The 57,671-nt window shown below is 46.4% G+C and carries 69 protein-coding genes and 2 pseudogenes (2 of these 71 cut by a window edge); 66 read left to right on the plus strand and 5 right to left on the minus strand.

The genetic code is table 11. The annotated features are described in order from the left end of the window. From D5085_10720 to D5085_10850, 27 genes are all read left to right on the plus strand, one after another. On the plus strand, positions 1-187 hold the 3' portion of the coding sequence (locus D5085_10720) for a hypothetical protein (GenBank protein QEP43550.1). The gene continues 338 nt to the left of window position 1, outside the view; the window shows 187 of its 525 coding nt (coding positions 339-525); its start codon lies beyond the left edge, outside the window; its stop codon occupies positions 185-187. A gap of 190 nt (positions 188-377) precedes the next feature. Next, a complete protein-coding gene (locus tag D5085_10725; protein QEP43551.1) occupies positions 378-809 on the plus strand; it encodes a hypothetical protein in 432 nt (143 codons plus the stop codon). Positions 810-993: 184 nt separating this feature from the next. Then, the gene (locus tag D5085_10730) at positions 994-2,091 is read left to right on the plus strand and encodes a hypothetical protein (protein ID QEP43552.1); all 1,098 of its coding nucleotides are present in this window, start codon (positions 994-996) and stop codon (positions 2,089-2,091) included. Between the two features lie 224 nt (positions 2,092-2,315). Beyond that, the gene (gmd, locus tag D5085_10735) at positions 2,316-3,434 is read left to right on the plus strand and encodes a GDP-mannose 4,6-dehydratase (GenBank protein QEP43553.1); all 1,119 of its coding nucleotides are present in this window, start codon (positions 2,316-2,318) and stop codon (positions 3,432-3,434) included. 6 nt (positions 3,435-3,440) lie between these two features. After that, positions 3,441-3,680 carry a DUF1640 domain-containing protein gene (locus D5085_10740; protein QEP43554.1) on the plus strand — a complete coding sequence of 80 codons (240 nt, stop codon included), beginning with the start codon at positions 3,441-3,443 and terminating at the stop codon, positions 3,678-3,680. 5 nt (positions 3,681-3,685) lie between these two features. Further along, a complete protein-coding gene (locus D5085_10745; GenBank protein ID QEP45136.1) occupies positions 3,686-4,636 on the plus strand; it encodes a GDP-L-fucose synthase in 951 nt (316 codons plus the stop codon). A gap of 21 nt (positions 4,637-4,657) precedes the next feature. After that, positions 4,658-4,873, plus strand: a complete 216-nt coding sequence (locus D5085_10750; protein ID QEP43555.1) for a hypothetical protein — start codon at positions 4,658-4,660, stop codon at positions 4,871-4,873. A gap of 100 nt (positions 4,874-4,973) precedes the next feature. After that, a complete protein-coding gene (locus tag D5085_10755; GenBank protein ID QEP43556.1) occupies positions 4,974-6,134 on the plus strand; it encodes a Fic family protein in 1,161 nt (386 codons plus the stop codon). Positions 6,135-6,410: 276 nt separating this feature from the next. Next, complete coding sequence (locus tag D5085_10760) at positions 6,411-6,863, plus strand: hypothetical protein (protein ID QEP43557.1); 453 nt, start codon at positions 6,411-6,413, stop codon at positions 6,861-6,863. A 46-nt stretch (positions 6,864-6,909) separates the two neighbouring features. Further along, positions 6,910-7,215, plus strand: a complete 306-nt coding sequence (locus D5085_10765; GenBank protein QEP43558.1) for a nucleotidyltransferase domain-containing protein — start codon at positions 6,910-6,912, stop codon at positions 7,213-7,215. A gap of 92 nt (positions 7,216-7,307) precedes the next feature. Beyond that, positions 7,308-7,700 carry a hypothetical protein gene (locus tag D5085_10770; protein ID QEP45137.1) on the plus strand — a complete coding sequence of 131 codons (393 nt, stop codon included), beginning with the start codon at positions 7,308-7,310 and terminating at the stop codon, positions 7,698-7,700. A gap of 199 nt (positions 7,701-7,899) precedes the next feature. Further along, positions 7,900-8,148 (plus strand): hypothetical protein, encoded by a 249-nt coding sequence (locus tag D5085_10775; GenBank protein QEP43559.1) that lies wholly within the window; start codon positions 7,900-7,902, stop codon positions 8,146-8,148. Between the two features lie 194 nt (positions 8,149-8,342). Further along, positions 8,343-8,576 (plus strand): type II toxin-antitoxin system HicB family antitoxin, encoded by a 234-nt coding sequence (locus D5085_10780; GenBank protein ID QEP43560.1) that lies wholly within the window; start codon positions 8,343-8,345, stop codon positions 8,574-8,576. Positions 8,577-8,634: 58 nt separating this feature from the next. Then, a complete protein-coding gene (locus tag D5085_10785) occupies positions 8,635-9,486 on the plus strand; it encodes a hypothetical protein (GenBank protein ID QEP43561.1) in 852 nt (283 codons plus the stop codon). 18 nt (positions 9,487-9,504) lie between these two features. Further along, positions 9,505-9,948 (plus strand): hypothetical protein, encoded by a 444-nt coding sequence (locus D5085_10790; GenBank protein QEP43562.1) that lies wholly within the window; start codon positions 9,505-9,507, stop codon positions 9,946-9,948. Further along, positions 9,945-10,994, plus strand: coding sequence for an IS3 family transposase (locus D5085_10795; protein ID QEP43563.1), 1,050 nt, complete (start codon positions 9,945-9,947; stop codon positions 10,992-10,994). Before D5085_10790 ends, D5085_10795 begins: the two co-directional genes overlap by 4 nt. Before the next feature lie 364 nt (positions 10,995-11,358). Beyond that, positions 11,359-11,649 (plus strand): hypothetical protein, encoded by a 291-nt coding sequence (locus D5085_10800; protein ID QEP43564.1) that lies wholly within the window; start codon positions 11,359-11,361, stop codon positions 11,647-11,649. A gap of 573 nt (positions 11,650-12,222) precedes the next feature. Beyond that, a complete protein-coding gene (locus D5085_10805; protein QEP43565.1) occupies positions 12,223-12,474 on the plus strand; it encodes a UPF0175 family protein in 252 nt (83 codons plus the stop codon). Then, entirely contained in the window at positions 12,471-12,962 is a 492-nt protein-coding gene (locus tag D5085_10810; protein QEP43566.1) for a DUF3368 domain-containing protein, read from the plus strand. The genes D5085_10805 and D5085_10810 overlap by 4 nt, the downstream gene beginning before the upstream one ends. Before the next feature lie 168 nt (positions 12,963-13,130). After that, the gene (locus tag D5085_10815) at positions 13,131-14,021 is read left to right on the plus strand and encodes an ATP-binding cassette domain-containing protein (GenBank protein QEP43567.1); all 891 of its coding nucleotides are present in this window, start codon (positions 13,131-13,133) and stop codon (positions 14,019-14,021) included. A 32-nt stretch (positions 14,022-14,053) separates the two neighbouring features. Continuing rightward, the gene (locus D5085_10820) at positions 14,054-14,236 is read left to right on the plus strand and encodes a hypothetical protein (protein QEP43568.1); all 183 of its coding nucleotides are present in this window, start codon (positions 14,054-14,056) and stop codon (positions 14,234-14,236) included. A gap of 119 nt (positions 14,237-14,355) precedes the next feature. Next, the gene (locus tag D5085_10825; GenBank protein QEP43569.1) at positions 14,356-14,907 is read left to right on the plus strand and encodes a hypothetical protein; all 552 of its coding nucleotides are present in this window, start codon (positions 14,356-14,358) and stop codon (positions 14,905-14,907) included. A 502-nt stretch (positions 14,908-15,409) separates the two neighbouring features. Beyond that, positions 15,410-16,384 carry a glycosyltransferase gene (locus D5085_10830; GenBank protein QEP43570.1) on the plus strand — a complete coding sequence of 325 codons (975 nt, stop codon included), beginning with the start codon at positions 15,410-15,412 and terminating at the stop codon, positions 16,382-16,384. Positions 16,385-16,388: 4 nt separating this feature from the next. Next, positions 16,389-17,156, plus strand: a complete 768-nt coding sequence (locus D5085_10835; protein QEP43571.1) for a glycosyltransferase — start codon at positions 16,389-16,391, stop codon at positions 17,154-17,156. 68 nt (positions 17,157-17,224) lie between these two features. After that, entirely contained in the window at positions 17,225-18,343 is a 1,119-nt protein-coding gene (locus D5085_10840; GenBank protein QEP43572.1) for a hypothetical protein, read from the plus strand. A 138-nt stretch (positions 18,344-18,481) separates the two neighbouring features. Next, positions 18,482-18,715, plus strand: a complete 234-nt coding sequence (locus D5085_10845; protein QEP43573.1) for a hypothetical protein — start codon at positions 18,482-18,484, stop codon at positions 18,713-18,715. A 334-nt stretch (positions 18,716-19,049) separates the two neighbouring features. Then, positions 19,050-20,294 carry an IS66 family transposase gene (locus tag D5085_10850; GenBank protein QEP43574.1) on the plus strand — a complete coding sequence of 415 codons (1,245 nt, stop codon included), beginning with the start codon at positions 19,050-19,052 and terminating at the stop codon, positions 20,292-20,294. Positions 20,295-20,601: 307 nt separating this feature from the next. Here the strand turns inward: D5085_10850 and D5085_10855 are convergent, their stop codons facing one another. Then, the gene (locus D5085_10855; protein ID QEP43575.1) at positions 20,602-21,651 is read right to left on the minus strand and encodes an IS3 family transposase; all 1,050 of its coding nucleotides are present in this window, start codon (positions 21,649-21,651) and stop codon (positions 20,602-20,604) included. Further along, complete coding sequence (locus D5085_10860; protein QEP43576.1) at positions 21,648-22,091, minus strand: hypothetical protein; 444 nt, start codon at positions 22,089-22,091, stop codon at positions 21,648-21,650. The genes D5085_10855 and D5085_10860 overlap by 4 nt, the downstream gene beginning before the upstream one ends. On the opposite strand from D5085_10860, the gene D5085_10865 reads away from it, so the two are divergent. The 26 genes and pseudogenes from D5085_10865 to D5085_10990 all read left to right on the plus strand — a co-directional run bounded on the left by D5085_10865 (position 22,086) and on the right by D5085_10990 (position 41,727). After that, positions 22,086-22,565: a hypothetical protein gene (locus tag D5085_10865; GenBank protein ID QEP43577.1), complete on the plus strand. Its 480-nt coding sequence runs from the start codon at positions 22,086-22,088 to the stop codon at positions 22,563-22,565. The genes D5085_10860 and D5085_10865 overlap by 6 nt on opposite strands. A gap of 5 nt (positions 22,566-22,570) precedes the next feature. Then, complete coding sequence (locus D5085_10870) at positions 22,571-24,205, plus strand: IS1634 family transposase (GenBank protein ID QEP43578.1); 1,635 nt, start codon at positions 22,571-22,573, stop codon at positions 24,203-24,205. A 153-nt stretch (positions 24,206-24,358) separates the two neighbouring features. Then, positions 24,359-24,551, plus strand: a pseudogene (locus D5085_10875) (hypothetical protein). Between the two features lie 30 nt (positions 24,552-24,581). Further along, on the plus strand, positions 24,582-24,881 hold the full coding sequence (locus D5085_10880) for a type II toxin-antitoxin system RelE/ParE family toxin (GenBank protein QEP43579.1): 300 nt from the start codon (positions 24,582-24,584) through the stop codon (positions 24,879-24,881). A 4-nt stretch (positions 24,882-24,885) separates the two neighbouring features. Beyond that, on the plus strand, positions 24,886-25,176 hold the full coding sequence (locus D5085_10885; GenBank protein QEP43580.1) for a putative addiction module antidote protein: 291 nt from the start codon (positions 24,886-24,888) through the stop codon (positions 25,174-25,176). Positions 25,177-25,265: 89 nt separating this feature from the next. Next, the gene (locus D5085_10890; protein ID QEP43581.1) at positions 25,266-25,505 is read left to right on the plus strand and encodes a hypothetical protein; all 240 of its coding nucleotides are present in this window, start codon (positions 25,266-25,268) and stop codon (positions 25,503-25,505) included. 272 nt (positions 25,506-25,777) lie between these two features. Next, positions 25,778-26,047: a DUF4160 domain-containing protein gene (locus D5085_10895; GenBank protein ID QEP43582.1), complete on the plus strand. Its 270-nt coding sequence runs from the start codon at positions 25,778-25,780 to the stop codon at positions 26,045-26,047. A gap of 10 nt (positions 26,048-26,057) precedes the next feature. Continuing rightward, complete coding sequence (locus tag D5085_10900; protein ID QEP43583.1) at positions 26,058-26,312, plus strand: DUF2442 domain-containing protein; 255 nt, start codon at positions 26,058-26,060, stop codon at positions 26,310-26,312. A 247-nt stretch (positions 26,313-26,559) separates the two neighbouring features. Then, positions 26,560-26,787 carry a DUF433 domain-containing protein gene (locus tag D5085_10905; protein QEP43584.1) on the plus strand — a complete coding sequence of 76 codons (228 nt, stop codon included), beginning with the start codon at positions 26,560-26,562 and terminating at the stop codon, positions 26,785-26,787. Beyond that, positions 26,784-27,116, plus strand: a complete 333-nt coding sequence (locus D5085_10910; protein QEP43585.1) for a hypothetical protein — start codon at positions 26,784-26,786, stop codon at positions 27,114-27,116. The genes D5085_10905 and D5085_10910 overlap by 4 nt, the downstream gene beginning before the upstream one ends. Positions 27,117-27,437: 321 nt before the next feature. After that, on the plus strand, positions 27,438-28,517 hold the full coding sequence (locus D5085_10915; protein ID QEP43586.1) for a glycosyltransferase family 1 protein: 1,080 nt from the start codon (positions 27,438-27,440) through the stop codon (positions 28,515-28,517). Between the two features lie 4 nt (positions 28,518-28,521). Then, the gene (locus D5085_10920; protein QEP43587.1) at positions 28,522-29,487 is read left to right on the plus strand and encodes an NAD(P)-dependent oxidoreductase; all 966 of its coding nucleotides are present in this window, start codon (positions 28,522-28,524) and stop codon (positions 29,485-29,487) included. Further along, the gene (locus D5085_10925; protein QEP43588.1) at positions 29,480-30,235 is read left to right on the plus strand and encodes a glycosyltransferase; all 756 of its coding nucleotides are present in this window, start codon (positions 29,480-29,482) and stop codon (positions 30,233-30,235) included. The genes D5085_10920 and D5085_10925 overlap by 8 nt, the downstream gene beginning before the upstream one ends. A gap of 4 nt (positions 30,236-30,239) precedes the next feature. Continuing rightward, complete coding sequence (locus D5085_10930) at positions 30,240-31,142, plus strand: glycosyltransferase family 2 protein (protein ID QEP43589.1); 903 nt, start codon at positions 30,240-30,242, stop codon at positions 31,140-31,142. Between the two features lie 23 nt (positions 31,143-31,165). Next, positions 31,166-31,717 (plus strand): Uma2 family endonuclease, encoded by a 552-nt coding sequence (locus D5085_10935; protein ID QEP43590.1) that lies wholly within the window; start codon positions 31,166-31,168, stop codon positions 31,715-31,717. Next, positions 31,717-33,423 carry a type II/IV secretion system protein gene (locus tag D5085_10940; GenBank protein ID QEP43591.1) on the plus strand — a complete coding sequence of 569 codons (1,707 nt, stop codon included), beginning with the start codon at positions 31,717-31,719 and terminating at the stop codon, positions 33,421-33,423. Before D5085_10935 ends, D5085_10940 begins: the two co-directional genes overlap by 1 nt. 1 nt (position 33,424) lies before the next feature. Then, complete coding sequence (locus D5085_10945) at positions 33,425-34,627, plus strand: type II secretion system F family protein (GenBank protein QEP43592.1); 1,203 nt, start codon at positions 33,425-33,427, stop codon at positions 34,625-34,627. 33 nt (positions 34,628-34,660) lie between these two features. After that, positions 34,661-35,110: a type II secretion system protein GspG gene (gspG, locus tag D5085_10950; GenBank protein QEP43593.1), complete on the plus strand. Its 450-nt coding sequence runs from the start codon at positions 34,661-34,663 to the stop codon at positions 35,108-35,110. Positions 35,111-35,128: 18 nt separating this feature from the next. Then, a complete protein-coding gene (locus D5085_10955; protein QEP43594.1) occupies positions 35,129-35,506 on the plus strand; it encodes a prepilin-type N-terminal cleavage/methylation domain-containing protein in 378 nt (125 codons plus the stop codon). Continuing rightward, positions 35,485-35,922 carry a type II secretion system protein gene (locus tag D5085_10960; GenBank protein QEP43595.1) on the plus strand — a complete coding sequence of 146 codons (438 nt, stop codon included), beginning with the start codon at positions 35,485-35,487 and terminating at the stop codon, positions 35,920-35,922. The genes D5085_10955 and D5085_10960 overlap by 22 nt, the downstream gene beginning before the upstream one ends. After that, positions 35,922-36,545, plus strand: a complete 624-nt coding sequence (locus D5085_10965; protein ID QEP43596.1) for a prepilin-type N-terminal cleavage/methylation domain-containing protein — start codon at positions 35,922-35,924, stop codon at positions 36,543-36,545. The genes D5085_10960 and D5085_10965 overlap by 1 nt, the downstream gene beginning before the upstream one ends. A gap of 10 nt (positions 36,546-36,555) precedes the next feature. Then, positions 36,556-37,635, plus strand: a complete 1,080-nt coding sequence (locus tag D5085_10970; protein ID QEP43597.1) for a hypothetical protein — start codon at positions 36,556-36,558, stop codon at positions 37,633-37,635. Next, a complete protein-coding gene (locus D5085_10975) occupies positions 37,583-38,611 on the plus strand; it encodes a hypothetical protein (GenBank protein ID QEP43598.1) in 1,029 nt (342 codons plus the stop codon). The genes D5085_10970 and D5085_10975 overlap by 53 nt, the downstream gene beginning before the upstream one ends. After that, positions 38,608-39,192, plus strand: coding sequence for a hypothetical protein (locus tag D5085_10980; GenBank protein ID QEP43599.1), 585 nt, complete (start codon positions 38,608-38,610; stop codon positions 39,190-39,192). Before D5085_10975 ends, D5085_10980 begins: the two co-directional genes overlap by 4 nt. Further along, entirely contained in the window at positions 39,189-39,647 is a 459-nt protein-coding gene (locus D5085_10985; protein ID QEP43600.1) for a hypothetical protein, read from the plus strand. Before D5085_10980 ends, D5085_10985 begins: the two co-directional genes overlap by 4 nt. Then, on the plus strand, positions 39,577-41,727 hold the full coding sequence (locus D5085_10990; protein QEP43601.1) for a hypothetical protein: 2,151 nt from the start codon (positions 39,577-39,579) through the stop codon (positions 41,725-41,727). Before D5085_10985 ends, D5085_10990 begins: the two co-directional genes overlap by 71 nt. 9 nt (positions 41,728-41,736) lie before the next feature. On the opposite strand, the gene D5085_10995 is transcribed toward D5085_10990, so the two are convergent. Together D5085_10995 and D5085_11000 are read right to left on the minus strand one after the other, a co-directional pair. Then, the gene (locus D5085_10995; protein QEP43602.1) at positions 41,737-42,144 is read right to left on the minus strand and encodes a PIN domain-containing protein; all 408 of its coding nucleotides are present in this window, start codon (positions 42,142-42,144) and stop codon (positions 41,737-41,739) included. Next, a complete protein-coding gene (locus D5085_11000) occupies positions 42,141-42,338 on the minus strand; it encodes a type II toxin-antitoxin system VapB family antitoxin (protein QEP43603.1) in 198 nt (65 codons plus the stop codon). Before D5085_11000 ends, D5085_10995 begins: the two co-directional genes overlap by 4 nt. A gap of 387 nt (positions 42,339-42,725) precedes the next feature. On the opposite strand from D5085_11000, the gene D5085_11005 reads away from it, so the two are divergent. After that, complete coding sequence (locus D5085_11005; protein ID QEP43604.1) at positions 42,726-42,965, plus strand: hypothetical protein; 240 nt, start codon at positions 42,726-42,728, stop codon at positions 42,963-42,965. A 154-nt stretch (positions 42,966-43,119) separates the two neighbouring features. On the opposite strand, the gene D5085_11010 is transcribed toward D5085_11005, so the two are convergent. Then, on the minus strand, positions 43,120-44,364 hold the full coding sequence (locus D5085_11010) for a hypothetical protein (GenBank protein ID QEP43605.1): 1,245 nt from the start codon (positions 44,362-44,364) through the stop codon (positions 43,120-43,122). Between the two features lie 233 nt (positions 44,365-44,597). Between D5085_11010 and D5085_11015 the strand changes: the two genes are divergently transcribed. From D5085_11015 to rfbF, 12 genes and pseudogenes are all read left to right on the plus strand, one after another. Then, complete coding sequence (locus tag D5085_11015) at positions 44,598-46,103, plus strand: hypothetical protein (GenBank protein QEP43606.1); 1,506 nt, start codon at positions 44,598-44,600, stop codon at positions 46,101-46,103. A 449-nt stretch (positions 46,104-46,552) separates the two neighbouring features. Then, entirely contained in the window at positions 46,553-48,202 is a 1,650-nt protein-coding gene (locus D5085_11020) for an IS1634 family transposase (GenBank protein ID QEP43607.1), read from the plus strand. 63 nt (positions 48,203-48,265) lie between these two features. Beyond that, positions 48,266-49,555, plus strand: coding sequence for an MBOAT family protein (locus D5085_11025; GenBank protein ID QEP43608.1), 1,290 nt, complete (start codon positions 48,266-48,268; stop codon positions 49,553-49,555). A 97-nt stretch (positions 49,556-49,652) separates the two neighbouring features. After that, positions 49,653-50,600, plus strand: coding sequence for an SGNH/GDSL hydrolase family protein (locus D5085_11030; protein ID QEP43609.1), 948 nt, complete (start codon positions 49,653-49,655; stop codon positions 50,598-50,600). Continuing rightward, positions 50,590-51,435 carry a hypothetical protein gene (locus tag D5085_11035; GenBank protein ID QEP43610.1) on the plus strand — a complete coding sequence of 282 codons (846 nt, stop codon included), beginning with the start codon at positions 50,590-50,592 and terminating at the stop codon, positions 51,433-51,435. The genes D5085_11030 and D5085_11035 overlap by 11 nt, the downstream gene beginning before the upstream one ends. 18 nt (positions 51,436-51,453) lie before the next feature. Next, complete coding sequence (locus D5085_11040; GenBank protein ID QEP43611.1) at positions 51,454-52,761, plus strand: hypothetical protein; 1,308 nt, start codon at positions 51,454-51,456, stop codon at positions 52,759-52,761. Then, complete coding sequence (locus tag D5085_11045; GenBank protein ID QEP43612.1) at positions 52,761-53,711, plus strand: glycosyltransferase family 2 protein; 951 nt, start codon at positions 52,761-52,763, stop codon at positions 53,709-53,711. Before D5085_11040 ends, D5085_11045 begins: the two co-directional genes overlap by 1 nt. Before the next feature lie 8 nt (positions 53,712-53,719). Continuing rightward, a complete protein-coding gene (locus D5085_11050; protein QEP43613.1) occupies positions 53,720-54,583 on the plus strand; it encodes a sulfotransferase in 864 nt (287 codons plus the stop codon). A gap of 28 nt (positions 54,584-54,611) precedes the next feature. Then, a complete protein-coding gene (locus D5085_11055) occupies positions 54,612-55,961 on the plus strand; it encodes a flippase (protein QEP43614.1) in 1,350 nt (449 codons plus the stop codon). Between the two features lie 262 nt (positions 55,962-56,223). Then, positions 56,224-56,601 carry a MarR family EPS-associated transcriptional regulator gene (locus D5085_11060; protein QEP43615.1) on the plus strand — a complete coding sequence of 126 codons (378 nt, stop codon included), beginning with the start codon at positions 56,224-56,226 and terminating at the stop codon, positions 56,599-56,601. Between the two features lie 176 nt (positions 56,602-56,777). Beyond that, positions 56,778-57,395 (plus strand): NAD-dependent epimerase/dehydratase family protein, encoded by a 618-nt coding sequence (locus D5085_11065; protein QEP43616.1) that lies wholly within the window; start codon positions 56,778-56,780, stop codon positions 57,393-57,395. A gap of 57 nt (positions 57,396-57,452) precedes the next feature. Further along, positions 57,453-57,671: pseudogene (rfbF, locus tag D5085_11070) on the plus strand (glucose-1-phosphate cytidylyltransferase) (it continues 554 nt past the right edge of the window).

A 57,671-nucleotide genomic window follows, 5' to 3' on the forward strand; every position in this document is an offset into this window, starting at 1 on the left:
TTTAGCTAACTGGCAGTTGCATTATCAGAATGCAGCTAGTGTTATTCAACCGCTGATTAAAGCATTCAGGTTTCGACATTGGTTAGCGCATGGTCGTTATTGGCAACCCAAGTTTCAGCACTATGACTTTGATGATGTTTATATCCTTGCAGATGCCGTTTTAACTCAATTTCCGTTAAAAAATTAAGATTAACCTTATGAAAATAATAACTATCTGTAGATCTAATCAATGATTACTCGGTTAACCCTAAAACAGTTCAAGATTCATAAAGAGAGTGTCATAAAATTTAGCCCACTCTCCATTCATTCTCGATCCCAGTACTGGGGCTAGTGAGGGGAGTTGATCAAACGATGAGCGAGGCTTAGGTTTTTAAAAAATGCCAAAGCGCCACAGTGCCAACCCAACTAGACGATTGATCGCCCAACAAGATATTAGCAAAGAAATGATTGAAGTCATCTTCAATCATGCCAAATATATTAGCAGTGGGCATCACAAACGCTATCCGGCGAACTATGGCTTCAAGGTCACAAACCCAAGACTGCTTTGTGATATAGACCGAGTGATTAAACTCGAAGAAGCGGAGGTTTTATCAAAAAACGGCATAAAACATGGCATGTTTAGCACACCATTATTAAATGGTATGCCAAAATATATCTGGAGTGTATCGGATAACAGTGAGGTTTATGAATCAAAAACAGATCCAAATACGCCTTGGTTATATCATGGTTATCCGCTTACAGAAGAAGACAGTATGTGTCTTTACATATTCGAAAACTGGAGAATACGAAGTGCAAGCATGGAAAATTGATGCCGAGTGGGAAATGCTTGATAAGGGTACTGCTCAAGAAATCGCCTGCTACGCTAAATTGGGTATTTATGCAAATAATCTATGCCTTACCCAAGGATACGATGCGCTTCAACAAACCCTAAGAGAACAACCTTATCTTTCAGCCTATCATTTAGCAGAATGGCTTGCATGGAATTGGTGGCGTTTGTGTTGGGAGCCAAAAGCCGATAAAGCGGATAAGTTGGGCTGGGCAATGTCACATAAAATTACCAATATTGGTAACGGCTATATCTGGCCAAATCTGACTATGTTCTCAGATGGTTATCGCACAGCACTAATTAGCAAACCGAGTTCTTCAACAACACAAACCGCGTTTCGCTATCTAACCGATAGCAGTCAAATCATTACCTCCCGGGCATGGGAAAATGGAGTAGATGATTTTATTGACAAGGTAATTCAGCGTCTTCATGTAAATGGTGACTATCAATCTAACCTAGAAAGCATTTGGCTAGGCGTGTGTGAAGAAAGAAACGACCCCAAACAAACATCATACCGCAAGTTCGAAGCGCTGTTAGGTTATGACCCTGATGAAGCCCCGGAATTAGAGATTCAAAAACTAATAGAAGGGCAGACTACATTAGGTCAAAATGCGACAGAAGAGCTTGCCGTAAACTATCAAAACCGAGCATTACCTAGTGTCACCGAATTGCAAGCAATACTGCAAAAAAATGGCACAGAAATAAAAATTACCGATCAAGTTCGAGTTGAAATAAAAGACTTAAATCGAACGGAAATGGCTGCATGGGAAATTGGCGTCAATATGGCCAAACAGGTAAGATATCAACTTGATAAAAATGAACCGCTCATAACAAATCAAGTTTTAACAGAGCTGGCAGGTGTCAAGTCAGATACATTAAATAGTGAATGCCATAATCCACTAGATTTACCCTATAAACTTACGCTAGAAAATCAAAAAAGTTATGTGTTACTGCGCGCCAAAAGAGACACTGCAAAACGATTTGAACTTTCAAGATTATTGGCCGATTCACTCTTTTGCCAGCAAGATAATTTGGCGTTAGCTACGAGAACCTATACCTACCGCCAGAAACTTCAGCGAGCGTTTGCCGCTGAATTATTGTGTCCAGCAGAACAATTAGTAAATGAAATGAGAAATGACTACTCGGATGAAAACCAAACGAGTGTTGCGGATACCTTTGGTGTTTCCCCGCTTACGGTAAAAACGATTCTGACGAACCATGGCTATATCGAGCGCGACTTTGACTCCATACTGAGCGTTGCATGAAAAAACCTACAATGTTCCAATTTGCGTGTTGGGATACCAACAATGGTCACCGTCTTCACAAATGACCTCCCACTGATCACCTCGGGAAGTTATATGGTAAAGTGCGCCGTCAGATTGGATTTTGACTGGTCTAGTCATAAAGTTTTTGTAACCAATATGATACTTTATTTTTAGACTTAACCCCGTTATCTCTACTCAATTTTATAGTAAGGGAATATACAATTATGACCAAAAAAGCATTAATCACCGGCATCACCGGTCAAGACGGCTCCTATCTCGCCGAATTTCTACTCGAAAAAGGCTACGAAGTCCACGGCATCAAGCGCCGCGCTTCCAGCTTTAATACCCAACGGGTCGATCACATCTACCAAGACCCGCACGAACCGAATCCGAAGCTGAAACTGCACTACGGCGACCTCTCCGATACCTCTAATCTCACCCGCATCCTTAGCGAAGTGCAACCGGACGAAGTCTATAATCTTGCGGCGCAGTCGCATGTAGCGGTATCGTTCGAATCACCGGAATACACCGCTGATGTCACTGGATTAGGCACGCTGCGCCTGCTGGAGTCGATTCGCTTTTTAGGGTTAGAGCAGAAGACCCGTTTTTATCAAGCAAGCACTTCAGAGCTGTTTGGTTTAGTACAAGAGGTACCCCAGCGCGAGACCACGCCATTCTATCCGCGTAGTCCTTATGCCGTAGCAAAGCTCTATAGCTACTGGATAACGGTTAACTATCGCGAAGCCTACGGCATGTACGCCTGCAACGGTATTCTGTTTAACCACGAATCGCCACGCAGGGGTGAGACCTTTGTTACCCGTAAAATTACCCGCAGCCTCGCCAATATTGCCCAAGGGTTAGAGAAGAAGCTCTATCTGGGCAATATGAATGCCCTGCGCGACTGGGGACATGCGAAAGATTATGTGCGCATGCAGTGGATGATGTTACAGCAGGATCAGCCGCAAGATTTTGTGATTGCCACCGGAGTGCAGTACTCAGTACGCCAATTTGTCGAAATGAGTGCGCAACAGCTGGGGATTACCTTGGCGTTTACGGGTGAAGGTGTGAACGAAATCGCGACCGTCACTGCGATTGCGGGAGATAATGCCCCGGCATTAAAAGTGGGCGATACCATTGTTGCGGTCGATCCGCGCTACTTCCGTCCGACTGAAGTCGAGACCCTGCTCGGCGATCCGGCTAAGGCTAACTCGGAACTCGGTTGGGTGCCGGAAATTACGCTACAGCAGATGGTGGAGGAGATGGTGGCGTATGATTTGGATCAGGCCAAACGTCATGCGCTATTAAAGCATCATGGTTATGAAGTGGCGGTAACTAAGGAGTGATAACCCATGAGTACACTAACTTTTGATACGCATCAGTTTGTAAAAAAGTTACAGGCGGTTGGCTTTTCAGAAGAACAGGCTGAGCTCTTTGCATCAGAACAGAAAAGACTTATTGAAGAGCAGTTAGTTAGTAAAGAACACTTTGATATGAAACTCAAAGAGTTGGAGTATTCGTTAACGATTAAGTTAGGATTAATGTTGGCTGCCTCAATGGCACTTATTGTGGGTATTCTGAAAATAGCATGATACAATTGAGTGACAGAGTTTATATTGCGGGCCATCGTGGCTTAGTCGGTTCGGCAATCGTCCGTCAGTTACAACAGCGCGGTTTCACCAATCTGGTTACCCGAAGCCATAACGAACTCGACCTTACCAATCAACAGGCGGTAAACGACTTTTTTGCGACGGAACGACCCGATTATGTCATATTAGCAGCCGCTAAGGTGGGTGGGATTCATGCGAATAACACCTATCCGGCGGAGTTTATCTATCAAAATTTGATGATAGAGGCTAATGTGATTCATGCGGCCTATACCCATCAGGTTAAACGGCTACTCTTTTTAGGTAGTACTTGTATCTATCCGCGAGCGGTGCAGCAGCCGATGCAGGAGCAGGCGCTGTTAACTGATACGCTAGAGCCGACTAATGAGCCCTATGCGATAGCAAAAATTGCCGGAATTAAGCTGTGTGAAAGTTATAACCGGCAGTATGGTACCGATTACCGCTCGGTGATGCCGACCAATCTTTATGGCATAAATGATAATTTTCATCCCGAAAATTCGCATGTCATTCCGGCTCTAATGCGCCGTTTTCATGAGGCGAAGCTGCAAAATCAGCCGGAGGTGGTGGTGTGGGGTAGTGGCAAACCGATGCGGGAGTTTCTCTGTGTCGATGATATGGCGGCGGCGTCACTGTTTGTGCTGGAGCTAGATGAGGCAACTTATCAGGCGAATACCGAGCCGATGTTATCGCATATTAATGTCGGGACGGGTAAGGATATTACCATTCGGGAGTTAGCCGAGACGATGGCCGAGGTTGTGGGATATAAGGGGCAGGTTGTATTTGATAGCTCTAAGCCTGATGGACCACCGCGAAAACTGATTGATGTGAGTCGATTAACGGCGATGGGGTGGCGGTATCAGATAGAGTTGAAGCAGGGATTAGCCCAGACCTATGCTTGGTATCTACAAAGTGTAGATTAAGTTCTGACTAAGGGCTATCCGATGAACAAAACCAAAGTTGATGATATGTTAATTGAGATGATCTCGCCGCAGATTAAGGAGATTGAAGAGCGCTTTAGTCGCGGTGAGGGGGTAAATCGGGATGATATTAACACGCTGCTGTTAAAATCGCACACCGAATCTATGTTGATGGAATATGGCGGTAATGCGGCCATTTTGATAGACATGAACGATTGCTTGCGTGCCGTTTGCTATTGATATAGTTATATTATTTGCATAAAACTTAGCGGACAAAGAAGCGGACATGAACAGTGATGCCGGTAATATGCCTCTGGATCGAGGAGAGTCGGTTTCGTTAATGGAGCCGATGAGGTTATCAGCTACTTCACGCTATAGAACCGATCTGATCGATCTGGCTATGGAGTTGGCAGCACAAGCATCTGGTTTACGCCGTAGCTTGGCCGATAGCACGCTAGCCGCTCTGGCTGACCTACTGCGATCAATGAACTGCTACTACAGCAATCTCATTGAAGGACACGACACCCATCCGATTGATATTGATCGTGCGCTAAAAAACGACTACAGCACTAATCCGGAAAAGCGTAATCTGCAAATCGAAGCGCTAGCGCATATCGCAGTGCAACAGTGGATTGATAATGGGGGGGTTAATGGACGGGCTTTAACCGTGTCAGGTTTAAGCGAAATACATCAACGCTTTTGTGAGCGCCTGCCTGAGCCACTATTGTGGATCGAAAATAGCGATAACAACGAACGGTTACCGGTTATTCCGGGTGCGCTGCGCCAAAAAGATGTTCGGGTTGGTCAACATATTGCGATTAGCCCCGGAGCTATTCCGCGGTTTTTGCAGCAGTTTGAGCGAACTTACCATGCTCTTGGTAAAGCCGAGACGATTATCGCCGCAGCGGCCGCACACCATCGCCTGCTGTGGATACATCCGTTTCTTGATGGTAATGGTCGTGTTGCACGCTTAATGTCTCATGCTGTATTGCAGGAGAGTTTGGAATCAGGGGGGATATGGTCGATTGCGCGTGGGTTGGCGCGCAAGGTAGAGAGTTATAAATACCATTTAGCTCAGTGTGATAATCGCCGCCGCAATGATCTTGATGGTCGTGGTCATTTGAGTGAAGAGAGCCTTGCTGCGTTTAGTCGTTTTTTTCTTGAGACTGCGCTGGATCAGATTAAATTTATGGAGCAGTTACTACAGCCTGAGCAGATGCGCGAACGAATTTTACGCTGGGCAGAAGAGTCAACTCGTGCGGGGCAGCTTCCTCAACATAGTAGGCGGGTTATTGAGGCACTGCTATATCGGGGATCGTTACCTCGTGGTGAAGTTGCCGGCTTGATGGGAAGCAGTGATCGCCATGCGCGTCGCATGGTTGCTAGTTTGATTAAAGCGGGTATTATGGTTAGCGAGACACCAAGAAAACCGTTACAGTTTGCCTTTCCTGCTCAGCTAGCTCCCTATTGGTTGCCTGGGTTGTTTCCTGAGCATCATTAAGAGTTTTGATCGGCCTTGTTCATCGTTTCGTCATCTGGCGATTGGGCAAAGCATAGCGTGCCCAACCCCTAACGGACTGATGAAAGCATTGAAAGCATGAACAGGGCCAAAATGCGTTTAAATTAAAACCAGCGTCAAACGATCAAACAAGCCGCAATTGAGTGTTTTAATGAGCGAGCTGTTGTGCGTCTGTTTGGGTCAAAGCTGAATGACGGTAAGCGGATCTATGCGTGGTATCTACAAAATGTAGATTAAGTTCTGACTAAAGGCTATACGATGAACAAAACTAAAGTGGATGATATGTTAATTGAGATGATCTCGCCGCAGATTAAGGAGATTGAAGAGCGCTTTAGTCGCGGTGAGGGGTTAAATCGGGATGATATTAACACACTGCTGTTAAAATCGCAGTACAACCATATTAATCATTTGGATGAAAAATTAGATGAGGTCGCGGCTGACATTGCTAGCCTTAAAGACGAGTTTAATGATTTAAAAGGTGAGTTTGGTGATTTGAAAAGTGATTTCAATAGTTTACGGGGAGAGTTTAAGCTTCTCGAAGCAAATGTGAATAATCGCTTGGATCTGTTTGAAAAAAATATGGATGTGTTTGAAAAAAACATCGAGCTCAAAATCAGCCAAGCCATCAACACCAATATGCGCTGGTCGATTGGGATTATTGCCTTAATTGTCACCGTGCTGAAATTGGCAGATATGTTTATAGCGAAGTAGGGGGTTGTTATCAGTTGATAGCAGTTGTGAGCGGGGTTGCTATAAAATGCGTTTAAGTCAAAAACAACGGGCAGTTATCAAACAGGCGGCAATAGATTGTTTTAGTCAGCGGGCTGTTGTGCGTCTGTTTGGATCGAGGCTGGATGACAGTAAGCGCGGCGGCGATATCGATCTGCTTATTGAGACAGATATAAGTCAGCCGGATGAGTTGGTTAAAGCTAAAAATCGGTTTTTGGCTCAACTCTATCGTGAGCTAGGGGAGCAGAAAATCGACATTTTAGTCGATTATCCTAATCGGGAAAATCGACCGGCAATCTATTCGGTTGCGTACGAAAAAGGGGTTGCATTGTAGTGAACGAGCGCGAGAGCAAACTGGTTACAAGTTGGCAGCAGTGTCAGCGGCACTTGCACTATGTAAATTATGCATTAACCGAGCTAAAGCTAATGTTGCCTCTCCAAGCAGATCAGTTAGATACGATGGATGATGATGCAATACAGGCGTGGGATCAGTTTATTTTACGCTTTACTAAATTACAGGATAGTATAGGAGGAACGCTGTTTAATGCACTCTTACGCTATCTGCAAGAACCCTATGAACATCGACCGATGATCGATAAATTGAACCGTTTGGAACAGTTAGGATTTGTCGATAATGTAACTCGGTGGCAAGAAGTTCGTGCCTTACGAAATCAGTTTTCACATGACTATCCTGAAGATAATTATATTAAAGCGAGTTATCTTAATGAAGCCGTTGCCACAATAGCCTATCTGGCCGGCATACTGGATAACATTGCATCAATTATTGAATCGATAGAACAACAGGGTAAGAGTGTATGACCGAGGATTATAAAGTATTTACTCTGGATGCTGATTACAGCACCACCCGCTTGGTCACCTAAACTCGCTATTTATTGATTATTTCAGCATTACATAATCCAGACTACTTTTCTAAAGTGACACTGTTTTTCTCTGGAGTCGGTTGGCCTGACGGTCAAGATTTGGGATCAGACACTATTGCAGCGCATTTGCAATAATTGTGAATGATGCGCCTGTTGGTCGTCAGCGGGCTGTTGTGCGTCTGTTTGGCTCGCGGCTGGATGACAGTAAGCGCGGCGGCGATATCGATCTGCTTATTGAGACAGATATAAGTCAACCTGATGAGTTGGTTAAAGCCAAAAATCGGTTTTTGGCTCAACTCTATCGTGAGCTAGGGGAGCAGAAAATCGACCGGCAATCTATTCGATTGCGTACGAAAAAGGGGTTACATTGTAGTGAACGAGCGTGAGAGCAAACTTCTTACAAGTTGGCAGCAGTGTCAGCGGCACTTGCACTATGTAAATTACGCATTAACTTAATTGAAACTAATGTTATTTCTGCATGCAGATCAGCTTGATACGATGGATGATGATGCAATACAGGCGTGGGATCGGTTTATTTTACGCTTTATTGATTTTGGTGTTAGCCAAAGGAGTTATGTGAGTGGAACATATCGTCAATATTCATATTGAGGCTTTGGATGACGGATTCGGTTATTTAGCTACTTCAGATGAGATACAGGGTTTAGTTGCACAAGGACAAACCGTGGAGGAGACTTTAACTATTGCGCGTGATGTGGTTAAACAGTTATTGCAAGCCCGGACAGAGCGGAATAGTCAGCTACCATTGCAAAAGATAAGCAGTTCTTTTGATTACCCGCTGCTGATTGGTGGATAGAAATTAGGGTGGCTTTCCTCAATACGTTAATGCAAGACCTGACACCGTTTGTAAGTTGATGGCGAATAAATCAGTGATAAAAGGTCACATTCAATCGATCTCAATAGAGGGATTCCGGAGCATTCTTCAGGTTGAGCAACTTCAACTCGGTAATTTGAGTGTGCTGATTGGGGCAAATGGTGCGGGTAAATCCAATTTTATTCGGTTGTTTGAGTTAATCAGTTGGATGTTGAAAGGGAAAAAGTTACAGGAGTTTGTGATTACCCATGGCGGTGGGGATGATCAGTTTTTTATGGGGGCAAGAAAAACTCCCCGTATTCGGATTGAGATATCTATCCAGACAAATAAGGGAGATAATGACTACCGCTTTGCATTAACACATCTGCCTGCTGGTGATAGTGTCTTGCTAACCGAAGAGGCCTATCGTTACTCAGATAGCCAAAAACGGACTACCGCCCGCTGGACAGAACTTGCCAGTGCAAGCAAAGAGGCGCAGCTGCCAGATCAGGTGAACTCAACCGCAAAAATAGTTGTCCATTTGCTACGCAACTGCGCAACCTATCAGTTTCATGATACCTCGGCACAAGCCTCTATACATAAGCGTTGGGATGTGAACGATTTTAGCTGGCTGCGTAGTGATGGCGGTAACCTTGCTGCAGTGCTTCTACACCTGCAAGAGTGTGATCCCATGCGATATCGTCTGATTACCCGTCAGATAGAGCGCGTTCTTCCTACTTTTGATGACTTCGTACTCGTACCCGTTGCTGGTAGAGTCGAGCTGCGTTGGAAAAGTCGCCAAAGTGACAAAACTTTTGGTGCCCACTTAACTTCCGACGGCTCTTTGCGGCTTTTCTGCCTGCTTACGCTGCTTAATCTTCCCACAGATCCCCTGAGTGTCAAGATACCCTGAGACCACCCCTGATGAGAAATGAATGTAGAATCAGGGGGGCAACAGAGGAGATACACGATGCCCAAAGATACTACCGTTTTACCCTCCAACGAGGTTACCGACCCCGATGAAGAGAAGCGCTCCTACCGCAAATTTAGTGAGGAAGAGAAGCTTCGGATCCTAGCAGAAGCAGAGCAGTGCAAGGAGCCGGGTCAGCTAGGCGAGCTGCTGCGCAAAGAGCAGATCTACAGCTCCCATCTGACCAAATGGCGCCGACAACTGCAAGCACAGGGGCAGGCTGGCCTGAAAGGGAAACAGAGTGGTCGCAAACCGAGCCTAGACAAGCGAGATAAGGAGATAGAGCGTTTAAAGAAGGAAATTCAGCGTCTTAGCCAACGGTTACAGCAGACCGAAGGGGTGATTGCGCTCCAAAAAAAAGCCTTCAGCTTATTGGAGCAGATGAACACAGAGATAAGCTTATGAGATTAGTTGAAAAAGAGTGCCCCAGTTCGGTGAGCATAAGAGCCGCTTGCGATAGCCTAGCGCTCTCGCGTGCAGGCTACTACCGCCGACAGGCTCCGGTTGTCTCCCCCCGAGCGAGCCTTCCAAGACCCGTCGCAGCCAATGCGCTGAGTGAGGCAGAGAGGCAAGCCGTTCTGGGGCTTTTGAACAGCGAACGATTCTATGACCAACCTCCGGCAGAGATCTATGCTAGCCTGCTGGATGAAGGGAAATATTACTGTTCAATCAGTACGATGTATCGGATCCTTCGTGCTAATCAACAGACGGGAGAGCGGCGAGCTCAAAAACCGGCCAAATCACACGCTATCCCCCGATTACGGGCGACCCGCCCGAATGAGGTTTGGACATGGGATATCACTAAGCTTCCCACCACAGAGCAGGGTAACTTCTTGAATCTCTATGTGGTGATGGATCTCTACAGCCGTTTTATTGTGGCTTGGATGGTCTCAAGGAAGGAGAATAGTGAGCTCTCCAAGCTGTTAATCAGTGACGCAGCGGCTCGCTATCGGGTCGCGCTCAGTGGCTTAACACTGCATCAGGATAGAGGTGTGCCGATGACCGCCAGAGGCTATCTCGACTTGATGGCCGAACTGGGGATCACCTGCTCCCACAGCCGTCCACGAGTCAGTAACGACAATCCGTTTAGCGAGAGTCAATTTAAAACACTCAAGCAACAACCCGATTATCCTCAACGATTTACAGGAGTTGACCATGCCAGAATATGGTTTAGTGACTATGTTGACTGGTACTGTTTCCACCACCACCATCGAGGGATTGCGTGGTTCACTCCAGAGCAGGTATTTACCGGTCGTTACAAGGAGGTTAGCGAGCAGCGTGAACAGGCGCTGAAGCAGGCCTATCAGCAGCATCCGAAACGCTTTATTCATGGTGAGCCCAAGGTTAAGCAACCCCCTACTGAGGTATGGATTAACCCCGCTCTACCGGAGGAGGGGGTGGGGTCGCTGGAGGTCAACTATCCAACCCTGAATAGAGCGAAGGAGAGATGAGTGACGGTGCCGCTAGTGGGTCTATCGTCGATGGCTTTAGCCGGTTGTGGTGGCTGAATGACAGAGCGTTATCCATAGCCCGCCCCCCGGAGACCCCCTTATTATCGTAGGGGGGCGGGCTGTGGGTAACGCGGTGCAGGAGGGAGGTTCCTAGATTAGGGGTTGCAGTTCGCCTTGCAGCTCCCCCTTGCTGAAGGGCTTGGCTCTTGCGGCAAAGGGCCATGAGGGTCATGTTCGCTCCTTGTTGCGTCATGACTCAACATAGGCGAAATTTGCCGGTGAGGGCAGTGGCAATCACCGGCTAGATTTAGAGCTTTATTTTTTTAACAACTGGTCTCAAATTACTTGACAGCTTCCGGATCAGTTGCCCGATGTGATCTTCATTGACGAACCCGAATTAGGGCTGCATCCATCGGCAATTACCCTGATTGCAGCGATGATTCGTCGACTTGCTGCAAAGCGTCAGCTTTTTATCGCTACCCAGTCGCCGGCGTTGGTGGACTGCTTTGAACTGGAAAATATCATAGTTGCCGACCTTTATGATGGTGCGACTACATTACGCTCTTTAACTAGTGCTGACTATCAACGCTGGCTGGAGCAAGACTATCTCAACTCCGAAATTTGGCTAAAAGAGCCATTAGTTCGCAATCAGTGAAGCGTATTTGTGTTATTTGTGAAGGGATAACTGAAAGTCTGTTTGTGCAAAATGTGCTTTATCACCACCTTTTTGCACAAGGCGTTGTGGTTTATCCTTCCATTTTACAGGCTCGATCAGGTCGCCACCGTGGTGGCAGAGTAACGATGGAACGGTTAGTAACCGCGAATAGTGTCAGGTCTTGCGTTACCACATTATTTTCATTTAGGGTTTATCTCGAATGCGGCCTTTCAACGGTCAGCCGCGCAGTAAAAGAACATGAAGCAAAGTAATTGCAATGCGTTAATGCAAGACCTGACACTGTTTGCTGTATGGATAAAGTATTTGTAACTACACCAGGGGTGAGATAGTAAAAAAATCTAAAAAAGTGCTTGACAGGGTTTTTCTTCAAAAACTACAGCACCACGCGGTTAGTAACATAAACACCACCAGTAGTTGAGAACAAGCTGAAGATAAGTTTGAAACGGTGCATTTTTTAGGAGCAGATGGTGAAATGTGTGTAAATAGGTATTATGTCCCCGTATTTCATCCAGTAATTTCTAATTCTAATGTATGTCGATACAGGAGAGCGCAATGCAAATAGCGATTGAATTACCCAGTGATTTTGTTAATTTCCAAGGCACCAACGAAACCCGACAAGAAATCATAACTTCCTACGCACTTTGGCTTGTTCAGCAGGGCCGAGTGACATTGTCCAGGGCGGCGGAGTTAGCGGGAGTCGATCTTTACGACTTTATGCTTACCTGCAAGCGGAACAAGGTGCCGGTAATCGATATCAGCCGCGACGAGTTAATCGCGGAACTATCGGAGTTCGGCTCAAGGTGATTCTTGTTGCCGACTCATCCGCGCTGGTCGCATTGGCTGCCTGCGACAGCCTTTCGTTGCTGGATGAAATTTTTGGTCAGGTTATCGTGCCAGAGGCGGTTTTTCATGAGGTCGTTCGTGCAGATAAATTCCAATCCAATCGATTGAAGAATTACCTGCATGACAAGATTCGCAAAGTAGAAATGAATCGGTTTGTCTATCTCGATGCCTTCGCAGATGCGGGTGAAACTGAGGCCATGCTGCTCTACAAAGAAGTCGCCGCAGACTACCTGCTCATTGATGACAAACGCGGTCGCAAAATTGCAAGCATCAATCAGATCAGAACCATCGGATCACTCGGCGTGTTGCTGCAAGCCAAGCGAATCGGTCTGGTCACTCATATTGCCCCACTTGTGCAGCAAATTACCGAAAGCCCAATTTTTATCAGTGAGGGTTTGGTAGCAACGGTGCTTGAATTGGCTGGAGAATACAGTAACCGTAATTCCTGAGCATGTTCGGTTTAGGAATAAACAAGTAACGGACAACGAAATTTTTTTGAAACAAGATAATGTGATCACTGTTGAGAATTTTCTAAGGCAAGACCTGACACTGTTTGCCTGTACCCCACAGCAGGATTTTAAAGAGAGCATCCAGATAATTATCACAAACGATAACCGATGATAAAAAGCTGTTCATTCACTAATTTCGCGGCATTGCCAAGCGCTATTTGGCAATTCTCGTCGGGTGTTAATGTCATTGTGGGCGAAAACGGCTTGGGAAAATCTCACCTACTCAAAGCAATCTATGCCCTACTAAAGATCAATGAAGAGACGCAGTTAACTAAGAACACGCTGGAAAAGAGATATGCTGAAAAACTGGTCGCTGTGATGCGTCCAGAGAGCTTGGGGCGCTTGGTTAAACGAAAACAGGGAAGAGGGCGTTGTGAGATTGCGCTAACGATGCATAATAGTCGTGGTAATGTAGCTATCGCATTTGCAAGTAACGCAAAAAGTCAGGTAGATATCGTAACACTGCCATCAGAAGAGTTAGATCATCCTACGGTATTTCTTCCAAAGCGCGAATTGATCACGCTATCTCCCTGGTTTGTGCCGCTATACGATAACTACCATCTCGAATTTGAGGAGACTTGGCGTGATACGGTCTCTCTGTTAGGCAATCCTGCGCTAAAAGGATCCCGTGAAAAAATCGCCGCAGCATTGCTGACACCATTAGAGGAAGCGATGGGCGGAAAAGTGGTGGTTGATCAAGCCAGCGGCCGGTTTTATCTTCATATTACTGGCGAAGGTCGAATGGAGATTGGTTTAGTCGCCGAAGGGTTACGCAAATTGGCGATGCTGGCACGGTTAATCAGTACGGGTACATTGTTAGGGCAAGGGTATCTATTCTGGGATAAGCCAGAGACCAATTTAAATCCGCGACTTATTAAATCGATTGCAGAAGTGATTGTGGCACTTGCCCATAATGGCGTGCAGATATTTATCGCCAGCCACTCGCTATTTTTATTACGCGAGATTGATATGAGTTTTGTGTCTTGCTTGGTGATATGATGATCCTGTATTGATGTTTAAGGAGTCAAGCGATGAGAAAAGATGAATTCGATCTAATGGCTAAAGTCAGCGATGAAATTGTGGCTAAAGCGCGCACAGATAAAGCCTTTGCTAAACAGTTTCTTCGCGAGTTGGGTTTGGTTGATCCAAAGGGGCAGCTTACTAAACCTTATCGAATGATAAGCTATGTTAAAACTGCGCAGATTCAACCTTGAAGTGCATAATTCTCCCCGAATGATTTTCCATAAAAAAGAATCCTTCGCTTAAGCGTGAATTGTGAACTTTATTTACCGCAGCATGGGCTAGCCATAGGTTTTACGCCTGTGATCGTAATATCGCGGAAGAATTGCTTGCTGAAAATCCAACCTTTCATACCAGTGAGAACGCATATGATTGGTTGGGGCATGGCATGTATTTTTGGGAAAATAACCTCACACGAGCTCAGCTTTATGCCCAAAGCTTGGTTAGGCGAAGAAAAATTCAACAGCCTTATGTGATTGGTGCAGTTTTGAAGTTGGGTTATTGCTTTGATCTGATAGATTCATTTTCATTGCAAACACTAAAACACGATTATGAAGCTTTAAAGGTTTTGACGGAGTTATCTGGTGACCCTCTACCTGAAAACAGTCCTGCTTCTTCAACAGACCGAGATAATCTTTACCGTCATTTAGACTGCGCTGTTATTGAGTATATGCACGCAACTAGGGTTAAAGCAGATTTAAGACCTTATGATTCTGTGCGTGGTGCTTTTTGGGAAGGAGGTGAGTTATATCCCACAGCAGGCTTTAAAGAAAAAAACCATATTCAATTGTGCATACGTAACGCTAACTGCATCAAAGGTTATTTTAGGCCGCTTGCCTTGAATGACCGTTTTAACAATGTTTAACTTATGGGATCGACTGGGTACCCAATGCATCTAATTAGAGAAAGACTGGATCTGGTCTCAAATTATTAAATGGAAAACCTTAATCATCACCCCCCGTTCCCTGTGATTTCCTGTACCCTCAATAATATTCAGAAATTCAATGAGTGCGGTCGCCATCATCTTCAAAAATTGCCTTCTGCCGATCGCCACGGGAGGTAATATGGTAAAGTGCCCCTTCAAATTCAATTCGTACGGGTCTGGTCGTGTGGAGTAGTATAGATGACTAATGCTTCGATTCCAGACTTAGCTCTGTTGTCGAAAGTTATCATGAAGTGGCAAGACGAAATGAGATTTATGAGAGATAAGGTTTTTTTAATACTAATGTTTTTATCTATGCGCTAAAAAGCCAAAAAGATAAAAAAAGGTATATAAAATAGAATATTCTCTTGAAATTAAACTCGAAAGAGATTGTTGTTTCAGGGCAAGTTATAAATGAGTTGTATTTTAATTTCTTTTATTATGGATGTTGAATTTTTTAGTGTTTGACTATATGGAATTACCCTTGATATCAGTTATTGTTCCTGTGTATAATGTTGAATCATATTTACCAGCATGTTTAGATAGTATTGTATGCCAGACTTATTTCAATATTGAGGTTTTGCTTATTGATGATGGATCAACAGACAACAGCTCTCTAATCTGTGATGAATATAGTGGTAGGTATTCATTTGTTAGAGCTTTCCATAAAAAAAATGAAGGTGTCTCAATAGCTAGAAATTTTGGGATTGAGCAAGCCAGAGGAGAATATATTGGTTTTGTTGATGGTGACGATTATATTGAGAAAAATATGTATACTTCGTTACTGGAACCCATGAAGAATGATAATGATATTGATGTCTCTGTTTGTGGTTTCTATATAAATAAAGAAAATGGTTGTCGTCAGTTTGATAATGAAATAATAATGGATGCAGAAACTGGGTTAATTGAATTGTTTGAGTTAAATGGGTTTCAAGGATTTGTTTTTAATAAACTTTTTAGGAGTTCTTTGATTAAGGAAAATAATATTTTGTTTTCAGATGATATATATATATGCGAGGATCAGTTGTTTTGTTATAAATATTTCTCTTGTTCGAAGAAGATAATATACCTGAATAGGTTTTATTATAATTATCGATTAAGGCATAATAGCGCATTGTCATCTTTGTTTAATTTAAGGCATATGTCAGTAATACCAGCTTTTAATTATATGCTCCAACATTCTAAATATTCGATTAAAATAAAAAATAAAGCCAGTACACAGTATCTTGTGTTATTGTTACATTTGTTTAGAAAGATTTCCGCATCAAATGGTAATAAATTTTCAAAAGAAAAAGAGTGTGTTTTTAATGAGATAAGAAGTAACTTTGAATGGGGTTTTTTTATTTCGAACACTCCATTTAAGTTTAAAATTGCATTGGTTGTTTTTTTTTTAATTCCTTATTTTTTTCGCTATTTCTGAAAAGATGAAAAATTGTTTTTTTTCTATTGTTACTGTTTGTCTGAACTCTGAGAGGACTATTCGTAATACGGTAAAATCTGTTTTATGCCAAGAGTTTTTTGATTTTGAGTATGTTGTTTTAGATGGTGGATCTAGTGATGCTACCTTGAATATAATATCAAGCTATGAACAAGAATTTAAAGATAAGGGAATCAGGTTTTATTATTGTTCCGGAAAGGATAATGGTGTGTATGATGCCATGAATAAATCATTAGATTATTGTTGTGGTGAATGGCTGCTGTATCTTAACGCCGATGATTCTTTCTATTCATGTGATATCTTGTGTAAAGTGTATGATTATATAAAAAATGATTACCATAATGATGTTGATGTTTATTACGGGGATGTTCTTGCTTTTGATGTTAATAATGTGTCTCAATATCAAAAAGCTAAAAATATTACTAATATACTGAAGTCTATGCCTTTTTGTCATCAGTCAGTATTTGTTAAAACTAAACTGCAGAAGAAATATTTATTTGATTTGGATTTCGCAATTGGAGCCGACTATAATTTTTTTCTAAATTTATATTTGGATGGGGCAAAGTTTAATTATATGCAGTTAGTTATCTCGTGTTTTTCACTAAATGGGTTGTCTATGCAAAGTAAATTTGTTTTGTATGATGAGTTTTTGAGGGTTAAACACAAAAATAATGTTGTGGATCAATACTCGCTACTTGTTAAAATCAAAAGGCGTATTAGGTTTCTTTTGTTTTCCTTAAGCAGTTTGAAATGATTTTTTGCATTTTATGAAATTATGTCATGATTAAAAAACTAGGAGTTTTTTATTTTTTATTTGTGTATATGATATTTTCGTTATCATCTAGTTTTTATCTTTCTGGTGGAGGTATTAATGCTGGTATTTTTCCTCAATTATATTATTTTAAGCATGGGTTAATCGCTATATCAGCGTTTATTGCGCTATTTTTTGTATTTTATTTTTCCAAAATACATTGGAATAAAATATTGCTGATTACAATTCCATTTTCATCGTATATTTTTTTCGATGGGGGAGTGTTTTTTATTCAGTATCTCATTTTTCTATTCTCAATTATTTTTTTTGCAAGTGTTTATTCTGTTGGTTTTTTTTGTTTTCGCAATGCTGTCTATCTTGCGCTAATATTTGTTATAGTACCTGTGGTTGATTATTATTTTAATAATGGTTGGTTTTTGTATAATACTTATTATCTTAGAGAAAGGTTGTTATTAGGGTATTTTCATCCAAAAGAAGCGGGGTATCTTTTTTTGATTATAACTCTTGTTTTCTTGTTGGGTTCAAAAATAAAAGGCATTAGTTATTTTTTGTTTTTAGGCTCGGTTTCTTTTGTTTTTTACCTTATTCAGTCTCGAAATGCTATTTTGTTTCTTGTTAATTTTTTGGCATTTGATTTTGCAATAAAAAAATTCGGTTTTAAAACTACATTTTTAGTTTTCATTTTGTTTTACTTGATTTTTCCTTTTATGTTTGTTTTTGTTTTTTTTGATGAGGTTGATCGTTTATTGAGCTTTAGATTAAGTATTTGGCTAAGTAATTTAGATATATCTTTTTTCGGTGATATAGGTGCGTTGTTTTTTGAAAGTTCTAGCTTGGGTATAGAATCAAAAAGATTTAATATCGATAATTTTTATTTAGAATTTCTTCTTAAAAGTGGTTTAATTTATTTTCTGTTGCTTGTTTTTTTTATTATTTATATTGGTTTTGCTCTGGAAAAGATAAAAATAAACAATTATTATGTCGTTTCGCTATATTTTTCTTTTCTTCTTTATTGTTTTTTTGATGCTGGAATGATGTCGACTGGTAATTTTTTTCATATATTTATGTGGTCGATATTTTATTATTCATTAAGTAAGAGAAAAAGAGATCAAGAAAATGATGAATTATTGGTCTTTTATCGTAAATATCCACTAATATATAAACTTTGAATTTTTGTTTTTGAGTTGTTGGGTATTTTTATCTAATCTAATAAATCCAATACCTTCGCCAAAAAAATGAGGAGGGCGAGGGGCTAAGGTGATAAGCTTAAGTGACGAAACAACAAGCGAACACCGGAGCCCCAGCCCATGCCAGACATTATGCTACTTTTAACCTGTTTAAGCTACGAGTTAGGAAAAACAAATCAGCGTCGTTTAGTTCGAATCGCTGAAGCGATGCTGTCGATGACAGGCCGAGTCACCATGTTGGGACTTTCGCGCTGGAGCGGTCGAGGGGGGAGCTATCGTACACTTCAGCGTTTTTTTCATAGCACGATTAATTGGCCGCAACTGAATTGGTCGCTGTTTCACGTATTACGGTGACAGTTTACTAAATCCGACATTCCGCATACATTTCCAAGATTTGGCAATTTAATAAAATTTTGATTTTAAATAAAGAATAATATTAAGCAAAATTCATGCCTGTATTTGATGTTCTGCATACAAAATTTTCACTTGAGTATTTAGCCAACGCCCAGATTTGGTGAATTTTAATATAGCATCAGGTGTAGAATTGTATGTCAGTCCATGTAGAAACAGGTACCCCATTACATCCCAACCATTACGAAACGTAACCGTTCAGTCCCCCCCCTGTTGCCAAGTCAAATGTAATATGATTGAATAGCACATACGCAACTCACTGACCCACGGACAACGAATGCAACTCACCGATCACGATCTAAAGCAACTCGATAAGGAGAAGCTGGACAGCCTTCCTGAAGAGTCGCTACGCTCGTTATCGGCTAAATTGCTCACTGATCTAAAAGAAGCCAGAGAACAGCTCGGTCAAAATCCACAAAACAGCTCCCGTCCGTCAGGAGCGATGCCTCCATGGTTTAGTAACGACACAGATAAGGATGAAGCCAATGAAGAAGAATCAGATTCATCCGATGCCAACGAGCCAATGCTGAAAGAGAGCGAGTCAGCTCAACATGACAGCGATGATCCTGACCCTAGCAAAGATACACCTTCTGATGCAGAAGACAAAACAACGGAACCCACTGGAAAGGATGAGCCACCCCCAAGAAATCCGGGTCGTCAACCGGGTAGTCAAGGCTATGGCCGTCAACAAGTTTTACCGACTGACAAAATAGAACATCACTTTGTGGACCACTGCCACTGTTGCGGCAAAAAGATGAACGAGACTGAGTTCCAAAGTCAGGCGTATACCGCCTATTATGAAATAGATATTCTGATTCAGACTGATAGCAGAGCAGGATTAACGCTCCAACAAACCAAGCATATGTGCTATGAGAGTCAGTGCAGTTGTGGCCATACCAGTCAATACCGCCCGTTTGTTGAAGAGGCAAATGAAACTTGGCAGGTGGCTATCAAAGAGCGACACCTGGTCGGTCCCACTCTGGCATCGATGATCATTTTTCTGGCGGTTCGGATGCGGTTATCCCGTCGTCGTGTTGTTGAGTTTTTTCAGACATGGTTTGGCCTGAAGCTCTCTGTTGGCCTCATTCAGCAGACGATAACTGAAGGCGCCCGCTGCCTTGAACCGGTCGAGGAAGAGATTATCGAGTCGGTGGTCAAATCAGAACTGCTCCATATTGATGAAACTTCATGGCCTCAGGCAGCTCAGAAGCTCTGGCTATGGGTTGTGGTTGGCATGAGCGCTACATGGTATACCATTGGTACACGCGGACGGTCGGCGATTGAGCGCATTTTGTTCAGCGACCGGTTTGACGGCTGGTTGATGAGTGATGGCTGGCACATCTATCGTGAGTACTATAAGCGACTTCGTTGCTTGGCGCATTTGGAAAGGAAAGCGATAGGATTGGCACAAAGTCTTGATCCGGATGCCGCAAAATTTGGCAAAAAAGCGGTTGAATTTCTGGAGTGGGTCCGGAAGCTGTCAAGTAATTTGAGACCAGTTGTTAAAAAAATAAAGCTCTAAATCTAGCCGGTGATTGCCACTGCCCTCACCGGCAAATTTCGCCTATGTTGAGTCATGACGCAACAAGGAGCGAACATGACCCTCATGGCCCTTTGCCGCAAGAGCCAAGCCCTTCAGCAAGGGGGAGCTGCAAGGCGAACTGCAACCCCTAATCTAGGAACCTCCCTCCTGCACCGCGTTACCCACAGCCCGCCCCCCTACGATAATAAGGGGGTCTCCGGGGGGCGGGCTATGGATAACGCTCTGTCATTCAGCCACCACAACCGGCTAAAGCCATCGACGATAGACCCACTAGCGGCACCGTCACTCATCTCTCCTTCGCTCTATTCAGGGTTGGATAGTTGACCTCCAGCGACCCCACCCCCTCCTCCGGTAGAGCGGGGTTAATCCATACCTCAGTAGGGGGTTGCTTAACCTTGGGCTCACCATGAATAAAGCGTTTCGGATGCTGCTGATAGGCCTGCTTCAGCGCCTGTTCACGCTGCTCGCTAACCTCCTTGTAACGACCGGTAAATACCTGCTCTGGAGTGAACCACGCAATCCCTCGATGGTGGTGGTGGAAACAGTACCAGTCAACATAGTCACTAAACCATATTCTGGCATGGTCAACTCCTGTAAATCGTTGAGGATAATCGGGTTGTTGCTTGAGTGTTTTAAATTGACTCTCGCTAAACGGATTGTCGTTACTGACTCGTGGACGGCTGTGGGAGCAGGTGATCCCCAGTTCGGCCATCAAGTCGAGATAGCCTCTGGCGGTCATCGGCACACCTCTATCCTGATGCAGTGTTAAGCCACTGAGCGCGACCCGATAGCGAGCCGCTGCGTCACTGATTAACAGCTTGGAGAGCTCACTATTCTCCTTCCTTGAGACCATCCAAGCCACAATAAAACGGCTGTAGAGATCCATCACCACATAGAGATTCAAGAAGTTACCCTGCTCTGTGGTGGGAAGCTTAGTGATATCCCATGTCCAAACCTCATTCGGGCGGGTCGCCCGTAATCGGGGGATAGCGTGTGATTTGGCCGGTTTTTGAGCTCGCCGCTCTCCCGTCTGTTGATTAGCACGAAGGATCCGATACATCGTACTGATTGAACAGTAATATTTCCCTTCATCCAGCAGGCTAGCATAGATCTCTGCCGGAGGTTGGTCATAGAATCGTTCGCTGTTCAAAAGCCCCAGAACGGCTTGCCTCTCTGCCTCACTCAGCGCATTGGCTGCGACGGGTCTTGGAAGGCTCGCTCGGGGGGAGACAACCGGAGCCTGTCGGCGGTAGTAGCCTGCACGCGAGAGCGCTAGGCTATCGCAAGCGGCTCTTATGCTCACCGAACTGGGGCACTCTTTTTCAACTAATCTCATAAGCTTATCTCTGTGTTCATCTGCTCCAATAAGCTGAAGGCTTTTTTTTGGAGCGCAATCACCCCTTCGGTCTGCTGTAACCGTTGGCTAAGACGCTGAATTTCCTTCTTTAAACGCTCTATCTCCTTATCTCGCTTGTCTAGGCTCGGTTTGCGACCACTCTGTTTCCCTTTCAGGCCAGCCTGCCCCTGTGCTTGCAGTTGTCGGCGCCATTTGGTCAGATGGGAGCTGTAGATCTGCTCTTTGCGCAGCAGCTCGCCTAGCTGACCCGGCTCCTTGCACTGCTCTGCTTCTGCTAGGATCCGAAGCTTCTCTTCCTCACTAAATTTGCGGTAGGAGCGCTTCTCTTCATCGGGGTCGGTAACCTCGTTGGAGGGTAAAACGGTAGTATCTTTGGGCATCGTGTATCTCCTCTGTTGCCCCCCTGATTCTACATTCATTTCTCATCAGGGGTGGTCTCAGGGTATCTTGACACTCAGGGGGTCTTTGATACCGTCTATTGGGCTCGACAACAAGAGAATATTCCAATAGAAACGCTCTGGTCGCAACATTATCTCAGCCACATCAAACCGTTTGTGCAGCTATGCTTCGACTATTTTGATAGTCCGCATAAGAAAGCACGCGCGTTTGCTCGTGAGTTTAGTTATGACGATGATAGCATTCTAGCCATACTCGATTTTCCTCACCTGCCACTGACGAATAATAGAGCCGAGCAAGCATTGCGGCATTGGGTGATTTTTCGGCGACTCTCTTATGGTACCCGAAACGCACAGGGGTCAAGGACATTATGTTTGTTGGCTAGCGTCGTCGATACCTGTCACCAGCGAAAAGCTGATGCCTGGTCATTTATTGCACAAACGATTGCTTGCCGCAGAAAAGGGGCGGCCGTGCCCTCTCTGCCTGGGGCGGTTTAGTTATCTTGATAACAGGGGGGTATCTGAACGGTTACTACGAAACCAAAACCCTAGACCATTTGGGTCTAGTATCCGCCATGATTGATGAATTAGGGTTGGTTGAGCAAATAGATGCCCTACTACCTAAAGATGAAGAGAAACAAACTATTTCCCACGGACAGGCTGTTAAAGCAATGATTTTGAACGGATTAGGGTTTGCTCATCGCGCACTCTATCTCACGCCTCTTTTTTTTCGGGATAAACCTGTCGATAGATTAATCGGAGAAGGAGTTACTGCTGATCAAATTAATGACGATGCTCTGGGGCGAGCCTTAGACGCTGTATATAACTATGGCATTGACTCACTCTATGGACAATTAGCTGTTAAAAGCGTTCATACACTCGGCTTAACGGGAGGTATCTACCACATGGATAGTAGTAGCTTTCATACTGATGGCAGATATAATAGCGAATGTCCTCCCCAAGAGGGTAGTGATATTATACATGTCACGAAAGGTTATAGTCGCGATCATCGTCCTGATTTAAATCAGGTTGTTTTACAATTAATTTGTGAAAATAAGTCGGGTATTCCGGTGCTCATGCAACCTCTCAGTGGTAACAGTAATGATAAGATTAACTTTAGGGATACAGTGACTAAGCATATAGCCCAATTAAAAAAGGACGTTGGGTTGGAATATTTAGTTGCCGATAGCGCGTTTTATACTCGAGAAACGCTCGAGTTAAGCCAAGATTTATTCTGGATATCTCGCGTTCCGGAGACATTGTCATTAGCTCTTTATTTTATTGAGTCACATGCTCCTTCTTTGATGGTGGATTTTAATCAAATGTCAATGATTGATTTGCCTTGTCAGTACGGAGATATTGATCAACGCTGGTTATTAGTCTATTCTCCTGAGGCGAGACAACGTTCGCTTAAAACTTGCAAAAAGCAGTTTCAGAAAGTAAGCGACAAAGAGATGAGAAATATTAACGCATTATTTCGTCAGGAATTTGCCTGTCAAGCCGATGCTGAGCAGTCCGTTGAAAAACTTCAAAAACAGCTAAAGCTGACGGAACTGACTGATATTGAATATAAAGAAGTCGCTCGTTATAGCAAAAAGGGGCGTCCGGCAAAGAATGCCAAACCTGATAAGATAGTCATTCAAGTTTCCGCTATATTATCATCTGACTCATCTCTATTTCAGAAAAAGATACAACAAAAAAGTTGCTTTATTATTGCCACCAATCAACTTGATTCTAATGAATTGCCGAATTCTAAGCTGTTGAAGATTTATAAAGAAGAGCAAAAAGTAGAGCGTGGATTTCGGTTTCTAAAAGATCCATTATTTATGGCAACAACATTCTTTGTTAAATCTGAGGAAAGACTGATGGCAATCACAATGATTATGACTTTATGTCTTATGATTTATGCCGCTTTGGAGCATCGGATTAGACAAGCTCTTAGCCAATTTGATGAGTTTTTTCCTGACCAAGTCGGTGGGTTGACTAATAAACCGACAGCACGCTGGGTATTTCTCTATTTTAAAGGCATTCATGTTTTAGTCATTCGGAAATGTGAAGAGATGATACTGAACCTAAATGAGCACCAAAAAAAGTTACTGCTTTTGCTTGGAAAACGGTATATTGATGTTTATTCCTGATGTCCAAGTTTATGTGCGGAATGTCGGCTAAATACACTAATAATGCCGTTAAAATTTAGCCGGAGTTACGGCACATATTATTCAACGCGGCAATAACCGCTAGGTTATCTTTGCTTGTTATACCGCAAAAAAATACCATGAGATGAGTCTCTAATGAGCCAGGCAACAGCCTAGGATTATGATAGCCCCTGGAAAGAGGCGCTGGAGTACTATTTTACCGATTTTCTACAACTTCTATTTCCGCAAGTTTATCAACTGATAGACTGGACCAAAGCGCCGGTTTTTTTTGGACAAAGAGCTACAAAAAATTACCGGTACAGCGGTCGATCTTCGACAACTGTCTTGACGAGTGTATCCGAATGAATACAATATAACCATGAATGTATTTGAAAAATCAGATGAGTTCGATGCTTGGTTATCTAAGTTGAAAGATCATGTCGGGAAAGCTCAGATTGCACTGAGACTGGATCGTGCTGCTAAAGGCAATTTTGGCGATTGCGAGCCAGTCGGCGGCGGTGTTTCTGAGATGCGTATTCATTACGGTCCCGGTTATCGTGTGTATTTCACGCGACGCGGCACTGTGTTGTACTTGCTGTTGCTGGGCGGCGATAAATCGACCCAGAAACGCGATATCAAACGCGCTATTTCTATGGCGAACGTACTACCGGAGGATTGACACCATGACCCGATTCACCCCTTTTGATGTTGCAGACTATCTCGATGACGAGGAAACAATTTCTGCCTACTTGACGGCAGCCCTCGCAGACCCCGATCCTGATGCCTTTCTGGTTGCGGTGAAAACCGTTGCGCGGGCGCGCGGAATGTCACAGTTGGCAAGGGATTCCGGCTTAGGGAGAGAGAGTTTGTACAAAGCCTTGTCGCCTGGTGCGAAACCTCGCTATGAGACGGTAATGAAAGTTATCCGTGCATTGGGTGTGAAGCTGCATGCGGATATTGCGCCTGCGCCCTGAATAAATCTCCGAACAATAAAAGGGGTCGCAACCGAATTAAATTTTGTTACAATTTCACCGTCCCCTTGACTCAACGACAGTGAAAGCCCATGCTCGGAAAATCGAAAATCAATTTAGCCGGAGTTGCGGCTCATATTATCCAACTCGGCAATAACCGCCAAAACTACCGCATTCGGGATCGATACGGTAAAGATGTCGTGAGTTTAACGGTACTGAGTGATAGCTCCCCGGCTTTTAAACCGGATCGATTTCAATTCTCATTAGCCGGGTGTGAAATCGACTTCCGCTTTCCGGTGGTTAAACTACTCGATTGGCGCGAGCGGCTGTAATGAGCTGTTAAACAGCGCTAACCCCTTTGCCCTGCTTGTCGCGGCACAGCTTCAGGTCAAACTAATCCCCGATCCGACACAGCGGCTAAATGTGAAAAACCAACTGAATACCGGAGAGATAGTGGCTGGTATGGATTTCTACGCGGAGCAGTGAGAAACTGCCCACTGCCCACTGCCCACTGCCCACTGCCCAGCAGTGCAAACCCAAAATCAGTCAAAGTGATCGGTGCTTATCGCTACGAATTTTATGCAACAACCACTGGAATAGACCCATGCCTACGATTAGTATGTTCTACGGTATCATTATTCGTATGATGTTTATGGATACGCAACAACACAATTTGCCGCATATTCATGTTGAATATCAGGATGATAGTGCAGTCATTGCAATACCCGATGGCGAGCTGATTGAAGGATATCTACCCTCCAAAAAGCTGAAACTGGTTCAGGCGTGGATTACCATTCATGAAGAGGAGTTAATGGCCGATTGGGCTTTGGCGGTTAACGGTGAACCCATCTTTAAAATTGAGCCACTACGCTAGGTATGTCATCATGATTCGGGTGATTTCCGCCACTGCTATAGCTGATTTCAGACTCCATCTCACTTTTAATAATGGTGAGCAACGCGAATTTGATATGCGCCCCTATCTTGACTATCCTGTGTTTGAACCATTGAAAAATCCTGGCTTTTTTGCGTTGGCAAAAGTTGATTACGGCACCGTTACCTGGCCGGGAGAAATCGATATTGCTCCGGAGACGCTATTTTATAAAGGTATTAGCTCGGTTGGTCGTGCATTATTACGGTGACGGTTTACTAAATACACTAATAATGTCGTGGACCTTGTTCATCGTTCCGTCAGGCTTGCGGTTTCTATGATTTCCCCCCTCCAACCTCCCCCAGCTGGGGAGGGTTGGGGGGGAGGCAAAAATGGCGCTAGAGCAGGGAGTAACGGTATTACAGCGGCGTGGCGAGCTTATCGAAACTATTGCTGCTTAGCCGTTATCTCTCTTAAAGCGATTGATAAGTTGTTAGTGACTTTTTTAGGGTTTGGTTATGATAAATTATTCTGGATATATAACAGTAGAATCAGGTAAACGGTCGGGCAAGCCATGTATTCGAGGCTTAAGAATAACAGTAAATGATGTGCTAAACATGCTTGCTGATGGAATGTCTTATGATGAAATTATTGACGATTTTCCACAGCTAACAAAAGAAGATATTCTTGCTTGTTTAGCTTTTTTGGCGGATAGAGAAAACTCACTTGCCAGAATTGTCATATGAAGCTTTTGTTCGATAATAACTTGTCTCCAAAATTACTTAACTATTTAGGTGACATTTTTCCAGACGCTAACCATGTTATGTTTGAAAATCTTGATGATAAGGATGATGAAATGGTGTGGGAATATGCAAAAGCCCATAATTATACCATAGTGAGCAAGGATTCTGACTTTAAGGATATCCGTTTACTGAAAGGGTTTCCTCCTAAAGTAATATGGATAAGAACAGGTAATTGTAAAGTTAAGTCGCTTGAGAAAATTATACGGAATAATTTTATTCTTATTTCTGAGCTGCACAATAATTCGAAAATAGGCATGATCGAGATTGGTTAAAATTTAAAGGGCATCCAGTGCGCCGAGATAAATCGGTGAGAAATTGGCGGTCATGCCGACTGTTGTTGAAAGGCCGTTGCATCTCGATTGCATCCGTTCAACGAAAGCGTCGTCATTGAGGTAAATTTGACTCCCTGTCGGGTTACGCTACGCTAACCCGATGTGACTTTGCCCAACCGCTTTTAACTCTCTTGCCCCGATTCAGGCCCCGACACTGTCGCAGCGCACTTACAATCGTGATAGCAGCGAGCTGTAACCGTTTTCTCCGATCCTCCGATTGGGTCAGTAATATAGTGCGTAACTATTTGTGATATAAAGACATTGAAACTTACCCTCGATTCGACCATCTTCACCCTGCAGCGAGCAGGTGGGATCTCAACCTACTGGTACGAGCTGTTAAAACGGCTGGATAGCGAAACCACGCCCTTTATCCATTTTCAGCAGCCGAACAGTAACATTCTCGCGCCCCTGCTTAACCATGCTATAAGGCACGAGAGATCACTCCTGCCCGGTTTACTACTGCGCTATCTCCCCTTTAAAACAACTTTAACCACGCCGACACTATTCCATAGCAGTTACTATCGCTACAGTCGCCAAAAAGGGGTAGCAAATATTACTACCGTACACGACTTTACCTATGAATATTTTAATCACGGGTTAAAAAAGCAGATCCACTCCTGGCAGAAATCTCAGGCAGTACGCCACTCTGCCGGCGTGATCTGTGTCTCGGAGAATACCCGGCGTGATCTGCTTCAATTCTATCCCGATATTGATCCGAACCGGGTTAGTGTGATTCATAACGGCGTGAGTGAGGAGTTCTATCCCCTACCACCGGAACAGCCACCTTCCGCACAACTCTCAGAACGACCGACTGAACCGTTCCTGCTTTTCGTCGGTGATCGCAGTGGTTACAAAAATTTTCCGGTAGCGCTTGAACTACTGCATCAATTTCGTAACTTATCACTGGTGGTTGTGGGCGGACGGGAGTGGACATTGTCAGAACTACAGGCGATTACTCCACTTCAGGAGCGGGTCGTGCGCTTTAGCGGTTTGGGAATGGCCGATTTAAACTGGCTCTATAACCGGGCTTTTGCACTAATCTACCCCTCACTGTACGAAGGGTTTGGTATCCCCGTGCTGGAAGCGATGCGTGCCGGTTGCCCAGTGGTGGCGTTTAACGGCTCCTCTATTCCCGAAGTGGCAGGAGAGGCCGGATTACTAGTCGATGAGGCAACGGCCGAAGCGTTTAGTGCCAAAATCGTGTTACTGCATCACACTGATACCCGCCGGCAGCAGATTGAGGCTGGTCTACGGCAGGCAGCTAAATTCTCCTGGGATCACTGTTTTAACCAGACTCACGCATTCTATCGTGAGATTTGGCAACAACAGTTCGGAGGGTAGCCGCATGAAGATCGTCATTACCGGCGGTTCCGGTTTTATGGGCACCAATTTAACCGCTTTCTTTACCCAGCAGGGTGAAGCCGTGTTAAATCTCGATATTGCTGCGCCAAGAGACGGAACGCAGCGAGCCTACTGGCAACAGTGTGACATCTGTGAGCCGCGACAGCTAGAGCAGAGTCTGACTGAATTTAATCCCGACTACCTTATCCATCTGGCCGCGTGTACTGATCTGAATGAGCAGGCTGGTATGGGCTACTACCGGGCAAATATTGAAGGCGTTGAAGCGCTGGTTAACTGCTGTAGCCGGTTAACTAACCTGAAGCGGGTGATTTTTGCCACTTCAATGCTGGTGAACCGGGTCGGTTATATTCCGGAATCAGAAAATGACTATAACCCGACCACCAACTATGGTCGTAGCAAGGTTTTGAGCGAGCAGATTATTCAGCATCACAGTGCGACTTTACCCCCCTACTGCACTATCCGCCCGACCTCCATTTGGGGCGAATGGTTTGGTGAGCCCTATCGCTACTTTTTCGATTTTGTCCTCTCAGGCCGCTTTTTTCATCCGGGGGATCGCGCCTGTACGAAAACCTACGGCTATATTGGCAACAGTATCTACCAAATCAACCAACTACTACATGCGCCCGTTGAACAGATTGATCGCCAACTCTTCTATCTGGGGGATCGACCGCCGATTCCGATTTCAGAGTGGGCGGATGAGATTGCCGCGATTGCCAAAGTGCATCAACCGATTAAGCTACCCTTTGTGCTGTTTCAGGGATTAGCTAAAATAGGTGATGGCTTGCACCGGCTGAAGCTACCGTTTCCGATGAGCTCTTTTCGTTTAACCAATATGACAACCGATAATATCTTACCGCTTGATAATACTTACCGCGTCTGTGGTGAACCGCCCTATTCACGCCGGGAGGGGGTTGAGCGCACCCTGCAGTGGTTAAGACGGCATGGTTAATCGTACGCCTAAAGTTTCAATTATTACCGCAGTCTATAACCGCAGGGAGACAATTGGTGATGCGGTTAACTCACTTCGCCGGCAGGACTACCCTGATTGGGAGCAGATTATTATTGATGGCGCGTCGACTGATGGTACTTTGCAGCGGCTAGAGTCGGTTGCTGACAGCCGTACCCGAATTGTCAGTGAGCCGGATCAAGGGATTTATGATGCGTTAAATAAGGGCTTAAAACGGGCAGATGGTGAGATTATCGGCCTGCTCCACTCCGATGATATGTTTGCTGATAGTGGCGTTATCAGTCGGGTAGTACAGTGTTTTTTAACTCAGGCTGTTGACGGGGTCTATGGCGATCTCGACTATGTAGCTAAATCTGATCCGAACCGCATTATCCGCCGCTGGCGTAGTGGTGAGTACCAGCAAAAACGGCTTAAGCGCGGCTGGATGCCACCCCATCCGACCCTATTTTTACGCCGGCAGGTGATTGAACAGTGGGGGGGCTATAACACTGACTACCGTATCGCCGCCGATTATGAAGCGATGCTACGCTATCTGGTGCAGGGGCAGATTTCGCTCGCTTACCTGCCGCAGGTGTTGGTTAAAATGCGCTTAGGCGGTGAGAGCAACCGCTCACTAGAGCGTATCTGGCGCAAATCGTCAGAAGATTACCGCGCACTGCAGACGCATCAAGTCGGTGGTGTGGGGACGCTGCTGTTAAAAAATTTCTCCAAGTTAGGGCAGTTTTTTTAGCACAATGGCACAGCAACAGTCGCTAGCGGCCAAGGTGGTTGCTATCGTGGTGCTCTATTACCCTAAACGGCAGGAGCTGGAGCCACTGCTACAACAGCTGCAACAGCAGTGTGCTCAAATTGTTATCGCTAATAACACCCCTGAACCGTTTATTACCGAAGAGTGGTTACCTGAACCGTGTGTGCCGGTTAAGTGTTTTAATTTTGGTGAGAACATCGGTATTGCCAAAGCACAATCGATCGGCATGGCGTGGGCGTTTGATAACGCTGCGGCCGATTTTGTGCTGCTGATGGATCAGGATAGTTCGATTCAAACCGATATGGTGCAGCGCCTGTTGCACAGCTATGGATGGCTGACAGAGCGCTCAATTAAAGTGGGCGTCATAGGACCGCAGCCGGTTGATCGCGATAGCGGTAAAGAGCTTTCGCTGCGTTTAAGCCGGCGTAAACGGATAGGCAATAGTGCACTTTTTCTGCTCAGAGAGATTATCTCATCCGGAATGCTAATACCTAAAGCAACCTATCAAAATAGTCCGGCGATGCGCGATGAATTTTTTATCGATTTTGTCGATTTTGAGTATTGTTGGCGTTTGCAGGATGCCGGCTTTAGCGTCGTTAAAGACACCAGTGTACTATTAGAGCACAAAATCGGACAGGGACGAACACGGATGTTAGGCTTGTTCATCTTTGATCTGTCAGAACCGATTAGGCACTATTATCAATTCAGAAATTTGATCTATCTCTGTTTTAAGGACGGGCGCTTTAACTATACGATACTATTTTTAATTAAATTATTGATACGCCAGCTGTTTATTATCATTGGGGCAGCAGAATCGGGAGCAAGGTGGACCTTTATGAAAAGAGGGATTAAAGATGCCATGAAAGGTTCCTTAGGTAAGTATCGCTGAATCAATACAGAGGAGCAGCAGCTATGGTACTCGCACAGCGACAAGATTTGCCCTGTTATCGGGTGAGCGATTATGAGCAGTGGCAGGGAGATTGGGAGTTAATTGATGGTATTCCCTATGCCATGAGTCCGGCGCCCAATATTGCCCATCAATTAATTAGTGCCAATATTCACGGGCAGTTATTTCAGCGATTAGCGCACTGCTGCCATTGTAAACCGCTGTTACCGGTTGATTGGAAAATTGATGACGAAACGGTGGTTCAGCCCGATAATTTAGTCGTCTGTGGTAAGGTATCGGGACAGTACCTGACCAAAACGCCGGTAATCATATTTGAGATTCTCTCAAAATCGACTGCGCGTAAAGATCAGAGGCTTAAATTTGAGCTCTATCAGCAAGAGGGGGTGAGTTACTATATTATGGTTAACCCCGAAAGCGGCATTGCTAAACTATTCCGGCGTAATCGTGACGGCTGGCTGATTAAAGAGGGCGATTTCAGCCACGAAACTTATCCATTTAAACTACCGCAAGGGTGTGATTTTGAGTTTAATTTTGCTGCAATCTGGCCGGAGTCGTAATGACCGTCGAGAGTAACGACTCATCGCAAAACAGTTTTACCACCCTGCGGTTAGGTGAAATTTTATTACAGCGCCAGCGTGTGACTGAGGCGGAAATTGAACGCGCCCTGACACTGCAACAGAGCATCGGCGGGCGTATTGGTAGCCTGTTAATGCGGATTGGGGCGCTATCCGAAGAGAACCTGCTCGAAGCGCTCGCGCTACAGCTACAGATGCCGCTGCTCAACAGTAGCGACCTGCCTGACGATTATGAGTCACTGCTACAGACCCTGGAGCAGAGCGGAATTATGCTCGACTGGTGGCTGGATCAGGAGGCGCTAATCTGGCTGACTGAATCACAGACCCTGCGCTGTAGCGCTAAGGAGATTCTCGATACCACTCTGCATGAGGTAGTCGAACGCATCGCCCGGGAGCAGTTTAACCAGGCCCGGATAGAGTGGTGTCTGCTGCGTAGCCATGAGTTAGAGTATCTGCTTAACCGGCTGGCGCGTCTGGCTGAAGATGGTGATGCGCTTGGCGGCAGCTCATTAAGAGAGCTGGCGGAAGAGGCGCCGGTCATCGAATTTGTCAATAATTTAATGGCGCAGGCGGTGGATCAACGCGCCTCCGATATTCATATTGAGCCGGAGAAGCTACAGGTACAGATTCGGTTTCGGGTCGATGGTGTACTCTACCGCCGGCTGACCCTGCCGCCGGAGCGGTTTCGGGCGATTGCTTCACGAATTAAACTGGTCTCAGGTATGGATATTGCCGAACAGCGTCTGCCGCAGGATGGGCGGTTAGAGACCCGTGTCGGCGGCGAAGAGATCGATATTCGCGTCTCGGCACTGCCCGGTGTCTATGGCGAGTCACTGGTACTGCGGCTGTTACCGAAAGAGAAACAGCGCTTTAGTCTCGATACTTTAGGCCTTTCGGCCGAGGGAGTGAGTCATCTTAGCCAACTGGCGCATGAGCCGCACGGTATTGTGCTGGTGACCGGTCCGACCGGTTCGGGTAAATCGACCACGCTCTACTCACTCTTAGAGGCGACTAACCGCGGCGATCGTAAAATTATTACCGTAGAAGATCCGGTTGAGTACCGTCTGCCCGGCATTACCCAAATTCAGACCCAAGAGGAGATCGGCCTTAGCTTTGCCGCTACCCTGCGTTCGATTTTAAGACAAGACCCCGATGTAGTGATGATTGGTGAGATTCGTGATCGCGAAACGGCAGAAATTGCGATTCAGGCCTCACTCACCGGCCACTTAGTGCTATCAACGCTACACACTAACGATGCAGTGAGTGCCTTTACCCGTTTAATCGACATGGGGGTAGAGCCGTTTTTAGTCGCCACCCCGGTTCGGTCGGTGATTGCGCAAAGATTGGTACGGCGGCTCTGTAGTGAGTGTGCCGAAGCGGCAGAACCTCTCGATGAAGTGGTAGCGCAGATTGCGCCGTGGCTGAATCAGTTACCTCAGCTCAAATGGCGTCAGGCCAACGGCTGTGGCCACTGCCACGGTACCGGCTATCGCGGACGGATCGGGATCCATGAGCGGGTTAATGTGACCCACGAAATGCAGCATCTGATTCTGCAGGGAGCGACCCCGACAGCGATGCAGGCGCTGGCAATAGAGCAGGGGAGTCTGACACTGCGCCAAGATGGGCTGCTGAAAGCGGCACAGGGGATTACCTCGGTTGAAGAGGTACTGCGGGTGACCGGAGTTTAAGATGCGCTATCGTTACCGCGCACTGGGCAGCAGTGGTGAGCTGATTACCGGCGAAATTGAGAGCCAGACCGCCCGCGCTGCCGGACGCCAGCTACTTAAACAGGGGCTAACGCTGTTAGCGCTCGACGAGATAACTCAGCAGAGCACGGCGCTAGGGCAGCGCCATAAAGCGATTAAAGCGGAAGAGTCGCGGCTGGCGCTGCATCAATTAGTGACGCTGTTAAAGGCAGGCGTGACACTGGATGAGGCGGTTAATTCACTGGCCGAATCGCTCGCTACCCCCGCACTGTGCCACGCATTTAGTCAGATGGGAACGCTGCTGCGGCGCGGCGAGCCGTTTTCCAAAGCATTAAGCGATTCCGCGCTTAAACTCCCTCCCTATCTGTATCAGTTAGCTGAAGCGGGGGAGCTGACCGGGAATCTGGCCGAAGCGCTGGCTGAAGGGGTAGAGCAGATGAGTTATGATCACCAAATCGCTACCGAGATGCGTAATGCGTTGATCTATCCATCAATATTAATCGTCTCCGGCATTGGCGCAGTGGTGTTGATTTTTATAATGGTGGTGCCCAAATTTGCCAATCTGCTCGAAAAGTCGCAAGGTGAGATTCCGTTTCTGGCCGAAGCGGTACTACAGACCGGGCTGCTGTTTAATCAGTATAGTGATCTTATTTTGGCCTTAGCGCTTATCGCTGTGATGGGTGCGGCAGCGGCACTGGGGCGCGCTGAAATTCGACTATGGCTACTTAACCGACTGATGGGTCTGCCGCTGATTGGCTCTTGGTTACGCGAGGCCGATAGCGGTCGTTGGGCGGCGATGATGGCAACCCTGCTCAGTAGCCGAGTGGAGCTGATAGAGGCGTTAGAGCTGTCGCGCCGCAGTGTGGTGGGCAGCCGGTTACGCGCGAATCTGTCACAGGTGACTAAAAGCGTTAAGGGGGGCGGTAAACTGGCTGATGCGCTTAAAGAGAGCGGCGCGATTAGTGCGACCGGTTATGGCCTGGTAAGGGTCGGTGAGCGTAGCGGTGAGCTGGCAACCATGTTACGATCATTAGCCACCCTCTACAGTGAGAGTGGCCGTAACCGTATGAAGCGCTTTTTAACCCTGCTGGAGCCGATAGCGATTTTAACCATCGGGGCGGTGATTGGACTCATTATGACGGGGATTATTTTGGCGATTACCAGCGTGAATGATATTTCGATTTAGGTGTGTGATTGAATGGATAAAACAGCAGTGAAGATGAACCGAACCCGCTTAGTTAAGCTGCATCAACGCGGCTTTACCCTGCTGGAGATGCTGGTAGTAATGGTGATTATCGGCCTGTTAGCCGGCTTAGTCGGACCGCGTCTGTTTGGTAAGGTCGATAGCTCTAAAGTGAAGACCGCAGAGACCCAAATTAAGATGCTGCGCGGTGCGTTAGAGACACTACGCCTCGATATGAGTCGCTTTCCGACAGAACAGGAGGGGTTAGCGATTCTTTATAGCAGACCGTCCGATAGCCGGGCGGCTTCAATGTGGCAAGGACCCTATCTGGATGAAGCTGTTCCCCCCGATCCTTGGGGTAATGCCTATCAATACAGCTTCCCCGGAGCCGAAGGTCAGCCGTTTGCGCTCTACTCATTTGGTGCGGATGGGGCGAGAGGCGGGGAGGGCTACAATGCCGATTTGGGTTATCTGCCGCCGGATTAGAGGTCAGGTCACAGCTTAATGGCGCTACGCAACGGATTTACCTTGCTGGAGCTGCTGATTGTCTTGGTGTTGCTTGGGTTAATTTCAGGTTTAGCGATTCCCCGTCTGAATAGCCTCTATGAGAGTGGCGTAGCCCGTTACGAGCTGGAAGAGATTATGCAGCAGATTGCCGGTTTAGGTGTAAAAGCTTACCAACAACAACAAACTATTGCACTCGGTATTGACAACGATATGTTACCGTTTCAGCTGCCTGATGCGTGGCAAATAACGACAGAAAACCCCGTTATCTATCAGCAAAATGGTGTCTGTCGCGGTGGGACAGTGGCCTTAAATAAACAGAACCGTCACTACCGTTTGGCTCTGAATCCTCCCTATTGTCGGCCTGTATTACAGTGAAACAGGCGGGTTTTACGGTTCTGGAGGTGCTGGTGGCACTGGTCATTGTCAGCAGCAGCGGTATGGCACTGTTAAGTTGGATGAATAGTAGCACCATGGCGCTTGAACGAGCTGAACAATATCTAACGGAAGAGCTGATGATCGCTAATGCAACCGACTATATCCGTCTGATTAACCCGATGGCACAACCCGAAGGGGAGTACAACTATGGTGAAGAGTGGTTCAGCTGGCAGGCAAAAGCCGTTACCGCGGAGCGGCAAGGAGTGAGTTATCCTAATGGTCGTGGCTACTATACACTACAGATGTTTAAAGTTACCGTAGAGCTCTATTGGCAGAGTGAGTTTTTGTACGATTTTGAGTTGTATCAGGTCGGCTACCGCCAAGATATTTTCCCTTCTGCTGAACCCTTTTTCTGATGCCAAAAGCATCTCAGTGCAATAGAGCTTCAGGTTTTACCCTGCTGGAAGTGCTGGTCGTACTCATTTTGGTTTCGTTACTGTCCGCGTTGCTACTGTGGGGTGTAACTTATACCCTTAAACTAAAAACCGGATATAGTCGTCTGTTGGAGCAGAGTCACCAAACCCGGTTACTTAACCATTGGTTGCGTAGTGCTATTTCTGGGCTCTATCCGGCCAGCCGGCCACAAAACCGGCCTTTTAAGGGGGATAAACAGAGTTTTAGCGGCCAGAGCCTGACATCGTTACACGGTTTAAACGGGGTACCGACTTTTTTTGAGTTACAGTTGCAGCAGCAGCGTCAAACGCGGTTAGTATATCGCTATGAACAGGCGGATGGCAGTGAAGCAGAGTGGCTATTAGCAACATACGACACAAGACGAAGTCGTATTATCTATCTTGATGAGAGCCTGAATCCCCATTCACAATGGCCACCAAGCAGCGATTTAACCCACACACTGCCGCAAGCAATTGCCATCACTATATTGACCGATCCGCCGGTACACTGGCTGGTGGCGCTCAAAAACCGTAAAACCCCCAAACGCGAACTCTCCGAAATTTTAAAGCAGATGGAGTTTATGTAGAGGGAAACCGATGCAAAAATGTTGTCATTGTCGTCAAAACGGTTTTGTGTTGGTGATGACGCTATGGGTGCTGGCGTTTATGACTATAGGCGCCGGCTATTTAGCCCACTGGAGCCAACAGCTCATCGGACAGCTACAACAGGGGCAGGCGGATATACAGCAGCGGCTGGATATGGCGGGAACAGAGGCTTGGATCGACTACATTTTAGCCACAGGTGGAAAAAGTCCGTTGGGGGTGAGTCTCGATTCGGCAGAGAGAGATCGTCCGCCCAAGAGTAACGATCCGCTGGCCAGTCGGGTAGTGATGCCGGAGCGTTATTTAACGCTGGATGATCAACCCTACCAAGGGTTAGGCGAGATACGCTTCTCTTTACAGGATAAAAGTGGCTTAATTCCCTTACAAATGAATACCTTATTACAACAGTTTTTAGCACAAAAACAGGTGCCATTGGATGAGCAGATGCCACTGTTAGCTAAATTAGCCGATTATAGCGATGAAGATGAACTGTATCGTATTAATGGCGCTGAAGCAGAAGAGTACCAAAGAGAGGGGCTAACTCCTCCGCCTAATCGTTCGATTCAGACACCTCAGGAGTTGATGGCGATACTAAACTGGAGCGACTATCCGGCACTGTTCGAGCCTCCATCGCTGCTACGGATGGCTAAATCACTCTATCCGGCGATGAATTATAACCTTAATACTACTCCTGAAGTGGTGATGCAGACCTGGCCCGGAGCTACTGCCGAAAGTGCCAAACGCTTAACTGAATTAAGGCAGCAACAATTTTTTACCGGTGCACATCGTTTTACTCCCCTTGTGGAGCTAAAAGCGTTAGATACGATGCAGATCCGAACCATGCCGTCAGAGGCGTTGCGCTTAACTCTCTGGACGGAGGGGGGAGACACCACCCGCGAAACTCATATACAATTAACCCCTTTTGCAGACCAGGATGCCCCGATTCGCTATGACTATACCCTTAATATTGCCGCAGATGAACGACCCCAAGGTGAGATTAAGCCGTTACAGCTGTTAGAACATGATGCGCCCGATGCAGCGTCAGTTTTCCGAGATGATGCCCGCTTTAACTAAAGCTATGTGGCCACGCAAACAGGCTGTGATAGCCCGGTGCCAGTGCATATACGCCACCTTTGATGCTGCACCACTGCCGCGCAATGAGCGAAATGCAGCACTCAGGCTCCATCTGCAACGGATAACCCCCTACCCTTCTGCGGAAACAGCGTATCAAATTGTATGGCAACAGCAGTTAGCTCAAATTTGGATCTGGAATAGTAAACAGGAGGAGACCGGCCGCACCGCTGTGGTTGAGTCGCGTTACTACGCTCCACCTGAATCGCAACTTCCGCAATGGCGCTTAGTTAGCTGCGTACAAGGGGTTGAGGCGCAGTATTGGTCAGAAGAAAGATTGCTGGCAAGTCAGTGGTTTAGCATACTGCCGACCGAACAGCAGTGGCGCTACTTCTGTCGCAGTACCGGATTTAAAGCGGCGACACTGCCACAAATAAGCGTGTCGGAACATGCGCAGCTCACTAAACCGTGGGGTAAAACTTTTCGGTTACAACAGAGTGAACTGAACCACCGCTTGCTATCCCGAGTAGGATGGGTTGGCGCGTGGTCTCTTATCGCGCTGTTTAGCTGGCAGACGAGTCAATGGTGGCAGGAGGCCGAACAGCTTGAGCTACTGGAGCAGCAGAACCGTCAGCGGGCACAGCAGCTGGAGAGGCCGTTACGCGATAAACAGAGTGCTGAAACCGCCCGACAGCAGCTACAGCAACTGGTGCGCTACATCCCTGAACATAGCCAACTGCAATTGATGATGCAGGTATTACAGGTATCACAGCAGCTAGCTCCTGACTCACTGTATAACTGGAACTACCACCCCCGGCAACTTACCTTTACGCTCAACAGCGATATTGATCCGCTTACTCTGATCCAACACTATCAACAACTTCCATGGGTGGGTGAGGTTCGAAGTCGCCCTGCCGCACGACAGGGTGAGTTAATGATTGAGATCCGTTTTGCTGCTCAAAACGGAGCGGCGTCGTGATAACACTGAACAGTCTCAGCTCCCGCCAACGATTGCAGCTTGGAACGGCAGTGGTGGGTATCCTGATTTTGCTCTATGGTCTGGATTGGATCTATCAGCAGCGGCAGCAGCTTGAGCAGAGCTATCAGCAGCAGCAGCGGCTGCAACAGAGTCAACTCGCGGTAGCCAATCAGAGTGATATATGGCAGCAGCGACTGGAGCAGGCCGATAGTGCGCTTACTCAATATAGAGCACTCTTTTGGCGGGCAGAGAGTGCCGGTATCGCTCAGGCAACCCTACAGAGCCGGATTCAGCAGCAACTTGCCCAACTGCAACTACAGCGCAGCCAATATAACAGCGAAGTCTCGCCACTGCAGATAGAGGGGATAGCCGGCTGGCAAGTGACGATTAGCCTTAGCGCCTCACTAAGCATGGCGCAACTTATAGAGCTGCTCTATTTTCTGGAGCAGAACCGGCAACCGCTACAAATTAAGCGGCTCGATATACAAGGCACAGGGAGTAACAACCGCTACCTGCAGCTCGATATAGTCGCGCTGGTGTTGCAAGCCGTACCCGATAAGAGCAGCGGGGTTAATCCGTGAAACAGTTACTGCTGCTGTTAACCGCCGTGGTTATCGGTTGGGGGCTGGCGCAGCCGGAGCTGACAGAACCACTCAAATTACAAAACCATGCGCCCGATGCAACGGATGCGTGGCAGCTACCGCAACACACCGATACTCAAAACGAAGTCGCCTACCAGTGGCTTAAACAGCACTATGTGGCAACCATGGCCGGAGAAAATGGATCAACGACCGAAGCAGCACAACCGGTTTGGCAGCTTCATGGCCTGATTACCGTAGGCGGTAAGCCGGTAGCACTGTTACAAAACGAAGCGGGCAGCCTGGAGCGTTACCGGCAGGGTGAGATGCTGCAGCCGAGATTCAGGCTGGCGCACATTACCTCGCAAGGGGTAGAGATAGTCCCTGATGAAGCGGAACCCTACTGGCTCTATCTCTATCCGCTACCATCACAACCACACCATTCAGATTCAAACTAATCCGGGAGCCGCAATGCCAAAATTGAGTAGAGCCCTCACCTGTCTGTTTTTTATATTACCTGCTACAGCCCTGTTAACCGGTTGCCAGCTAATGACACCCAAGCAACCCGATAACCCCCTGAGCCAACTGCCACCACCATTGCGGGCTCCACAAAGTCAGGATGAGCAGAACCTTACCCTGCAAGCCTCGTCTGAGCCAACCGCTCAACCGGTTAATGCGCTGCGGATAACCGATAACCCTAAAGCCCCCCGTGGCCCCACCTTGGCTATTGCCGAAACCACACAGCAGGCTCCCCCTCTGAGCGGTGAGCCGATTAGCCTCAATCTCGAAGGGGTGCCACTAGGTGCTTTTATTAATGAGCTGTTTGGGCATCTGCTCAATCTTTCATTTGAGATAGCCCCCGCGATTCAGAACAAAACCGATCAGGTTACCCTGCGAGTGAGTGAGCCGATGCCGCCGGCCAAGCTGTTTGTTCTGGCCGAGAGCCTGCTCAACCGTTACGGGGTTGAGATTGTGCGCCAGCCGGATCACTACCTGTTTCAGCCGGCCACCACCACCAGCGGCACAACCATACCGCTGATTATCAGTGGTAGTACCCTGCCCGATGTACCGGCAGAGCACCGTCCCATTTTTCAGTTTGTAGAGCTGAAAAATGTGCGCAATACCGATGTGCGTAGCTGGTTAGGGCAGATATTTAGTGGTCAGGGGCTGGAGGTGCTGGAAAACGGCATGCGTAATACCATTATTTTAAAGGGGAATCGCGCCGTGGTGGCGCAGGCGCTGGAGGTGATTACCCTGCTGGATCAACCCATGATGAAGGGACAGTTTTCCAGCACCATTGAGCCCGCCTATTTAACGGTCAGAGAGCTAACCGAAGCACTGAATAAGGTGCTACAGAGTCAGGGGTATGGGGTGAGTACCTCGCCGCCGGTAGGAAGCGTGTTACTGATTCCGCTCGAATCGACCCGCACGCTGCTGGTCTTTACCGCCAGTCAGCAACTGTTAGAGCATGTCCATCGCTGGGCAGAGAAACTCGATACCCCACCGCAAAATATCGGCAGTGAGGAGCGTGACGGGCTCTACTACTACGCGGTCAAAAACAGCGTTGCTGAAGAGCTGGCTAAGATATTGGGCGGTATTGATACTCTGCCCGCAGCAGGTAGTGACAAACAGACGGCCGCCACATCCGGTTACAAACTGCTGGTTGATGAGCAGCGTAATGCGATTCTGTTTCAAGGCAAGGGGAGCGAATGGGCTAAACTGTTGCCGGTACTGCAACAGATGGATAAGCCGGTACGGCAGGTGCTGGTTGAAGTGACTGTGGCCGAAGTGACGCTGACCGAGAGTGAAAAATTTGGTGTAGAGTGGCTGATGACCCATAGCGGCAGCGATGTGGCACAGAGCCTCTCGACCATGGGGGCGTTTGGTATCAGTGGTATGGGGGGGGTATCGTATGTGATGTCCCGCGCCGGCCAGACCCGGGCTCTGCTCAACGCCTTTGCCGAAAATCAGCGGGTCAATATTCTCTCAACCCCGCGGGTGATGGTCAAAAGTGGCAGTGAGGCGTCGATAGAGGTAGGGACTGAGGTACCGGTGGTCACCAGTCAATCGAGTGCCAGCGATTTAACTGCAGCAACCGGCAGCAGTGCCTCGATTTTGCAAAATATTCAGTATCGTAAGACGGGGGTGATGCTCAGTGTTAAACCCACTATCTACTCCAACCGCCAAATTGCGATGGAGATTAGTCAGGAGATTAGCTCAGCCCAAAGTAACCAGACCAGCAGTGTCGATAGCCCGACTATTCTCAGTCGCAATGTCAAAACATCGCTTAATTTACAAGATGGTGCCTCGGTGCTGATTGGTGGGCTGTTGTCGCAAGATAGCACAAAAGGGCAGGGCGGGGTGCCGACGCTGAGCGATGTGCCGCTGCTGGGGTGGCTGTTTGGTAGCCGTGGCAGCAGTACCACCCGCACCGAGATGCTGATTTTAATTGTGCCCTATGTACTCAATACCCCCGGTGAGCTGGAGAGACTGACCGATGAGCTGCGCCAGCGGTTTGGTCAGAGCCCTTCACCGTAGTTATCGCTATTAGTGTTGATAAATATAGAGTGAGACAGGTAGGTGAGCCTGATAGTGAGTAAAATCATTGTCGGTGGTGAATATCGCGGCGTGCAGTCGGTGGGCGACGGCGCAAATTAGGTAATCGGTGTGTGAGCCCTGAATACCCTTGGTGCGGCAGATATTAGAAAAACGCGCAGCTTCAATGTAGTCGTTATCGATAACTGGTTGATTTTGTAAGTAACTAAGTTTTTCATTCAGCAGTTCAAACTGCTGCAAATTGCTGTAGCCCGATAGAATCTCTTGCCGAATCGGGCCGATAATCAGAGCTCGTTGTTCGTCAATCAGGCAGATTAGCTGTTCAACCAGTGTCTTATGTCCTGACTGGCTGCGACGAAAGGCAAAGGACCAGATAGGTGTGTCGACCAGTACCTTCACCGATGGCGATCCTGTTTGTAGTCGTACTCTTTATCCGGTTCTAAGGTACCGAAAAGTTCAACTATTTCAAGCTGCTTCCTGCGGTCGATAAACTCCTTGAGGGCTAAGTTAACGGTTGCCTTTTTGGTGGGTAGGCCACTGATTTGTAGTGCCGACCGGAGTAACGCTTCATCAATAGCGAGATTGGTTGCCATGTTGTTTTCTCCTTGATTGAACTGATGTCACACACTAAGATCACACAATGCATTGTGTCAAGGTGCTTGGGTAAATCATTTACACCGAGATGCTGATTTTAATTGTGCCCTATGTACTTAATACCCCCGGTGAGCTGGAGAGTCTGACCGATGAGCTGCGCCAGCAGTTTGGGCAGCCGGAATTATGAAGCGGAAATAACTACAGCGTGTGATATAGGCCACATTTTGAACGACAACAAAAAAAACAGGCGTGGCACTTGCTTAATCAGCGCTATTGAGGTAGATTCTTAACTGTTGAACAGACGCTTTGCAAAGCTTTTGGATACCCAAAAGTTGTCTTCAACAATAATTTTGGGTTTTTTCAGTAATATTTATGGAGTTTTACTTATGAAGAAGAAATTGTTAGCAGCCACCATCGGGCTTATTGTTAGCGGTGTGGCATCAAATGCGCTAGCGGCGAATGGTGATATTGCGACAACTGCTGTGACCGTGGCGCCTGCGGAAAAGGTTCCCACAACTGCAACAGCTCTGGGATTTGTTTCCTACACTCTGGGTGCAAGCTATGTCAATAACGACACGATTACCTCAGCAATTCAGAGTCACCGCCAAACCAGCATCACTACATAGCCTCGCTTTCTTGGCGACAATAACACCCCCTCTTCTCAACATTTCCTTGTTGAAAAGTCAGCTATTTCAAATTGTACAGCAGTGTTGAGTGAGCTTGTCTCCAGTGTGTAATGAGGGTTATCCCGAATTTCGGAGCGGGGATCTCCATCGTCTTTTAATTGATGAGTCGAATCTGGCAGGGGCGCCCGGTGAGTTGGGCTAATTTCGTTACCGACAGTTTTCGTTCAGTCATAACGGCAATCATCTTTCCCCAGATGCGCTTTAAGGTCATCTTCCCCTGCATAACACTTTGAAATGTCTTGCTCAATACCAGTAACTGATTGATGATGTGAGCTATTTGCAAGCACTGGTAGTAATTCTTGGTCGCCAGATAACTCACCCGTGAAAATTTGTGCTCTAATGCATATCCATGATTTTTTTGGGTATTAAAGCCTTCGTTCTCTATTTTCCAGCGTAAGCGTCCGGTACGGCTCAATTCCGGTGCCGTATTCCAGTTGATGGGATAGGAGCTAATGTGAACGAACCGATTTTCAGTTATCTGCCCCTCTTTGTCGGTGGTTGTCTCTATGCATTCCAGCCAGTGTAGTTTCACGCCATGATAGTCAATATCGTTAATCCATATATAGTTTTGCTCAATGACATTATCCTGTTGCCGTATAATGATTTTTCGTTGATTGCCGGATGTTAACTGGCACAAGGATTTAACCTCTTCCCAAACAGATGGCAGATTGCCATCCTTGAAGGTGACTATCCAGCCCCAACCATACTCTGAGCAAATTTCGAAGAATCCCTGATAAGGATAGAGTCCATCGGCAACCAGACAGACGGGTAGACGCGGAAACGCCGATTTCAACTTTTTTGCTAGGCGTTTGAATGCCTTACGCTCACAATCCTGTTTGTCATAGTTGCCCTCTTCGGGGTTTTCCAGCCACTCTGTGGCAATGGAGATGGCGAAGCCGTTAGCGGTAATCAGTTTGGCCTCTAAAACCATGTTATGCCAGCTACTTTTACCGCTGCTGTAGTCTTTGTGCAGCGCCTGATCATGGGGACACTCTGTAAAACTATGAATCCCGCTCGCATCCACCGCGATGACAAACCATTCACCAAACAGCCGTTGATTGTGGAATATCTTCTTTTTCAACAGCGCCCTAACCATGGATTGAGTCAGTTTTTGCAGTTGATCCTCCGTGAGTTGTCGCATGATATTATCGACGGTATCCATATGAGGTAGCGGCATTTTGAACAACCGCTGGTAGTTTTTGCGAAAGCGTTTCTCTTCGCGCAGATTATTCATTTCATTACGAGAACCGGCTTTAAAGAGAAACATGGCAATGCAGGCCGTAATAAGAGCCGCCAAATCATAATTGGTAGATGTCCGGCACTCATCCAGCTCTCTCATCTGCTCAAAGAGAGCAGGAAAGAAGTGTGTGATGGTCAGGTGGAGTTGATAGACGACATCTTTGCGCTGTAATTTACGTTTATTCCGATTCTTTTTTTAGACCGGACGGATTGGTTCGAAGCTGATTTTCGTGCAGTTGACATGCGGTTACCTCTCAAAATTGAAGATATATGGCTATTTTTGCTGGAAAAAATAATTTTTTTGCCAATGTAAGTTTATGAAGTTAGTCGGTTATGGAGCTGCCCCTGAATTGCTGGATTACCTTTACCCTCTCTGGAAATTGTACTTTTGACGGTAGCTATTACTTGGCGTTTAATAATGCCAACAACGTGATTAGTTACAAAAATGCCAAGCAGCCATTTGATGTGCTCAGCTCAACCAGCACATCGATTACCTTCCGTGTTGCGGACGATACGGCTGAAAACGCAGTACCTGCTAGCGCACTTGCTGCGGGTAATGTCTACTATCTGACCAGTGGCACTGCCGACATGGACGGCAATGATGATAATGCTGTAGACACCGGGGCTCCAACCATCAAGCTAACAGGTCTGACTGATGGGTCTAGCTGTAATCTGGCTGTAGGGGCCAAAACCAGTACCAATTTGGTGCTGGATAGCAATACCGGTGATGTGAAGTCTGTTAAGGTTGCAGAAGCTAAAAACCAGATCACCGCCACTGTGAATACAGCGACCGACTTTGATGGTGTCATTGATGTGCAGGCCACTCCGGGTAGTTCCAAATTTACCGGTGCAGCCACCACTGATACAGCTGTTATCAAAATTATCTCAGATGCCGGTTCGGTTATTACTGATGCGCTGGATATGGAGTTTACCAATGGTAGCACCGATTATAAGTTAAAGGTGACCGTGAAGGGTGATATGACTAATATTACCAGCATCAGCGATGGAACTAATACCTATACTATCGATGCGGCCAATAATATGGCTTATATCGAGTACACTGAATCACAGCTTCATACATTAAATAATGCTACATTTGGTGATACCGATAATGAGCAGCTAGATATTACGCTGACAGCTACGGTAAATGGAACCGCAGCACTGGAGACCCGTAATTTTACCGCTAGTGTAAACGTCATAGTTGGTACCGCTTCATTTAATAATGCAACCGATGTGGCAGCAGGTTCTTGGAGTAAAAATGGCTCAACCGCTTATATTCCAAGCTGGTTGACCAATGCTTCGACTGATACCACCAACTATCAGACCTATTTACGTATTACCAACCCGACAAGCACTGCTGGTAAGGTCTATATTAAAGGGACTGCCGATGATGGAACCGCAACAGCTCAGTGTGATGTTTCTACATTGGCGGGCGTGACCGGCTTTACCAGTGGTATGTTGGGTGCCGGTGCTTCAACTAACATGATTACTGCTGAAGCACTGAATACTTGCCTGAGCTACACCGGTGCTTCCAACAAGCGTCTGCGCCTTGATATTCAGGCGGAGTTTGGTACCGGCAACTACAACGGTAATGTGTTGCCGATTGTGAGTGTTACCAGTGGCGGTGCTTTGACTGGAACATTGACTATTCCTGCTACGGAGTTTGATAATAACGATAACGATGGTAGTACTGTAGGTATCGCAGACACAGCTCTGACCAACTCTTTGGCTGTGCCTGCAGGTACCTCTTCTACCACTTACACTACCGGTAAAGAGGGTGTCATTGCCCGCGTCTTTGTTCGTAGTCAGGATGGCAAAAACTTTGCCCCTGTCTATTAATGGCGCACCCGTAGCGGCTTAACTGCCACTATGGAGTCATAACAAGGCACCTTCGGGTGCCTTTTTTTACGCTTTTTAGAAATTCAGCCCGTTTTTATTTCAGAGAAAATAGCAGTTTTGGCATACCATAGAGTCAATTTGACAGGAATTTTTGCAGATGCTGTTTAACTCTGCACCCTTTTTTGCATTTTTGGGACTGATTTGGCTGTTTTACCGGGTTTTGCCCCATCGTGGCCAAAATAGTTTATTACTTGCCGGCAGCTACCTTTTTCCGACATTCCGCATACATTTCCAAGATTTGGCAATTTAATAAAATTTTGATTTTAAATAAAGAATATTAAGCAAAATTCATGCCTGTATTTGATGTTCTGCATACAAAATTTTCACTTGAGTATTTAGCCAACGCCCAGATTTGGTGAATTTTAATATAGCATCAGGTGTAGAATTGTATGTCAGTCCATGTAGAAACAGGTACCCCATTACATCCCAACCATTACGAAACCAAAACCCTAGACCATTTGGGTCTAGTATCCGCCATGATTGATGAATTAGGGTTGGTTGAGCAAATAGATGCCCTACTACCTAAAGATGAAGAGAAACAAACTATTTCCCACGGACAGGCTGTTAAAGCAATGATTTTGAACGGATTAGGGTTTGCTCATCGCGCACTCTATCTCACGCCTCTTTTTTTTCGGGATAAACCTGTCGATAGATTAATCGGAGAAGGAGTTACTGCTGATCAAATTAATGACGATGCTCTGGGGCGAGCCTTAGACGCTGTATATAACTATGGCATTGACTCACTCTATGGACAATTAGCTGTTAAAAGCGTTCATACACTCGGCTTAACGGGAGGTATCTACCACATGGATAGTAGTAGCTTTCATACTGATGGCAGATATAATAGCGAATGTCCTCCCCAAGAGGGTAGTGATATTATACATGTCACGAAAGGTTATAGTCGCGATCATCGTCCTGATTTAAATCAGGTTGTTTTACAATTAATTTGTGAAAATAAGTCGGGTATTCCGGTGCTCATGCAACCTCTCAGTGGTAACAGTAATGATAAGATTAACTTTAGGGATACAGTGACTAAGCATATAGCCCAATTAAAAAAGGACGTTGGGTTGGAATATTTAGTTGCCGATAGCGCGTTTTATACTCGAGAAACGCTCGAGTTAAGCCAAGATTTATTCTGGATATCTCGCGTTCCGGAGACATTGTCATTAGCTCTTTATTTTATTGAGTCACATGCTCCTTCTTTGATGGTGGATTTTAATCAAATGTCAATGATTGATTTGCCTTGTCAGTACGGAGATATTGATCAACGCTGGTTATTAGTCTATTCTCCTGAGGCGAGACAACGTTCGCTTAAAACTTGCAAAAAGCAGTTTCAGAAAGTAAGCGACAAAGAGATGAGAAATATTAACGCATTATTTCGTCAGGAATTTGCCTGTCAAGCCGATGCTGAGCAGTCCGTTGAAAAACTTCAAAAACAGCTAAAGCTGACGGAACTGACTGATATTGAATATAAAGAAGTCGCTCGTTATAGCAAAAAGGGGCGTCCGGCAAAGAATGCCAAACCTGATAAGATAGTCATTCAAGTTTCCGCTATATTATCATCTGACTCATCTCTATTTCAGAAAAAGATACAACAAAAAAGTTGCTTTATTATTGCCACCAATCAACTTGATTCTAATGAATTGCCGAATTCTAAGCTGTTGAAGATTTATAAAGAACAGCAAAAAGTAGAGCGTGGATTTCGGTTTCTAAAAGATCCATTATTTATGGCAACAACATTCTTTGTTAAATCTGAGGAAAGACTGATGGCAATCACAATGATTATGACTTTATGTCTTATGATTTATGCCGCTTTGGAGCATCGGATTAGACAAGCTCTTAGCCAATTTGATGAGTTTTTTCCTGACCAAGTCGGTGGGTTGACTAATAAACCGACAGCACGCTGGGTATTTCTCTATTTTAAAGGCATTCATGTTTTAGTCATTCGGAAATGTGAAGAGATGATACTGAACCTAAATGAGCACCAAAAAAAGTTACTGCTTTTGCTTGGAAAACGGTATATTGATGTTTATTCCTGATGTCCAAGTTTATGTGCGGAATGTCGGCTTTTTTATGGTTGGTGGGATTTTCGTTTTGTTGCGCTGATTTTTCTGTCCACCCTCATCGACTATGTTGTGGCCCGGCGCATTTCGATTCATCGTCAACACCAGAAAAATAGAGCCTTCCGCTGGCTTTTAGTCTCTGTAGTTGTCAATTTGACCATTCTCGGTTTTTTTAAGTATTTCAATTTTTTTATCGACAGTTTTCTGGCTCTGTTTGCCTCATTAGGCCTGGTTCTGGAGACAACGACGCTGCAGATTATTTTACCAATAGGCATTTCGTTTTACACCTTTCAAACCTTAAGTTATTCGATTGATGTCTGGCGAGGTCGGCAAACGGCCGAGCCTGACTTTATCAATTTTGCCCTGTTTGTCGCCTTTTTTCCGCAATTAATGGCAGGACCAATTGAACGAGCCAAAAAACTATTGCCGCAAATCCAGCTGCCGCGCACCGTTTCATCTGAAGACATCGGTTATGGTAGCTGGTTGATTTTATGGGGTTTATTCAAAAAAGTCTGGATTGCGGATAACCTGGCCCGGTTCACCGGAGCTATATTTAACGCCAGTCCGGCTGAAGTGCATGGGGGGCTAATCTATCTGGCTTTATTTGCTTTTGTCCTTCAGCTCTACTGTGATTTTTCTGGTTATTCGGACATGGCGCGAGGTATTGCCCGGTTAATGGGCTTTCGTCTCTCCATCAATTTTAATTTACCCTATTTTGCCAGTTCGCCGGCAGAACTGTGGCGACGCTGGCATATCACCCTGTCGAACTGGTTTCGGGACTATCTCTATGCCAGTTTGCGCAAATTAACGCTCTTTAACTTAAACTGGAAGCTGTGGGCACTGTTACCCACCATGGCCTTGGTGGGTTTATGGCATGGGGCGAACTGGACTTTTGTGGTGTGGGGGTGTGTGTGGGGTATCATTTTAATTATTGACCGGATTGTTCATCCCCAAATTACTATAGGGGTCGATTCTCGTTCACACTTGGGGCGCTTACTCCACTATGGCGGTATTTTACTCACATTTCAGTTGTGGATGTTAAGCGGCCTGCTATTTTGCAGCCCATCACTGGCGAACTCTATGGAGTGGTCGCTACAGCTGCTGAATGATTTTAAAGTAGATGAGGCATTTTGGGCAAATTTTCTCGGTATTATTGGCTTTTCAACGCCACTGTTTATTATGCAGTTTGCCCAACACCGCACACATCAACTCGATCTGTTTTTAAGATCGCCTTTCGCGTTAAAGGTTGTGACTGTATTGATTTTATTGGTTCTAATGCTGAGTCTGAGTGAAGGTAACGGGCGTGAGTTCTTCTACTTTCAGTTTTAAGCATATTTTAATCAGCTGGAAATTGCCGCTGACAGTTACGGCTTTGCTGTTTATACTTGAATTGGCTTTAAGAGGCAGTCAATGGGGCTGGACTGCCGTGTGGGATTGGTATCATTACAATCCTAATGGGTTTGCCTATAGTAATCTGGTCATTGATGATGCATTAATGGGATGGCGAATTCGTCCGAATCTGGATGATTTTTTTAAGGGCAAAAAATTTCGAAGTAATAGCGATGGTTTGCGAGCAGACCGTGAATTCCCTTTGATTAAACCTGAAAAAAGATTGCGCATTGCTGTTGTGGGTCGCTCTTACAGTATGGGAGCAGGTGTTGCTAATGGTGAAGTCTGGACAGACCGGCTACAGCAACAATTCGATAGAGATAACCGCTCCATTGAGATGCTAAATTTTTCAGTTAGCGGTCACTCCTTAATGCAGTCAATTGCTAATCTTCGTCATCGGGTTATTAATTATGATCCAGACTGGATTATCTTAACTGTTTTACATGGGGAGTTGGAAAAAACAATGTTACCCGTTCAACCACTCTCTGAACGACGCAGGGGGATATGGAAACAGTGGAGACACTATTTATATCGTTTTTCGCTGGTTTACCATCTGTTTCGTGACGGAGGCTATCAATTACAACAGTTTCTGCCAAAACAATGGCATCCTGATTCAATTGTAATGTTATCAGAAAATTCAGAATCTTATGGGTGGAATGCGTTGAACACACTCGCGCAATGGTTAAATCAGCAAGGCAAAAAGTTTTTTTGGTTTACTCCAAGGCAAGTATTTGAAAATAGAACTTTCGCTGAAGTGATGGAACAGCACTTTGTATTAAAAAATTTTACTCAAAGTAGAACCATAACATTTATCGATACACTACCGATACTATATAACCAGTCGTTTTGGTATCACTCTTCCCCGCTTTTGAATAACCATCCGGATGAAAGTTTGCATCAACGCTATGCTGATATTGTCTATCAGCAATTGTTGCCTCATCTGAATCGGTTAATGGTATCAAAAACTCAGAGTCATGCTGAATAATTCGGTACCGGTGATTGCTGTGGGCGCATTGGGCGGCAGTGGTACTCGGGTTGTGGCGCAGATTCTGATCGATGCCGGTCTCTGGTTGGGAGATGATCTGAATGAGTCGCTGGATAACCTCACTTTTACCCGCTTACTAAAACGGCCAAAGTGGTATCAACAAGCCGATGCTAACGCCATTGAACAGCGGTTGAGGCTATTTTGGCGCATCATGGCAGGGAACCGGCTAGCATTTGGTGAGCTGTGGCAAGGAGTTATGCTGAGCCAACACCCTGATGCGGCGCATTCTTTGCGCTGGTGCTTACGACTTGGGGCGCAATGGCTGGGTAGCTCTAATCTATACCCCCGTTGGGGTTGGAAAGAGCCCAATACCCATATCTATCTTGATGCACTGCTTCATCACTTCCCCAACTTGCGCTATATTCACCTGATTCGCCACGGTGTCGATATGGCATTTTCTTCCAATCGGCAGCAGTTAATCAATTGGGGTAATCGTTTTGGTATTGAGTTAACCGGACAGGAGTCGAATCAAGAGTTAGCATCTAAGCAGTTGGATTATTGGATTGCATCAAATAAGCGGGTGGTGCAACTGGCGGAGCAGTTTCCGCAACAGGTGTTGCTGTTAACGCATCAGCAGCTCTGTTGTAATCCGCTTCAGTCAATTAATGCCTTACTCGATTTTTGCCAGTTGTCACCCGAACCCGCTTTAAGAGAGCAACTGTATCAACTACCAAACCCCAAAGCAGCCGATAAGCGGTATTGTGCAGAAGATTTGCGGCTGTTTTTAGCGTCACAATTGGCACAGGTTGCTGAATTCGGTTTTGAAATTGGGTAGAGAGACAGGTTGTCATAGATGGTGAAGCGGATAGAGCTTATTAGCATGAGCAGATACTGGCCGACTGTCGTGGCGCTGCTGCTGCCGATGGTGATCTACGCAGTGCTGCTGGGGCTATACAGCGTGAACGCCCCCTTTGGCGACGACTACGTCCTCTTTTTACGCCACCTGAACCTGCCCGATAGTGACCACCTTGCCCATCTGTTCGCGCAGCATAATGAGCATCGTTTGGCTTTTGTCTGCGGAGTAGGGGAGTTAAGTTATCTGCTATCGGGGTCGGTTAATTTTATCGGCCTGATTCTGTTTGGTAATTTAGCACTGCTTGGCATAGCGTGGCGGCTGTGGCGCTACTTTCAGCGTTTTGCATTGCCAGCGGGGTACTTTGTGCCGGTGATGTTACTGCTGTTTATCCACCCGGCTTGGGAGAATATGACCTGGGCCACCGGTTCAATTCAAAACTACTTTGTACTGCTGTTCGCCATGCTGGCGTTATACTATTTTGCCGATCTGCCGCAACGGCTGAGTTGGGCTCTTTTTTGGGCAGTCGTGGCTCTGTTAACCAGTGGTTCCGGGCTGGTGTTGTTGCCACTAATGCTGTGCTGGTTGTTATTGGATCGGGGCGAAGCCCGCAGTTTTAGCCAGATTCGGATAGCGTTATCGGCTGAAAAAGGTCGGGCGATAGGGCTGTTGGTGGCGGTCACGACCGTGGTGCCGGTACTCTACTTTTATGATCACACCGTTCCACCTCATCACCAAAGTGCGTTTCAGATTAGCTTTAATCCACTGCAATTTATCGGCTATTTTCTGGCGCTGCTGGGTTCATTAGCCCCTGTTAAACCGTTTGCCATCGCCATTGGTGCCGGATTACTGGGGCTGTTTGGCTATTTAACTCGGCAAAAAGTTTATCGCTCCGATCCGTTTCTCTATCTGTTGCTGCTGTTTGTGTTGGCCAATAACCTGCTGATTACACTGGCCCGCTACTCGTTTGGGATTGATCAGGCTCTCAGTTTTCGCTATTCGGTAGTTTCGGTACTGTTTGTGGTGGTGAGTTATCTGCTGTTGCTGCGTCAGCAGTGGTTTTTGGCGCTACTGCAACAGCCTCTCTGGCGGCGACTGGGTTGGGGCGGTTTGTTATTGTATGCGCTGTTAGCGACGGGGCTGAATCTCTACTTTCTCGAAAAACGGCAGCAGCAGTTATTGCAGAGTATTGCTTTAAGAGAGTCGGAAACTCCCGCTTTTGTGCTGCATAGTCAGTCGATTGCGCGGGATATTCTGAATCAGGCTGCACAGAAGGGAATTTATCGTATGGATAGCGTAACTCCTTAATGACGAACTTTTCCATGCCAGATGCAGCAGTTGTAATCTCAACCTATAACGGTGCAGCCTGGCTGGCTGCGCAGCTCGATTCGATTCTATCCCAGTCGTATCGACTCAACATTGTAGTGCGGGATGATGGCTCCTCAGATCGTACTCTTAACACTATCCAAAATTATCAGCAAAACTATCCGCAACAGATACGATTACTGAAAGAGCAACAACAGCGGCTCGGGCCGATGCGCTCGTATAGCTATCTGCTGGAACAGTGCGATGCGCCGTATCTCTTTTTAGCCGATCAAGACGATGTTTGGCACCCCAGTAAAGCCGTCTTACTGTTGGCTCAAATGCACCAATTAGAGCAGCAGTGGGGACAGAATATGCCGCTACTGGTTTTTTCTGATGCGCGAGTGATTGATGAGCAGGGGCGCGTGATGGCTGCCTCCTATTGGCAACATATTGGAATCTGGCCGGGTAAAACGAGTTTAAGTCTGGCCTATCTGCTTCAGCTTAACTTTATCCCCGGCTGTACCATGCTAATTAACCGTGCATTGGCTAAACTTGCTCTGCCGGTTCCGGCTACCGCGATGATGCACGACTGGTGGTTACTCTTAGTGGCGGCGGCATTCGGCCAGATAGGTGTCGTGGAACAACCCCTTATCGACTATCGCCAACATGGCGCTAATACGGTCGGGATTACAGATCGGGTTAAAATTCATAGCCGCTCAGACTGGCAGCTGTTTCGCCGCCGTCGTCGTCAGCTATTAGAGGAGAGTGCGGTACAGGCCGCTGCGTTTCTCACACGCTATCGGCAGCAACTTTCAGCTGCACAAAATAGTATGCTCTATCACTACAGCCGGTTACCTAGCTACGCTTATCCGCGCCGGCTCTATACCCTGTTACGCTATAGATTGTTAAAAGAGCGCTGGATTAAGAGCCTGCGCCATCTGCTACTGATTTAGGTAAGAAAATGAGCCCCCCGGTTATTATTGTCGGCATGCACCGCTCCGGTACCTCGGTATTAACGCAACTACTGGCGCAGCAGGGGATTTTTTGGGGAGTCAATCAGGATCACCATTTTGAGCCCCGGTTTTTTCAGCAACTCAATGATGCACTATTAAGCCAAACCGGTGGCCGCTGGGACTGGCCGGAGCAGGCCAGCCAGCTCTGGTGTGAACCTCAGTTGAAGGCACAGGCAGTCACTTACCTAAATCAGCTGTGGCACGCTCTGGCCGCGTGGCGATATTGGGGGGTAGGGTATGGCCTTAGCGGTCGGCGTCCCCGCTATTGGGGTTGGAAAGATCCACGCACAACCCTGTTGCTACCGCTGTGGTTACAACTCTTTCCTGATGCTAAGATTATTCACCTGCAGCGTCATGGGGTCGATGTAGCCCATAGCTTGCTAAGACGAAATCAACAGGTGACCGGGCAGTTGCGGGCAGCTTCATATCGTTCTGTCTGGCGGAGAACGGTTCGCCGCTTGCGCTGGTGGTTGCCGCAGCCGTGTCAGAATCGTTTTACCGAATCCTACCGCTGTCTGACTCTGGAGGGAGGTCTATCACTCTGGTCGCACTATATGGCACAGGCAGAGCAGTTTGAGCCGTTAGTTCCTGCTGAACAGTGGCTTAATCTTCGGTTTGAGTCGTTATGTGAGCAACCGGTGAATGAGCTACAACGCTGTTTTGAGTTTATCGGTATTGAAGTCTCCCGTTTAAAGTTACAACAATTAGCAACACAACTTCGGCCGGAATTAGCTGGCCAATATCGTCGGCACTCCCATTTACAGCAGTTCGCTGAGCAGCAACAGATAGCGTTGCAGCGGTTTAATTACTAACCTAAGCGGGTAAGAGTCGGGTTGTGTGATGAAACGGTGCTCCTTTTTTATCTTGCGTTACGGTCAACACCACCCCAACGCCATAAAAATTATCGATAACCTCGCCTGGCTCTTTGTTGATAAAGTGCTACGCATGGGTGTCGGTCTGCTGGTCGGCGTATGGCTGGCGCGCTATTTAGGCCCGGAGCAGTTTGGCCTGCTGAACTATGCGCTGGCACTACTGGCGCTCTTTAGCACTGTCGCTGCGGTGGGGCTTAATCCCATCGTAGTGCGTGAAAGTGTACATCAACCTGATGCGGCACCGGTTATTCTCGGATCTGCGCTGCTGTTACGCCTTATCGCCGGCAGTATCGCGATTATGGCGATGAATCTGACGCTGTATGCACTACGCCCCGATGACCCTTTAGCACAAATAAGTGTGCTGATTCTGAGTATGACACTGCTGTTCAGAGCCAGCGAGGTGGTACGCTACTGGTTTGAATCACAAGTACAGCTTCGTTATTGGGTTTGGGTCGAAAACAGCCTCTTTCTGCTAATGTCAGGCGTAAAAGTCGTGCTTATTCTGCATGCGGCGCCATTTATCGCCTTTATTTGGGTTATTCTGATCGAGGCAGGTCTGTTAGCCATCGGGGTAGGGTGGATCTACTGGTGCCGGACGCAGACTATCGCTTGGCGCGTTCGCTATGCCCGACTAAAGCAGCTACTGCACGACTCATGGCTGTTTATGTTTTCAGCCATGGCAATGGTGCTCTACACGCGGATTGATCAAATTATGCTCGGTGAGATGGTCGGTAACGATGCCGTAGGGCTCTATAGTGCCGCCACCCGTATCAGCGAGGCGTGGTACTTTATTCCGGTGATTATCGTCACCTCACTCTTTCCCGCTATCTTAAAGGCCAAACAGCGGAGTGAGTCGGCCTATTACCAGCGATTACAGCAGTTAATGGATCTGGTTATCTGGCTCTCGGTTGCGGTGGCGATAGCGGTGACACTGCTGTCGGACAGGCTGATAACGGGGCTGTTTGGTGAAGCGTATCAGGCCGCTGCCGGAGTCTTAGTGATCCACATCTGGGCATCGCTGTTAATGTCGTTAGGACTGGTTGGAGCGAAATGGTTTGTCGCCGAAAACCACGCGCTGTTCAATTTTCAGCGTACTGCTGTAGGGGTGGCGCTTAATGTGCTGCTAAACTGGCTGCTCATTCCTAAATACGGTATCGATGGTGCCGCTATAGCGACGCTCATCACCCATCTTTGGGTTAATTTGCTCTATGATGGGTTACAAAAAATGACTCGGCCGCTGTTTTGGCTCAAACTAGGTGGGTTAAATCCCCTTGCCGTGATAAGGCGTTTAGTGACCCTTGCGCTTTGGCTACGCTAACCCGACATGATTATGCCATGGTTTTTTTGAAAAATTGCCCGGCCGCTTGTCGGGCTGTGTAGCTAAGGCAGCGGGAATCACTGGCGGTTGAAAAAATCACTGGACAACATTGGGATGGGCCTGTTATTTTTGCTCGGGTTTGAACAAAAAAGAGAGCGGCCGCTAAAGTCGGCTTCAATTGTTATATGGATAGCGCATGAATTGTCCGGCTGAAGACGACACAGCAGGGCGGTAGCGTGGATAAAATCGGAAAAAATAAGTCATGAATCGTAGCGTAGCAGATACTCCTCCCCTTTCCCGTCAGGCACGGTTACAGGCTGATACCTATTTTCGAGTAATGCATCTGTTAGAGCAGCAGCCTGATCTGACGCAGAGAGAGTTAGCTCAGCATCTTGATGTCAGTGTCGGAGCGCTTAATTATTGCCTGAAAGCATTGAAAGAGAAGGGTTGGGTAAAGATGCAAAATTTTGCTCACTCTAAAAACAAGTTTGGCTATATCTATGTCCTGACACCAGCCGGTTTAGTCCATAAATCATCATTAGCTAAAGCCTTTTTAAAGCGAAAAATTGCTGAATATGAAGCCTTAAGAGTAGAGATAGAGGCCTTAAAATCAGATATTGAATGGTGTGATAATCATTAAACGACGCGACTATTCGACCCGTTTGCGTCGCAGCACTGCCTGTTTGCCTTGAAAAATGTGATCGATACCATCTACGACGCAGCCAGACACGCAAAGGTGGTCGGGATTGCAAAAGTGACTCCCAAAAGCGGCGTGAGGTAGATGAGCGGATACCGGATTTATTTGGGAATGACCACATGAAAGTATTAGTGACGGGTGCGGCAGGTTTTATTGGTTCTGCGCTGACTTTACGGTTATTAGAGCGCGGTGATACGGTCGTTGGTATTGATAATCATAACGACTATTACGATCCAAAACTTAAACAAGATCGCCTGGCTCGGCAAATTGATCATATTAACTACACGCACATTCGTGGTGATATTGCTGATCGGCAAACTATGGAAACTCTGTTTACAGAACAGAAACCACAGCGCGTCGTCAATCTGGCAGCCCAGGCAGGGGTGCGCTACTCACTTGAAAATCCGTTGGCTTATATCGACAGTAATTTGGTCGGTTTTGGTCATATCCTTGAGGGGTGTCGTCATAGACCAGCAACAGCCTATCCGGACTGGCAGAGTGATAATCCCGATTCCGGCACCAGCTATGCTCCATGGCGAATCTATAATATTGGCAGTAATAACCCGGAATCTCTAAATACCTACATTGAAACGCTGGAGAATTTTTTGGGTAAAACAGCACAAAAAGAGCTGTTGCCACTGCAACCTGGCGATGTACCCGATACCTATGCCGATGTCGACGATCTGATTCGGGATATTGGTTACAAACCTGATACACCTTTAGAGCAGGGTATGTAGGCATTTATTGAGTGGTTTAGAGCTTACTACTCAGAAAAATAGAAAACTTGTAAAAATATGAAAGCCGTTATTCTGGCGGGTGGATTGGGTACCCGCGTTGCCGAAGAGACCCATCTCAAACCTAAACCGATGATCGAAATTGGCGGCCGTCCGATCCTATGGCACATTATGAAAATTTACTCCGCCCACGGGGTCAACGACTTTATCATCTGCTGTGGCTATATGGGCTATGTGATTAAAGGGTATTTTGCGAACTACTTTCTGCACATGTCCGAT

It is taken from the genome of Ectothiorhodospiraceae bacterium BW-2, from assembly GCA_008375315.1.
Classification (GTDB): domain Bacteria; phylum Pseudomonadota; class Gammaproteobacteria; order Thiohalomonadales; family Thiohalomonadaceae; genus BW-2.

Coding starts and splice junctions, on each gene's coding strand:
- D5085_10905 (QEP43584.1), top strand. CDS start 26,560: ATGATAAATTATTCTGGATATATAACAGTAGAATCAGGTAAACGGTCG.
- D5085_10935 (QEP43590.1), top strand. CDS start 31,166: ATGGTACTCGCACAGCGACAAGATTTGCCCTGTTATCGGGTGAGCGAT.
- D5085_10835 (QEP43571.1), top strand. CDS start 16,389: ATGAAAAATTGTTTTTTTTCTATTGTTACTGTTTGTCTGAACTCTGAG.
- D5085_10910 (QEP43585.1), top strand. CDS start 26,784: ATGAAGCTTTTGTTCGATAATAACTTGTCTCCAAAATTACTTAACTAT.
- D5085_11060 (QEP43615.1), top strand. CDS start 56,224: ATGAATCGTAGCGTAGCAGATACTCCTCCCCTTTCCCGTCAGGCACGG.
- D5085_11040 (QEP43611.1), top strand. CDS start 51,454: ATGGTGAAGCGGATAGAGCTTATTAGCATGAGCAGATACTGGCCGACT.
- D5085_10860 (QEP43576.1), bottom strand. CDS start 22,091: ATGAATGTAGAATCAGGGGGGCAACAGAGGAGATACACGATGCCCAAA.
- D5085_10970 (QEP43597.1), top strand. CDS start 36,556: ATGCAAAAATGTTGTCATTGTCGTCAAAACGGTTTTGTGTTGGTGATG.
- D5085_10885 (QEP43580.1), top strand. CDS start 24,886: ATGACCCGATTCACCCCTTTTGATGTTGCAGACTATCTCGATGACGAG.
- D5085_10760 (QEP43557.1), top strand. CDS start 6,411: ATGAACAAAACTAAAGTGGATGATATGTTAATTGAGATGATCTCGCCG.
- D5085_10990 (QEP43601.1), top strand. CDS start 39,577: ATGAAGCGGAACCCTACTGGCTCTATCTCTATCCGCTACCATCACAAC.
- D5085_10815 (QEP43567.1), top strand. CDS start 13,131: ATGATAAAAAGCTGTTCATTCACTAATTTCGCGGCATTGCCAAGCGCT.
- D5085_10845 (QEP43573.1), top strand. CDS start 18,482: ATGCCAGACATTATGCTACTTTTAACCTGTTTAAGCTACGAGTTAGGA.
- D5085_10880 (QEP43579.1), top strand. CDS start 24,582: ATGAATGTATTTGAAAAATCAGATGAGTTCGATGCTTGGTTATCTAAG.
- D5085_10965 (QEP43596.1), top strand. CDS start 35,922: ATGCCAAAAGCATCTCAGTGCAATAGAGCTTCAGGTTTTACCCTGCTG.
- gmd (QEP43553.1), top strand. CDS start 2,316: ATGACCAAAAAAGCATTAATCACCGGCATCACCGGTCAAGACGGCTCC.
- D5085_10895 (QEP43582.1), top strand. CDS start 25,778: ATGCCTACGATTAGTATGTTCTACGGTATCATTATTCGTATGATGTTT.
- D5085_10725 (QEP43551.1), top strand. CDS start 378: ATGCCAAAGCGCCACAGTGCCAACCCAACTAGACGATTGATCGCCCAA.
- D5085_11000 (QEP43603.1), bottom strand. CDS start 42,338: ATGGCAACCAATCTCGCTATTGATGAAGCGTTACTCCGGTCGGCACTA.
- D5085_11065 (QEP43616.1), top strand. CDS start 56,778: ATGAAAGTATTAGTGACGGGTGCGGCAGGTTTTATTGGTTCTGCGCTG.
- D5085_10820 (QEP43568.1), top strand. CDS start 14,054: ATGAGAAAAGATGAATTCGATCTAATGGCTAAAGTCAGCGATGAAATT.
- D5085_11050 (QEP43613.1), top strand. CDS start 53,720: ATGAGCCCCCCGGTTATTATTGTCGGCATGCACCGCTCCGGTACCTCG.
- D5085_10830 (QEP43570.1), top strand. CDS start 15,410: ATGTTGAATTTTTTAGTGTTTGACTATATGGAATTACCCTTGATATCA.
- D5085_11055 (QEP43614.1), top strand. CDS start 54,612: ATGAAACGGTGCTCCTTTTTTATCTTGCGTTACGGTCAACACCACCCC.
- D5085_10850 (QEP43574.1), top strand. CDS start 19,050: ATGCAACTCACCGATCACGATCTAAAGCAACTCGATAAGGAGAAGCTG.
- D5085_10740 (QEP43554.1), top strand. CDS start 3,441: ATGAGTACACTAACTTTTGATACGCATCAGTTTGTAAAAAAGTTACAG.
- D5085_10945 (QEP43592.1), top strand. CDS start 33,425: ATGCGCTATCGTTACCGCGCACTGGGCAGCAGTGGTGAGCTGATTACC.
- D5085_10840 (QEP43572.1), top strand. CDS start 17,225: ATGATATTTTCGTTATCATCTAGTTTTTATCTTTCTGGTGGAGGTATT.
- D5085_10755 (QEP43556.1), top strand. CDS start 4,974: ATGGAGCCGATGAGGTTATCAGCTACTTCACGCTATAGAACCGATCTG.
- D5085_11015 (QEP43606.1), top strand. CDS start 44,598: ATGGAGCTGCCCCTGAATTGCTGGATTACCTTTACCCTCTCTGGAAAT.
- D5085_11010 (QEP43605.1), bottom strand. CDS start 44,364: ATGAGAGAGCTGGATGAGTGCCGGACATCTACCAATTATGATTTGGCG.
- D5085_11005 (QEP43604.1), top strand. CDS start 42,726: ATGAAGAAGAAATTGTTAGCAGCCACCATCGGGCTTATTGTTAGCGGT.
- D5085_10750 (QEP43555.1), top strand. CDS start 4,658: ATGAACAAAACCAAAGTTGATGATATGTTAATTGAGATGATCTCGCCG.
- D5085_10855 (QEP43575.1), bottom strand. CDS start 21,651: ATGAGATTAGTTGAAAAAGAGTGCCCCAGTTCGGTGAGCATAAGAGCC.
- D5085_10955 (QEP43594.1), top strand. CDS start 35,129: ATGGCGCTACGCAACGGATTTACCTTGCTGGAGCTGCTGATTGTCTTG.
- D5085_10805 (QEP43565.1), top strand. CDS start 12,223: ATGCAAATAGCGATTGAATTACCCAGTGATTTTGTTAATTTCCAAGGC.
- D5085_10890 (QEP43581.1), top strand. CDS start 25,266: ATGCTCGGAAAATCGAAAATCAATTTAGCCGGAGTTGCGGCTCATATT.
- D5085_10790 (QEP43562.1), top strand. CDS start 9,505: ATGAATGTAGAATCAGGGGGGCAACAGAGGAGATACACGATGCCCAAA.
- D5085_11020 (QEP43607.1), top strand. CDS start 46,553: ATGTCAGTCCATGTAGAAACAGGTACCCCATTACATCCCAACCATTAC.
- D5085_10975 (QEP43598.1), top strand. CDS start 37,583: ATGATGCGCCCGATGCAGCGTCAGTTTTCCGAGATGATGCCCGCTTTA.
- D5085_10795 (QEP43563.1), top strand. CDS start 9,945: ATGAGATTAGTTGAAAAAGAGTGCCCCAGTTCGGTGAGCATAAGAGCC.
- D5085_10900 (QEP43583.1), top strand. CDS start 26,058: ATGATTCGGGTGATTTCCGCCACTGCTATAGCTGATTTCAGACTCCAT.
- D5085_10770 (QEP45137.1), top strand. CDS start 7,308: ATGTTGCCTCTCCAAGCAGATCAGTTAGATACGATGGATGATGATGCA.
- D5085_10925 (QEP43588.1), top strand. CDS start 29,480: ATGGTTAATCGTACGCCTAAAGTTTCAATTATTACCGCAGTCTATAAC.
- D5085_10785 (QEP43561.1), top strand. CDS start 8,635: ATGGCGAATAAATCAGTGATAAAAGGTCACATTCAATCGATCTCAATA.
- D5085_10765 (QEP43558.1), top strand. CDS start 6,910: ATGCGTTTAAGTCAAAAACAACGGGCAGTTATCAAACAGGCGGCAATA.
- gspG (QEP43593.1), top strand. CDS start 34,661: ATGAACCGAACCCGCTTAGTTAAGCTGCATCAACGCGGCTTTACCCTG.
- D5085_10920 (QEP43587.1), top strand. CDS start 28,522: ATGAAGATCGTCATTACCGGCGGTTCCGGTTTTATGGGCACCAATTTA.
- D5085_11045 (QEP43612.1), top strand. CDS start 52,761: ATGACGAACTTTTCCATGCCAGATGCAGCAGTTGTAATCTCAACCTAT.
- D5085_10940 (QEP43591.1), top strand. CDS start 31,717: ATGACCGTCGAGAGTAACGACTCATCGCAAAACAGTTTTACCACCCTG.
- D5085_11035 (QEP43610.1), top strand. CDS start 50,590: ATGCTGAATAATTCGGTACCGGTGATTGCTGTGGGCGCATTGGGCGGC.
- D5085_10930 (QEP43589.1), top strand. CDS start 30,240: ATGGCACAGCAACAGTCGCTAGCGGCCAAGGTGGTTGCTATCGTGGTG.